At 66.0% G+C, this 44347-nt stretch carries 31 protein-coding genes and 1 tRNA gene; 18 read left to right on the forward strand and 14 right to left on the reverse strand.

What is annotated here, in order from left to right:
- Window positions 1–111 precede the first annotated feature (111 nt).
- The 6 genes from lexA (at window position 112) to N5D20_RS22190 (ending at window position 5871) form a co-directional block, all read left to right on the forward strand.
- Window positions 112–747: a transcriptional repressor LexA gene (lexA, locus tag N5D20_RS22165; protein ID WP_032128412.1), complete on the forward strand. Its 636-nt coding sequence runs from the start codon at window positions 112–114 to the stop codon at window positions 745–747.
- 204 nt (window positions 748–951) lie between these two features.
- Window positions 952–1989 carry a recombinase RecA gene (gene recA, locus N5D20_RS22170; protein ID WP_010484252.1) on the forward strand — a complete coding sequence of 346 codons (1038 nt, stop codon included), beginning with the start codon at window positions 952–954 and terminating at the stop codon, window positions 1987–1989.
- 110 nt (window positions 1990–2099) lie between these two features.
- Window positions 2100–2591, forward strand: coding sequence for a recombination regulator RecX (recX, locus tag N5D20_RS22175; RefSeq protein ID WP_010484253.1), 492 nt, complete (start codon window positions 2100–2102; stop codon window positions 2589–2591).
- Window positions 2592–2700: 109 nt separating this feature from the next.
- Window positions 2701–5349 carry an alanine--tRNA ligase gene (gene alaS, locus N5D20_RS22180; protein WP_197579364.1) on the forward strand — a complete coding sequence of 883 codons (2649 nt, stop codon included), beginning with the start codon at window positions 2701–2703 and terminating at the stop codon, window positions 5347–5349.
- Window positions 5350–5496: 147 nt separating this feature from the next.
- Window positions 5497–5700 carry a carbon storage regulator CsrA gene (gene csrA, locus N5D20_RS22185; protein ID WP_279948141.1) on the forward strand — a complete coding sequence of 68 codons (204 nt, stop codon included), beginning with the start codon at window positions 5497–5499 and terminating at the stop codon, window positions 5698–5700.
- Between the two features lie 78 nt (window positions 5701–5778).
- Window positions 5779–5871, forward strand: a tRNA-Ser gene (locus N5D20_RS22190).
- A 120-nt stretch (window positions 5872–5991) separates the two neighbouring features.
- On the opposite strand, the gene N5D20_RS22195 is transcribed toward N5D20_RS22190, so the two are convergent.
- A complete protein-coding gene (locus tag N5D20_RS22195; protein ID WP_197579365.1) occupies window positions 5992–8322 on the reverse strand; it encodes a TonB-dependent receptor in 2331 nt (776 codons plus the stop codon).
- A gap of 138 nt (window positions 8323–8460) precedes the next feature.
- Between N5D20_RS22195 and N5D20_RS22200 the strand changes: the two genes are divergently transcribed.
- Window positions 8461–9396 (forward strand): helix-turn-helix transcriptional regulator, encoded by a 936-nt coding sequence (locus N5D20_RS22200; protein WP_180836385.1) that lies wholly within the window; start codon window positions 8461–8463, stop codon window positions 9394–9396.
- A 111-nt stretch (window positions 9397–9507) separates the two neighbouring features.
- Window positions 9508–11679, forward strand: coding sequence for a TonB-dependent siderophore receptor (locus N5D20_RS22205; protein ID WP_197579366.1), 2172 nt, complete (start codon window positions 9508–9510; stop codon window positions 11677–11679).
- A gap of 17 nt (window positions 11680–11696) precedes the next feature.
- Here N5D20_RS22205 and N5D20_RS22210 read toward each other — a convergent pair whose 3' ends face one another.
- The 4 genes from N5D20_RS22210 to N5D20_RS22225 all read right to left on the reverse strand — a co-directional run bounded on the left by N5D20_RS22210 (window position 11697) and on the right by N5D20_RS22225 (window position 17780).
- The gene (locus N5D20_RS22210; protein WP_197579367.1) at window positions 11697–12803 is read right to left on the reverse strand and encodes a YdcF family protein; all 1107 of its coding nucleotides are present in this window, start codon (window positions 12801–12803) and stop codon (window positions 11697–11699) included.
- Entirely contained in the window at window positions 12803–15298 is a 2496-nt protein-coding gene (locus tag N5D20_RS22215; RefSeq protein WP_197579368.1) for a TonB-dependent receptor, read from the reverse strand. The genes N5D20_RS22210 and N5D20_RS22215 overlap by 1 nt, the downstream gene beginning before the upstream one ends.
- A gap of 86 nt (window positions 15299–15384) precedes the next feature.
- On the reverse strand, window positions 15385–16542 hold the full coding sequence (locus tag N5D20_RS22220) for an ROK family protein (protein ID WP_197579369.1): 1158 nt from the start codon (window positions 16540–16542) through the stop codon (window positions 15385–15387).
- Window positions 16539–17780 carry an MFS transporter gene (locus N5D20_RS22225; protein ID WP_197579370.1) on the reverse strand — a complete coding sequence of 414 codons (1242 nt, stop codon included), beginning with the start codon at window positions 17778–17780 and terminating at the stop codon, window positions 16539–16541. Before N5D20_RS22225 ends, N5D20_RS22220 begins: the two co-directional genes overlap by 4 nt.
- A 191-nt stretch (window positions 17781–17971) precedes the next feature.
- Here N5D20_RS22225 and N5D20_RS22230 point away from each other — a divergent pair, with 191 nt between their 5' ends.
- Complete coding sequence (locus N5D20_RS22230; RefSeq protein WP_197579371.1) at window positions 17972–18454, forward strand: LuxR family transcriptional regulator; 483 nt, start codon at window positions 17972–17974, stop codon at window positions 18452–18454.
- 51 nt (window positions 18455–18505) lie between these two features.
- Here the strand turns inward: N5D20_RS22230 and aceE are convergent, their stop codons facing one another.
- The 3 genes from aceE to N5D20_RS22245 form a co-directional block, all read right to left on the reverse strand.
- Window positions 18506–21178: a pyruvate dehydrogenase (acetyl-transferring), homodimeric type gene (gene aceE, locus N5D20_RS22235; RefSeq protein ID WP_197579372.1), complete on the reverse strand. Its 2673-nt coding sequence runs from the start codon at window positions 21176–21178 to the stop codon at window positions 18506–18508.
- A gap of 245 nt (window positions 21179–21423) precedes the next feature.
- Entirely contained in the window at window positions 21424–21603 is a 180-nt protein-coding gene (locus N5D20_RS22240) for a hypothetical protein (protein ID WP_279914367.1), read from the reverse strand.
- Between the two features lie 30 nt (window positions 21604–21633).
- A complete protein-coding gene (locus tag N5D20_RS22245; RefSeq protein WP_279914368.1) occupies window positions 21634–21822 on the reverse strand; it encodes a hypothetical protein in 189 nt (62 codons plus the stop codon).
- A gap of 38 nt (window positions 21823–21860) precedes the next feature.
- On the opposite strand from N5D20_RS22245, the gene N5D20_RS22250 reads away from it, so the two are divergent.
- The 4 genes from N5D20_RS22250 to N5D20_RS22265 all read left to right on the forward strand — a co-directional run bounded on the left by N5D20_RS22250 (window position 21861) and on the right by N5D20_RS22265 (window position 28076).
- Entirely contained in the window at window positions 21861–22376 is a 516-nt protein-coding gene (locus tag N5D20_RS22250) for a sigma-70 family RNA polymerase sigma factor (protein ID WP_049434751.1), read from the forward strand.
- On the forward strand, window positions 22373–23395 hold the full coding sequence (locus N5D20_RS22255) for a FecR domain-containing protein (RefSeq protein WP_197579373.1): 1023 nt from the start codon (window positions 22373–22375) through the stop codon (window positions 23393–23395). The genes N5D20_RS22250 and N5D20_RS22255 overlap by 4 nt, the downstream gene beginning before the upstream one ends.
- Window positions 23396–23536: 141 nt before the next feature.
- On the forward strand, window positions 23537–26470 hold the full coding sequence (locus N5D20_RS22260; RefSeq protein ID WP_197579374.1) for a TonB-dependent receptor: 2934 nt from the start codon (window positions 23537–23539) through the stop codon (window positions 26468–26470).
- Between the two features lie 10 nt (window positions 26471–26480).
- Window positions 26481–28076, forward strand: a complete 1596-nt coding sequence (locus N5D20_RS22265; RefSeq protein ID WP_197579375.1) for an alkaline phosphatase D family protein — start codon at window positions 26481–26483, stop codon at window positions 28074–28076.
- A 100-nt stretch (window positions 28077–28176) separates the two neighbouring features.
- Here the strand turns inward: N5D20_RS22265 and N5D20_RS22270 are convergent, their stop codons facing one another.
- Window positions 28177–30285 carry a phospholipase C, phosphocholine-specific gene (locus N5D20_RS22270; protein WP_197579376.1) on the reverse strand — a complete coding sequence of 703 codons (2109 nt, stop codon included), beginning with the start codon at window positions 30283–30285 and terminating at the stop codon, window positions 28177–28179.
- Between the two features lie 8 nt (window positions 30286–30293).
- Window positions 30294–32672 (reverse strand): TonB-dependent receptor, encoded by a 2379-nt coding sequence (locus N5D20_RS22275; RefSeq protein WP_197579377.1) that lies wholly within the window; start codon window positions 32670–32672, stop codon window positions 30294–30296.
- Window positions 32673–32822: 150 nt separating this feature from the next.
- Here N5D20_RS22275 and N5D20_RS22280 point away from each other — a divergent pair, with 150 nt between their 5' ends.
- A complete protein-coding gene (locus N5D20_RS22280) occupies window positions 32823–34349 on the forward strand; it encodes an OmpA family protein (protein WP_197579378.1) in 1527 nt (508 codons plus the stop codon).
- Window positions 34350–34361: 12 nt separating this feature from the next.
- Here the strand turns inward: N5D20_RS22280 and N5D20_RS22285 are convergent, their stop codons facing one another.
- Together N5D20_RS22285 and N5D20_RS22290 are read right to left on the reverse strand one after the other, a co-directional pair.
- The gene (locus N5D20_RS22285) at window positions 34362–35288 is read right to left on the reverse strand and encodes a c-type cytochrome (RefSeq protein ID WP_197579379.1); all 927 of its coding nucleotides are present in this window, start codon (window positions 35286–35288) and stop codon (window positions 34362–34364) included.
- Window positions 35285–36631, reverse strand: a complete 1347-nt coding sequence (locus N5D20_RS22290) for a cytochrome c (RefSeq protein ID WP_197579380.1) — start codon at window positions 36629–36631, stop codon at window positions 35285–35287. The genes N5D20_RS22285 and N5D20_RS22290 overlap by 4 nt, the downstream gene beginning before the upstream one ends.
- Before the next feature lie 183 nt (window positions 36632–36814).
- Here N5D20_RS22290 and N5D20_RS22295 point away from each other — a divergent pair, with 183 nt between their 5' ends.
- Window positions 36815–37933: an alpha/beta fold hydrolase gene (locus N5D20_RS22295; RefSeq protein WP_197579381.1), complete on the forward strand. Its 1119-nt coding sequence runs from the start codon at window positions 36815–36817 to the stop codon at window positions 37931–37933.
- An 82-nt stretch (window positions 37934–38015) separates the two neighbouring features.
- Here N5D20_RS22295 and N5D20_RS22300 read toward each other — a convergent pair whose 3' ends face one another.
- Complete coding sequence (locus tag N5D20_RS22300; protein WP_197579384.1) at window positions 38016–39155, reverse strand: MFS transporter; 1140 nt, start codon at window positions 39153–39155, stop codon at window positions 38016–38018.
- 184 nt (window positions 39156–39339) lie between these two features.
- On the opposite strand from N5D20_RS22300, the gene N5D20_RS22305 reads away from it, so the two are divergent.
- Both N5D20_RS22305 and N5D20_RS22310 read left to right on the forward strand, forming a co-directional pair.
- Window positions 39340–40035 carry an alpha/beta hydrolase gene (locus N5D20_RS22305; protein ID WP_197579382.1) on the forward strand — a complete coding sequence of 232 codons (696 nt, stop codon included), beginning with the start codon at window positions 39340–39342 and terminating at the stop codon, window positions 40033–40035.
- A 132-nt stretch (window positions 40036–40167) separates the two neighbouring features.
- Window positions 40168–42366, forward strand: coding sequence for a TonB-dependent siderophore receptor (locus N5D20_RS22310; RefSeq protein ID WP_197579383.1), 2199 nt, complete (start codon window positions 40168–40170; stop codon window positions 42364–42366).
- 115 nt (window positions 42367–42481) lie between these two features.
- On the opposite strand, the gene N5D20_RS22315 is transcribed toward N5D20_RS22310, so the two are convergent.
- Entirely contained in the window at window positions 42482–43183 is a 702-nt protein-coding gene (locus tag N5D20_RS22315; protein WP_049434728.1) for a pirin family protein, read from the reverse strand.
- 140 nt (window positions 43184–43323) lie between these two features.
- On the opposite strand from N5D20_RS22315, the gene N5D20_RS22320 reads away from it, so the two are divergent.
- Entirely contained in the window at window positions 43324–44244 is a 921-nt protein-coding gene (locus N5D20_RS22320; protein WP_049400457.1) for a LysR family transcriptional regulator, read from the forward strand.
- Window positions 44245–44347 lie beyond the last annotated feature (103 nt).

Below are 44347 nucleotides of genomic sequence, written 5' to 3' on the forward strand. Positions count from 1 at the left end.
CAGGTCAGCCCAGCCATTCGCCACATTGCCGAGCACGGCTCGGCACTACAGATGTCGCCGTGTCGTCTCCGGCACTTGCAGTCCTGCACGTTAGTAGTAATACTACTAACCATGGACCTGACCGACACCCAGCAGGCGATCCTGCAGTTGATCGCCGAGCGTATCGAGAGCGAAGGCGCGCCGCCGTCGCAGACTGAAATCGCACGTGCGTTCGGCTTCAAGGGCGTGCGCGCGGCCCAGTACCACCTGGAGGCCCTGGAGCAGGCCGGTGCGATCCGTCGCATCCCGGGCCAGGCCCGCGGCATCCGCCTGGTACAGGCGCCGCCGGTCGAGAAGCTGGCCGAGCCGGGCCTGCCCGACAGCGTGCTGCGCCTGCCGGTGCTCGGCCGGGTTGCGGCGGGCCTGCCGATCGGCGCCGATATCGGCTCGGACGATTTCGTGGTGCTGGACCGGGTGTTCTTCTCGCCGGCACCGGACTACCTGCTGAAGGTGCAGGGCGATTCGATGATCGACGAAGGCATCTTCGACGGTGACCTGATCGGCGTGCACCGCACCCGCGACGCCCATTCCGGCCAGATCGTGGTAGCCCGCATCGATGACGAGATCACCGTCAAGCTGCTGAAGATCGCCAAGGATCGTATCCGCCTGCTGCCGCGCAACCCCGACTACAAGCCGATCGAGGTGCTGCCGGACCAGGACTTCTCGATCGAAGGCCTCTATTGCGGCCTGTTGCGACCCAACCGTTGACCCGTTCCATAGCGCATTACCCCGCGGTCTTTTGTGGCGATTCTCTGGTTCCACTGAGGTTGGTACGGATGTCCGATAATTCTTTTCAGAGCGCCGGGCAGAATCTCAGCCTGTGCGATACATCCGACTTAAAGTGAGCCCATGGCAAAGAAGACCCCCAAAGACAGCACCTCCAACGACACGACCTCTGCAAGGACCCAACCGATGGACGAGAACAAGAAGCGCGCCCTCGCTGCAGCTCTGGGCCAGATCGAAAAGCAGTTCGGCAAGGGCTCGGTGATGCGCATGGGCGACCGCGTGGTCGAGCCCGTCGAAGCCATCCCGACCGGTTCGCTGATGCTCGACATCGCACTGGGCATCGGCGGTCTGCCGAAGGGCCGTGTCGTCGAGATCTACGGGCCGGAATCCTCGGGCAAGACCACGCTGACCCTGCAGGCCATCGCCGAATGCCAGAAGATGGGCGGCACCGCGGCCTTCATCGACGCCGAGCACGCGCTGGACCCGATCTACGCCGCCAAGCTGGGCGTGAACGTGGACGACCTGCTGCTGTCGCAGCCGGATACCGGTGAGCAGGCGCTGGAAATCGCCGACATGCTGGTCCGTTCGGGTTCGGTCGACATCCTGGTGATCGACTCGGTCGCCGCGTTGACCCCGAAGGCTGAAATCGAAGGCGAGATGGGCGATCAGCTGCCGGGCCTGCAGGCCCGCCTGATGAGCCAGGCACTGCGCAAGCTGACCGGCAACATCAAGCGCTCCAACACCCTGGTGGTCTTCATCAACCAGCTGCGCATGAAGATCGGTGTGATGATGCCGGGCCAGAGCCCGGAAACCACCACCGGCGGCAACGCGCTGAAGTTCTATGCCTCGGTGCGCCTGGACATCCGCCGTATCGGCGCGATCAAGAAGGGCGACGAGATCATCGGCAACCAGACCAAGATCAAGGTCGTCAAGAACAAGCTGGCGCCTCCGTTCAAGCAGGTCATCACCGAGATCCTATATGGCGAGGGCATCAGCCGCGAAGGCGAACTGATCGACATGGGCGTGGATGCCAAGCTGGTCGAGAAGGCCGGTGCCTGGTACAGCTACGGTGAGGAGCGCATCGGCCAGGGCAAGGACAACGCCCGCGGTTACCTGCGCGACAACCCGACAGTTGCTGCGAAGCTCGAAGCCGAGCTGCGCGAGAAGTTCCAGCCGACCGAAGCCAGCCGTGAGGAAGGCGACGACGAAGGCGACGACGAGTAAAGCTTGCTGTGGGGCAGGGCGGCGCCGTCAGTGACGTCGCCCTGTCCCGCAGGTTCGAATCGCCCAGGGATGGGCTGGGCGCCACGGATGGCGCCACCCTTGGAGTACGCATGTCCGACGCCGACGACATTCCCACCGGTCGCAAACGCCGGCCGCGTGAGCAGACCCCCGTGCAACGGGCGCTGGGCCTGCTGGTCCGCCGCGAACACTCGCGCAAGGAACTCACCCGCAAGCTGACCGCACGCGGCATCGAAGACGATGCGGCGCAGGCGGCTGTCGCCAAGCTCACCGAGGCCGGCTGGCAGGACGACACCCGTTTTGCCGAGAATCTGGTGCGGATGCGTGCCAACACCGGCTATGGGCCGATCCATGTCCGCGCCGAGCTGGGGACCCACGGCCTGGACAGTGCCGCGATTGCCGCGGCGATGGACAGCTACGAAGGCGACTGGCAGGAAAATGCCCGTGATCTGGTCCGTCGACGCTTTGGCGAGGCCGGCCCGCAGGACCTGACGCAGCGGCGCAAGGCCGCCGATCTGCTGGCCCGACGCGGCTTCGACGGCGACAGCATCCGCCGCGCGACCCGCTACGACCCGGATGACTGAGACTGGCGGCGCCGGGCCTGATACCCTTTAGGTTTTCGGCGGTCCCTCGCGACCCTGGCCAATGCGGCCGGTGGTCCGGGCCCGCCGGCCCGCAGACTGCCAGCCCCCAATGAACGCATCCGCCAAATTCACGACTTCCCAGATCCGCAGCGACTTCCTTGAATTCTTCAAGGGCAAAGGCCACACCATCGTGCCGTCGGCGCCGCTGGTGCCGGGCAATGATCCGACCCTGCTGTTCACCAACTCCGGCATGGTGCAGTTCAAGGACGTGTTCCTTGGCGCGGAAAAGCGCAGCTACGTGCGCGCGGCCGACGTCCAGCGCTGCCTGCGCGCGGGCGGCAAGCACAACGACCTCGATCAGGTCGGCTACACCGCACGCCACCACACCTTCTTCGAAATGCTGGGTAACTGGTCGTTCGGCGACTACTTCAAGAAGGACGCGATCGCCTGGGCCTGGGAACTGCTGACCCAGGTCTGGAAGCTGCCGGCCGAGCGCCTGCTGGTCACCGTCTACCAGACCGACGACGAAGCCTACGAACTGTGGCGCGACATGGTCGGCATTCCGGAAGCGCGCATCGTGCGCATCGGTGACAACAAGGGCGCGCCGTTCGCTTCGGACAACTTCTGGCAGATGGCCGACACCGGCCCGTGCGGGCCGTGCACCGAGATCTTCTACGACCACGGCGACCATATCGCCGGTGGCCCCCCGGGCTCCCCGGATGAGGACGGCGACCGCTTCATCGAAATCTGGAACCTGGTGTTCATGCAGTTCGACCGCCAGCCGGATGGCACCCTGGTGCCGCTGCCGGCGCCGTGCGTGGACACCGGCATGGGCCTGGAGCGCCTGGCGGCGATCCTGCAGCACGTGCACACCAACTACGAGATCGACCTGTTCCAGGCTCTGATCCGCAAGGCCTCCGAGCTGACCGGCACCGCCGACCTGGAAAACAAGTCGCTGCGTGTGATCGCCGATCACATCCGTGCCTGTTCGTTCCTGATCGTCGATGGCGTGCTGCCGTCCAATGAAGGCCGTGGCTACGTGCTGCGCCGTATCATCCGTCGCGCCCTGCGCCACGGCTGGATGCTGGGCGTGCGCCAGCCGTTCTTCAGCAAGCTGGTGCCGACCCTGGTCGAGCAGATGGGCGAGGCCTATCCGGAACTGCCGGCAGCGGTGGACACCGTCACCCGTGCGTTGCAGGCCGAGGAGGAGCGTTTCGCTGAAACCCTCGACGCCGGCATGAAGATCTTCGAAGACGTCGCGGGCAAGGCCAGCAATGGCGTGATCCCGGGCGTTGACGCCTTCCGCCTGTACGACACCTATGGCTTCCCGCTCGACCTGACCCAGGACATCGCCCGCGAGCGCGACCTGACCGTCGACATCGCCGGCTTCGATGCTGCGATGGAACAGCAGCGCGAAACCGCACGTGCGGCCGGCAAGTTCGGTGGCGGCGTGACGCTGCCGGCCGAGCTGGTGGCGACCCTGAGCCCGACCCGGTTCCTCGGCTACGACCGCCTGCAGGCCGACGGCCTGACCGTGCTGGCCCTGCTCAAGGACGGCCGTCCGGTGCAGTCGGCCGATGCTGGTGACGCAGTCATCGTCATCACCAACCAGACCCCGTTCTACGCCGAGTCCGGCGGCCAGGTCGGCGACACCGGCGTGCTCACCGGCAACGGCGTGCGCCTGGTGGTGGAAGACACCCAGAAGTTCGCCGGCCAGTTCCATGGCCACGTCGGCACCCTGTCCGAAGGCGGCCTGAAGGTCGGCGATGTGCTGTCCGGCCAGGTGGATGGCGAGCGCCGTGGCGCCACCATCCTCAACCACTCGGCCACCCACCTGTTGCACGCCGCCCTGCGCGAAGTGCTGGGCACCCACGTGCAGCAGAAGGGCTCGCTGGTCGCTCCGGACCGCCTGCGTTTCGACTTCTCGCACTTCCAGCCGATCAGCGCGGAAGAGCTGGCTGTGATCGAGCGCAAGGTCAACCAGCAGGTGCGCGCGAACAACGCTGCCGAAGTGCACAACATGGGCATGCAGGAAGCGCTGGACTTCGGCGCCATGGCCCTGTTCGGCGAAAAGTACGGTGAGCACGTGCGCGTGCTGAAGATGGGTGATTACTCCACCGAGCTGTGCGGCGGTACCCACGTCAACCGCACCGGCGACATCGGCCTGTTCAAGATCACCTCCGAGGGCGGTGTTTCCGCCGGCGTACGCCGCATTGAGGCCGTTACCGGTCAGGGCGCCCTGGATTATGTGGATGCCGAAGAGGCCCGCCTGGCCGAAGCCGCCGAGCTGCTCGGCGGCAGCGCCACGGACGTGGTCGAGAAGATCCGTGCCCTCGGCCAGCGCCAGAAGCAGCTGGAGCGCGAACTGGAAGCCGTGAAGGCCAAGGTCGCCGCCGGTGCCACGGCCGACCTGTCAGGCCAGGCCGTCGAGGTTGCTGGCGTGAAGGTGCTGGCCGCCCGTCTGGAGGGCTTCGACGCCAAGGCCCTGCGTGACGCCATGGACCGCCTCAAGCAGCAGCTGGGCGACGTGGTGATCGTGCTGGCCGGCGCCCAGGACGGCAAGGCCGCCCTGGTCGCGGGTGTGAACGGCAGCGCAATGGGCAAGGTCAAGGCCGGGGAACTGTTGTCCCATATCGCCGGTCAGATCGGGGGCAAGGGCGGCGGACGCCCGGACCTCGCCCAGGGTGGTGGCGAGGACGGGCCCGCCCTTGCCACTGCGCTGGCTGCAGTCGTCGAATGGGTCAGCCCCCGCCTGTGATGAACCTGGCCGTCCCCCTCCTTGTAGGAGCGGGACGGCTGACGGTACCATTGCGAATCTTTTCCCTTTGTCGTGGTAGCGCTTCTTGACGGAGCGTCAAGCCGGTGGGGGATACCCTTCCACACGGTTCCATGGAGACTTACAAAAATGTTGATCCTGACTCGCCGCGTCGGCGAAACCCTGATGATCGGTGACTCGGTGAGCGTCACCGTGCTTGGCGTCAAGGGTAACCAGGTGCGTATCGACATCACCGCGCCGAAGGACGTCGCTGTGCATCGCGAAGAGATCTATCAGCGCATCCAGCGCGGTGACGAAGCCGGTGGCACCGGTAGCGAAAATTCTGCCGAATAACGCTTTACCTTCGCACTCGATTAACGTTATGATTCACGCCCCGCTGAGGTGCAACGCACCAGACGCGGAGAAAACCCCGGAGTGATGCCCGAGTGGCCGAAGGGGCTCCCCTGCTAAGGGAGTATAGGGTCAAAAGCTCTATCGAGGGTTCGAATCCCTCTCACTCCGCCAGATGCAAAGAAGCGCCTGCAGATCCTCGATCTGCAGGCGTTTTTCTTTATGGCAACACTCATTGCCGGTGCGCCATCCACTGATCATCGATCAATGGATGGCGCTTCGGGTGCCCCCGACTCAGAGCCTTACCGTCACCCCCACCTGGAACCCACGCCCCGGCAACGGCGCGATGTATTTCAGCGGCGAGTTGTGTGGCCGTGCTTCTTCATTGAGCAGATTGCTGCCGTTGACGAACACCTCCATGCCGGCGATGTAGCTGTTGCGTACCGGCAGCTCACGGCTGACCTGCAGGTCGACCAGGTTGAAGGCATCCAGTGGCACTTCCTCGCTGACATTGCGGCCGAGGTATTTCTGCGTGTCGTAGTAAGTGCTGGACAGCTGCGCCTTCCAGCCTTCGCGCTGCCACTGCAGGTTGGCACCGTAGCGGTTGGTCGGCATGTTCGGCAGGTACTCGCCGTCATTGTGGGCACGCAGCGAATCGGGGTGGTCGGCCTTGTTCTTCACCAAGTCGGCGAAAGCGGAGATGTTCAATGTGCCGTATCGGCCCAGCTCCAGTGCCTGCGAGGCATCGATCTCGAAACCCTTCACCGTGGTGTCGGTCTGCTTCCAGTACTTCAGCGGCAGGCGGTTGGCGGTCTGCACGCCCGAGTAGCCCAGGTACAGATAGTTCTCGTACTTCATCCGGTACGCGGTGGCCGACAGTTCGAACCCTCCGATATGGAACAGGCCGGTCAGCTCCAGGTTTTTCGCGCGTTCCGGCTCGAGGTTCTGGTTGCCTTCTTCCTGGGTCATCACCGAATAGTGAGCATTGCTCGCATACAGCTCGTTGATCTCCGGTGCGCGCTGCGAGGACGAGTAGCGCACCTTGGCGGCGAACAACGGACCGAGCTCGACATACGATCCCAGGCTGTAGCTGTTGAGCCGGTAGTCGCGGTCCTGCAGTTTCGTGTTGGCGGCATTGCGCGCGGTCTTGAAGCGGCTTGGTTGCAGGTCATGGTCAACGCGCTCGTGGCGCACGCCAGCGTCGAAACTGGCCCAGCCGAAGTCCAGCGTCTCCTTCAGGAACACCGCGTTGCTGCGGGTGTCGACGTCAGGCAGGTAGCGCAGCGAGCCACTGCCGGTCACGTCACGCGACTGGTGGCTGTAGCCGAGCAGGCCGCTGAGCGGACCGACACGCTGATGGCTCAGCAGCAGTTCGGCCTGGGTGCTCTCGAAATCGTAGTCGTTGGCCCGGGTGGCACCCAGCCGTTCGCCCGAGGTGTTGTCCAGCTTGGAAACACGCAGTTCGGCGCGCTCGAACCACGGCAGCGGGTCGCGCAACAGGGCTTCCAGTGCGTAGCGTTCCTGCTTGATCACCACGCCCACCGGCAATGCGTTGGCGTAGTTGGAACCGAACGACAGGTTCTGCATCGAGAACCCGGGCACGCCGTACTCGCTGTCCTTGGCATCGATGCTGACACCCACGTAACCACGCTCGAAGAACAGGGTCGACCCGAACGCAACCTGCGAATTGCGCGCGTAGCTGTTGCCCAACCGGTGGTGATAGTCGGGGGTCACATCATTGTTGATCTGCTTCTGTACGTATGACGGCGTGCCGGCGACATAGGCCGGATTGACCGGATTGATATAGGTACGGCGCTGCCAGACCGAGGTCGGGTTGTTGGTGTAGAACGAGAAATCACCATCGGCCCAGTCCGGGTTTTCGGTCATGAACTGGTCGATGTAGGGCTGCGAGGCCTTGTTGTAGATCTGCTGGACGCGCGCCTCCTTCTGGCAGCTGTCGGCCAGCGCCGAGTTGACGCCGCCGGTGGGCGGGAACAGCCCGGTGTTGCAGACACTGGCCTTGCTGTTGCCGGGGATGTCGTAGTGCGAGATACGCTGGCGCGAGACCTGCAGGTTGGTCGAGAGGTTGCGCCGGTTGTTGAAGTTCATGCGGAAGCCCTGCGCGTCGGCGGCATTGAAGCCCTTGCGCAGGACCAGTTCCATCGACTGGTCCTTGTCTTCCATGCTGCGCGAGATCAGGCCCGAATCGATCTCCACGCTGCCGCCGATCGCATTGCCGCCGTAGCGCACGGTGTCGGAGGACTTGTTGACGGTCACACTGCGTACGAACAGCGGATCGAACGGAATGTTGATGTCGCCGCTGATCGCGTTCATGCCGAGGATGGACTGGCCGTCCTGCAGGATCTGCACGCGGTTGCCGCTGAGGCTGCGGATGACCGGAGCGCCCGCGTTCGGCCCGAAGGCGCTGCTCTGCACGCCGGAGACGTGTTCGAGCAGGCCGCCGAGGGTGCGGTTCTGCGCCTGTGGGTTGTCGACAGTGACCCGGCTGTCGATGCGCGAGGGCTGGGAGGCCTGGACCTGGAGGGTGGGGAGGGTGGGTTCGTCCGCGGCCTGGGCGGTGTGGACGACGAACAGAATGGCAGCAGCAAGCAGGTGGCGACGCATGGCACGATCCGTGAAAACAGTGTGAAATGTTATAACGTCACTATTTGTATCGACAAGGGTGGAATGGGCCTTGTGGCGGGGCTGGATATGAGAATGGTTCTCATATGAAAATGCAGGACGTTCCAGCCTGGTCCCATCATGCTCAACCTCACCCTTGCCGACCTCGATCGCCTGGGCCGCAGCAGCGGCTTCCGCTATCGCCTGCCTGCACTGGCCGCAGATCTGTCGGGTGAACAGTGCGTGGTGCAGGGCAGGGTGGAGCAGCGTCGCCTGCGCCCGGGCATGACCCTGGCGCTGTCGGACGTGATCGCCCATCAGCCGTTCGAGGCAACCTCGGAATCGCCGCCGGCCTTCTCGGCGATCGTGATGCTGGAGGGACGCGCAGGGGCCCGGTTGGCCGGGCAGGCGGTGATCGGCATGAGCCCGGGCGCCGGCGCGATGGTGCTGGCCGAGGCGGCACCGATGACCGCGATTCATCCCGCAGGGCAGCGGATGCGCAGCCTGAATGTCTCGTTGGAGGCACCCGACGGGATTGACGACCCGATGATCAGCGAACTGCTGTCCACCGCACATCGCACCGGTCACCCGCGGTTACGTGGTTGGCAGGTCCCCGGGCACCTCGAGCACGCCGCTGACCAGCTGCTGTCGGGCAGCTGGCACGGCGCGATGCATGCACTGCTGTGCGAGAGTATCGGCCTGCAGATGCTGGCCCTGGCGCTGGGCGCACCTGCGCGGGAGGCATCGCCGGACCTGCGTGTTTCAGCACGTGATCGCCGCATGCTACTGCGGGTGATGGATTGCCTGCAGGCGGCTCCAGCCGCCGACCATTGCCTGGAGGATCTGGCGCGCCTGGCCTGTATGAGCCCAAGCAGCCTGCGCCTGAAGTTCCAGCAGGTGTATCAGTGCTCGGTGTTCGGCTGGCTGCGCGAGCATCGCCTGCAACTGGCCTGCGAGCAGCTGCGGCAGGGTTGCAGCGTGCAGCAGGCCGCGCATTTCGTCGGCTACCGGCATGCCACGAATTTCGCGACCGCGTTTCGTGCGCGCTACGGCATCGCGCCCAGCCAGCTGCGCTGACGCAGGATCAGCGTCGGCAGCGCGCATACATCCGCTGCGTCCGCGCATACGTGCGCTCACGCTCAAATGACAATAATTCTCATCCAGCCTTTCCCTCCTGCTGGATCTCCCATGCCCGCCTGTATCCGCCCGCGCGCCCTGGCAACCGCCATCGGCACGACCCTGGCGCTGTTCAATACTGCCCACGGCGCCGAGCGCGCCCCCGCCGCGAACACCTCGCAGCTGCCCACCGTGCAGGTCACGGCCGACCTCGATGGCAGTACCGAATCCTCGCGTTCCTACACCACCGACTCCATGGGCACGGCGACGGGGCTGTCGCTGACTTCGCGGCAGACGCCGCAGTCGGTCAGCGTCATCACCCGCCAGCAGATCGAGGACCGCGGGTTGCTCAGCACCGCCGATGCACTGGCCACGGCTCCGGGCATCTCGGTCACGCGCAGTGATGCCAACCGCTATTCGTTCTCGGCACGCGGCTTCGACATCGACAACTACCAGTTTGATGGCGTGGTGATGCCGGTGCTGTCGCCATGGAATTTCGGCGAGAACAATCTGGACATGGTGGTGTACGACCGCATCGAGATCGTGCGCGGTGCCAATGGCCTGATGACCGGTGCCGGCAATCCGTCGGCGGCGGTGAACTACGTGCGCAAGCGCCCGCTGCGTGATTTTGCTGCCAGTGGCGGCATCGGCCTCGGCAGCTGGGACGCGCGCCGCGCCTGGGTGGATGTGTCCAGCCCGTTGAGCCGGGAAGGGCGTGTGCGTGGTCGTGTGGTCGCCGCGCAGGCAGAGGGCGACAGCTACACTGCTGGCCTGGACAGCACCGCGAAGACGCTCTACGGCGTGGTCAGCGTGGACCTGGGCGAGGACACCGGATTGATCGCCGGTATCTCCTACCAGGGCAACGACAATCGTGGCTTCGGCAGCGGCTTCGCGCTGTTCAACGCCGACGGCACGCGTACCCGCTTCGACCGCTCGGTATCGGCCACCGCGCCGTGGGCACGGATGAGCACCGATACCCGCAACGGCTTCTTCGATTTCAACCATCGCTTCGGCAACGACTGGCAGGCGCGTGTGTCCTACAGCCGCTCACATACCGACATGGAGATGAAGCATCTCTACCGGGGCGGCTATCCCGATCCGGTGACCGGGGCGATGCCTAATGGCAACAGCTTCACCCGCTACGACGGTCCGGTGCGCCGTGAGGCGGTCAGTGTCAGCCTGACCGGTCCCTTCCAGTTGTTCGGCCGCCAGCACACGGCGTCCGTCGGCTGGTCGCGCTCACGCGACGAGATCGCACTGGGGCAGTACCGCGCACTGGCCCCGTTGCCGCCGTTGGCCAGCTATTTCGACTGGCACGGGCCGGGCACACCCGAGCCGGTGTGGGCCAGCAACAAGACCCAGGCCGATGATCTGGACAATCATCAGAGCGGTGCCTATGCCGTGGCGCGGTTGTCGCTGGCCGATCCGCTGCATGTGATCGTCGGTGGCCGCCTGAGCAACTGGGAGACCGACCAGGTCTACTTCGGCAGCAAGCGGAAGTACCGCTACCGCAACGAGTTCGTGCCCTATGCCGGCGTGGTCTGGGACCTCAACGATTACAGCAGCGTCTACGCCAGCTACACCGGCATCTTCAAGCCGCAGAACAACCGCAATGAATCCGGGCAGATCCTCGATCCGGTCAGTGGCCGCAGCTATGAGCTGGGCCTCAAGGGCAGCTGGTTGCAGGAGCGCTTGAATGCATCGGCGGCGCTGTTCCGCACCCAGCAGGACAATCTGGCCGAGGCCACGGGTGGTCTGGTCGAGGGCAGTACGCAGGCGGCGTATCGTGCGGTGAAGGGCGCAACGGTGGACGGCCTGGAACTGGAACTGGCCGGTGAGCCACTGCCGGGGTGGAGCCTGGGCACCAGCTTCACCACCTTCATCGCGCAGGACGCGCAGGGCAGGGCGATCAACACCGCCAAGCCGCGCAGCCTGTTCAAGCTGTTCACCACCTGGCGGCTGCCCGGTACCTGGGACCGGCTGACCATCGGCGGTGGCATGGACTGGCAGAATAGCATGTACCAGACCGCCACCGCGCCTGGAAATCGCCGGGTGCCGGTGGAGCAGCCCAGCTACGCACTGGTGAACCTGATGGCGCGCTACCAGTTCAGTTCCAATGTGTCGGCGGCGGTCAACATCAACAACCTGTTTGATCGCCATTACTACTCGCAGATCGGCTTCTACAACCAGGGCTGGTACGGGGCACCGCGAAACGTGATGTTCACGGTGAAGGTCGGTTACTGAAGATGCCGTCGCGCGGTTCAGGGATCCAGCGGATCCATCGGATCGATGCGCAGCGATTCGGGAGCCGGCACGAACGGGATCGCGTAGGGCGAAACGCGTGAACCGACCTTGCCCGGAACGTAACCCAGTTCATGGCGGTTGCGCTCGCTGAAGGCGCTGCTGGCGACCGAATCGATATGCGATGGACTGCTGACCACCAATGCCGGTTGCCGCGGCGGTGCCTGCAGGGCCGCCAGCAACCGGGCCGCATTGCGCAGATTGGTGGTGGTGTGGCGGGCATACGGCTCGATGATGATCGCATCTGCGGGAATGCCGAAGCGTGCCATCAGCGCTTCGCGCATCTGCACCGCTTCGACGCTGCGGGTGCCGCGTGGGTGTACCGCACCACCCGAGACGATGAGGAAGGGTGCATCACCTGCCGCGTAGCGCTGCGCGGCCGCCTTCAGGCGCAGCTTGCTGCCGGCGCTGAGCGGGGTGGTCAATTCGTCCGGTCCCTGGCCCAGCACGATGATCGCGGTGTACGGATGCCCATTCCAATCGAGCTGCCGCGCACGCGCAAACGGCGCGGCGTTCATTCCCGCGCTGATCGGCTCGAAGCGGATCGCATCGAGGCGGTCATTGGCATCGAGCAGGCCCACCGCCACCGCGATGCTGCGATCGAAGGCGGTGTAGGCCGCGCTGGCGTCCACCTCGCTCATCTGCATGGCAATGGCGACGTCGCCGGCCAGTCGCGTGCTGCCCGCTGCGCCGATCGGGCCGTCGATGGCGTCGTAGCGGGGCGGCTGGCCCTTGCCATAGACGGAGAGGATGTTGTTGAGGCCCGCCAGCTCCCGCTCGATGGCCTCGGCGTGCGCGGGAGCCGCAGCGGTCAACAGGTCGGCCTGCGCGGGCGTCCAACGTGCGGACGCGAGCGTGCAGGTGGCGGTCCGGCAGCCGGCCAGCTGCTGCGTGCGTTCGGCCAGGAGGGCACGCGCATCACCGGGCAGCGTATCGGGCTTCAACTGCATGAGGGTCGGGAACAGTCGTGCGGCCAGCGCGGCGCTGTCGCGGTCGTCGGCCACCGCCGCAAGCGGCAGCGCTGCTGTGGCAAGCAGGGCAAGGGACAAGGCAAATCGTCGATGCATCACCAGCTCCTGCTGACCATCAGGCGGACGTTGCGGCCGAACAGAGGCCGTCCATAGATTGCCTCGGCCGAACCCTGTCCGGCCAGGGCGTCGGTGCGGGTATTGCCCTCGGTGAGTCCCTTTTCATTGGTCAGGTTGTCGCCCACCAGCTGTGCGCCCCAGTTGCCGCGCTTCCATGAAACGCCCAGCCCCAAGGTCTGGTAGGCAGGCAGCGCCGTCTGGTTGAACAGATCAACATAGGATTTTCCGACCACGTCATAGCGCAGCCAGGTCTCGAACTGGTCCTGGCCGTGCTGGAAGCTGAAGGTCGGGCGGAGGTTGCCGTAGAGCTTGGGCTCGCGAACGATCTGCTTGCCGTTGACGGCGGCCCGATCGGCGCCGGAATCGTTCTGCAGGCTGTCGTACTGCGGATCGCTGACCGTGATCGAGCCGGCAATACTGAACCAGTCCAGCGGCCGGAACAGCCCATCCAGTTCGATGCCCTTGGAGACGGCGGTACCGATGAACGGCACCGACTGGTCATTGCGGCCGGTCGTCGGGTTGAACGCCACGAACGAGGCGTTGAGTGGGTCGAACTGCGTGTAGAACGCAGTCAGGTACAGGTAGGACCGGCCGAATCCGGCCTTCAGGCCCAACTCGTACTGGTCCAGCTGGGTCTGCACGATGGTGGGATCGATCGAGCGTGCCACTGACGAGTTGGGAACGATCTCCATGTGCGAGACGCGGGCGTAAGCACCCACCGAAGGGGTGAAATCGAAGTTCGCACCGACGGTCCAGTTGGTCGCGGACGGGTCCAGGCGATGGTTCTGGACGACGCCGGTGAACCGGCGCGTGGTGTTGTCGGCCAGTGTGGTGCGGTCGCCGAGGTCGACCTGGGCGGTCTGCTCTGCATAGCCTTCATAGCGGTAGCGTTCATGGCGGATGCCTGCGTCGAGCTTGAAGCGGTCCGTCAGTGCCCAGGTGTCATTGGCATACACCGCGAACATGCGGGCATCCACTTTGCCGCGATTGAGGGTGGTGGTGTAACGCAGCGTGCCCTTGTCGGTGACGTATCCCAAGGGGGCGCCATCGTTGCCGTAAGCCACCAGATCCAGCAGGCGTGGCTTGCCGCGCATCTCCATCAGCATGTCCTGGTACAGGCTGAAGGCCGTGGTGCCGAAGAAGGCCGTGTATGCACCGATGTTCAGATCGTGGCTGCCCCAGGCCGTTTCAAACAGCCGCGTCGCACTGAAGTCGGCCTGGCCGGAGTAGAAGTCCGAATCTGCGGCCCGGTACTGGGCCGAGATCACCAGGCCGGAGTCGGCATAGGGATCGTAGGCGCTCGCCCCGTTGCTGCCGGCCAGGGCGTAGCCCATCCGCGCGACGCCGGCACCGAAGGCGGTACGGGCTGCGCCCAGATAGCCGTTGGCGAAAGCGCGTGCGTCGACCGGGTTGGTGGTCGAGTACAGCGCGTCGAAGGTATTGCGGCCCTTGGTGTAGCCGGTTTTCAGCGAGATCGTCCAATCGCTGGCGGTATTCTCGTACTGGAAGCCGATGTTGCCGAAGCGCATGTGCCGGCCATCGGCCAGGTCGCGGTTCATGCCCTGCAGGACGCCGCCGCCATCGAGGTACTTCAGGTTGACACTGCGCAGCGACGGCGAGTTCAGCGTACCGTCGAAGTAGTCGATGTACGGGTCCAGCGGGACGCTGGGATTGCGCGGATCGGCGACCGGGATCGGCAGGTAGAACGTATTGTGGTCATCGACGAAGGTACCGCTGACCTTGAACCAGCTGTTGTCGTCGAAGTAGTGCTTGATGTTGCCCCTGATCTGCCCGCCCTTGTCGTTCGGGAAGCCGTTGTCGCGGTAGCCATCGTGCTGGCGCAGGAATCCACCGACTGCATAGAAGGTGTCCTTGCCGAGGGCGCCGGACTGGTACATCTCGCCGCGGTACAGCCCGGTGTCACCGACGGTCAGCTGGGCCTTGCCGTGGGTCTGTTCCGAGCCCTCGGCCAGGATGTTGTTGACGATGGCGCCGCCACTGCTCGCATAGATCGGCGCCGGGCCACCACGCACGATCTCCACCCGCTGGTTCATCACGTCGAACCGGTTCATGCCGTCGCCGGAGTTGAAGAAGTGGCCATCCAGCTCCTGGTAGAGCGGCAAGCCGTCCTGCTGGAAAGCGATGAAGCCACGATCGGTGGGAATGCCGCGCAGCCGGGTGATGTTCTGCACCTCGCCTCCGGTGGCTTCGACATGGATGCCGGGCACGGACCCGAGCAGGTCGGCGTAGCTTTTCGGTGCGAGTTTCTGCACGTCTTCGCGGCTGAGTGAATTGACCGCGAAGGACGCATCGAAACGACGCTGGGTGCGTGCCGCACCGGTGACCACCACCGCGTCCAGCGTTGCGGCGTCGGCGCTGCCCTGGTTCTGGACGGAGGCGTCCTGCGCAGAAGCGTTGCCATGCAGGGATATCAAGGCCAGGGAGATTCCCAGGACCAGGGGGCTGATGTTCATCGGAGGGCGGCCATGCAGGGAAGGGGGACCGCTGCACGGTAGGTCCGGGCGATGACGGAATTGTTTACTTCGGCGGAAATAAACAATTAAACGATGGCATCGGCGCCCAGCTGGTGGATCGGCAGCAGCGCTGCGCCCACCGAAACCGCGGATCCTCCCAGCCGTGACACATGCACCTGCGGCAGGCGCAGGCTGTCCAGCGCGCTGCTCCAGCGTGCCGGCTGCTGCAGGTGTTGCCCCAACGCTTCCAGTACCTGGCGGGGTAGCGAACCGGACAGGATCACGGCGCCCGGATCGAGCCACGCGACGCCGGTATTGGCCGCTGCGCCCAGCTGGTTTCCTGCGCGTTCGGCCCAGGCACTGATGATGCCGGCATGGCTTTCCAGGCAGGCCTCCAGCTCGAACAACGAAGGAATTCCGGCGCCAGCCTCGCGCAACGTGGCCAGCAGGTCGATACCCGAGGGGCGCGGTGCGTCCATGCGGAACAGGCGGCCGATGTCGCCTGCATTGCCGAACTCACCGCGCATCACATCACGCCGGTGGATCACGCCGCCACCCACGCCGTGGCCGACATACAGCAGCAGCGCCGAAGCGCAGTCGCGGATCAGACCGCTGTCGTAATACTCCGCCAACGCCGCCAGGGTTGCATCGTTCTCCACCCACACCGGGAAGCCGAAGTAGTCTTCGAAGAACTGGTCGTTGTCGATGTCGCGCCAGCCATGCAGCCAGTCCACCGCGTGCCGGCGTGCCGGACCGGTTTCGACCACGGGCCCCGGAACGGCCACGCCGAGGCCCAGAAAGCGCGCGCGCATCAGTCCGGTGCTGCTGGTGAGGCTGCGCAGGCGCTGGTCCACGCAATGGACGAAATCGAGGGGATCTGCGCTGTCGAATGCGGTGGCATCGCGGGCGATGACCTGGCCGGCGAAATCCACCAGTGCGATCTCCAGCCAACCGGGATGCACCGTGGCACCGGCGGCATAGCCGCCCCGACCGGACAGCGCCAGTGGCACCGAGGGACGGCCGCGCTGGCCATCGGACAGTTGTCCCTGTTCCTCGATCACTTCCAGCATCAGCAGTTCACGCGCCAGGCGGGTCAACGCGCCGTTGTGCATGCCCAGCTGGTGGGCGATGGTGATGCGGGGAACCGCGCCCATCGTGCGCAACAGCCAGATGATGCGCTTATGGTCGGCCTCCAGCGCGATCAGCGGCTTGCGGCGCAGCCGCGATGTCGGGGCCAGGCTCACGGGCGCAGGCCCTCGCTGCGTGCTGGAGGGATGGGCCAGGCCAATGCGGCCAGCGAAAGCAGGCTGCCGGCGGCGACCAGCGAGACCAGTGCGGCCGAGGTGCCCGGATCGCCCGCCTGTATACCGGGCAGCACTTCCCCCAGCAGCAACGAAGAGGCCGCGATGGATAGCTTCATGGTTCCAGTGAGCAGTGCAAAACAGCTGAGGTCATCGTCGCGTCCGCTATGGATGGCATGGCGACGGGCGATCAGCGCGGTGCGTCGCCACAGCACCAGGCCGACGCTGGCCACCGCCGTCCCGTGGGTCGCGGCACATGCAATCGCTATGGGCGTGGAGGGGATGGCCAGGTACACGCCAACGGCGGCGACGGCCAGCACCGACATCAGCGCGAGCATCCCGGTCTCGCTGTGCAGCGTTGAACGCAGGCGCAGGCAGAGCCAGGGGGCAACCACCATGCCCGCCACCATCGCGAAGGTCAGCGCTGCCCCATGTTCGGCGAAGGGGAACAGACGCCCTGCCAGGCCAACCAGCGCCGTCTCCGCCGCCGCGGCCAGCAGAACCGGCAGCAGCGCCGGCAGGGGCAGGGGCAGGGGCAGGGCAACGGCAGCGGGCGTCCTGGTTGCGGAGGGCCGTGAGGGCGTTGCGACGCAGGCCAAAGGAAGCGCAGCGGCCGCGATCAGCACGCCGATGATCATGCAGATCAGCAACGCGTTGCCACTGCCCTGGGACGCAGGCGTACCGACCACGCCGAACAGCGCCGAGGCAATGCACAGCTTGGAGATCGGCACCACCACGGCGCGGGTGGAGACATAGCCCATGGCCTCGTCCTCGTCACGGGGCAGCAAGGACGTCAGCGCGTTCTGGGCCACGTCGTAGACCGCATAGCAGGTACGGAACAGCAACGATGCGACCAGCAACGGCAGGAAGGCGGGCTCGGTTGCGTTGCCCGGGCTGAACAGCAGGCAGGCGCTGGCCGCCGTGCCGAGCCCGCCGATGAGCTGCAGGCGCAGGGCCAGGCGCTGCTGGTTGCGCATGCGGGTGAACACGGCGGCCAACAGCAGATCGAGCAGGCTGCTGTAGGACAATGAAATGGCCAGCAGCTGGCCGGTGTGGGCCGCCGGCAGCCCCAGCCGGGCGTGCAGGTGGTAGCCCAGCACCAGATCCACGAACGACCAGACCAGGGTGCGGGCAAAGTGGCCGGCGGCATAGAGGTGCTGTGGCGAGGGCTGCGCGTTCAACGCCGTGTACTGGGGGAGAAGAGCCGGAGATGCTGGATCGTTCTACTACCCCTGTGTGACACGGTCCTGACATGGCGGGTGGCCGGGCATTCAGCGAGTGGCTTGCACCGCCTGCCGCAGGCGCGCAGCATTCGCCCTGCTGCCCCCATCACGCGTCACGCAGCGCTTTCTTCACTGGAACGGAGCAACGTATGAAACTGTTGTCCGCTGTGTTGTTGTCTGCGCTTTCGCTCTCCGCCGTTCCGGCGCTGGCGGTGGAAGCTTCGTCCTCACCGCTGCTGGGGCGCTGGTCGCTGGATATCGCCACGTCTGCGCTACCCGAAGCGCAGCGCCCGAAGCACGTGGTGCTCGAGTTCAAGGACGCCGGTGCGGGTCGCTGGAGTTCACACGTGGACATCGTCCTGCACGATGGCAAGACCATGAAGTCCGACGGCATGCTGGCGCTGGACGGCACGCCGGGGTCCTTGTCCGGTACTTACGGCGCGGACAAGGCCAACCTGAAACTGCCGGCGCCGAACACCCTGGTGATGCAGCTGGTGGACCACGGCACGCCGGCCTCCACCCGCATCTATACCGTGGCGGCCGACCGTACGACGATGACCGAGACCAAGGCGTTCTACGGTCACGATGGTACCCCGATCCTGCAGACCAATCTGTTCAAGCGGATACCGTAGCGGCGACGCCTGCACCACGCCCGCACAGCGGGCGTGGTGAATGCAGCAGCCTTATACCGCAGCCGGGTCGCGCTTGCCGGTGTCGATGCCGTACCTGTCGATGGCCTCCTGCATCCGCGAGCGTTCGATGCGACCTTCGTCAGCCAGTGATTTCAGGGCGGCCAGCACGATGAAGTGGCGATCCACTTCGAAGAAAGTGCGCAGCGATTCACGTGTATCGGAACGGCCGAAGCCATCGGTGCCGAGTGAGGTGAAGCGGCGGTCGTTGATGAAGGGACGGATCTGGTCGCCTACGATCTTCATGTAGTCGGTGGCCACCACCACCGGGCCTTCATGGCCCTGCAGGCACCGCTGCACGTAGGGTACGCGTGGCTCCTCGGCCGGATGCAGCAGGTTCCAGCGTTCGGCGGCCAGGCCGTCGCGGCGCAGTTCGGTCAGGCTGGTGGCGCTCCAGACATCGCTGGCGACGCCGAAGTCCTGCTGCAGCAGTTCTGCTGCGGCTTCCACTTCGCGCAGGATCGAGCCGCTGCCCATCAGCTGCACGCGTGGCTGCGAGGCTGTATCGGCGGCTGCCGGATGCAGCAGATACAGGCCCTTCAGGATGCCCGCTTCCACGCCCTCCGGCAGTGCCGGCTGCGGGTAGTTTTCGTTGAGCACGGTGATGTAGTAGTAGATGTCTTCCTGGTCGACATACATGCGGCGCAGGCCGTCATGGATGATCACCGCCAGCTCGTAGTTGTAGGTCGGGTCGTAGGACACGCAGCTCGGAATCACCGACGACAGCACGTGGCTGTGGCCGTCATCGTGCTGCAGGCCTTCGCCCATCAGCGTGGTGCGGCCCGACGTGGCACCGAGCAGGAAGCCGCGGGTACGCGCATCGGCAGCGGCCCAGGCCAGGTCACCGACACGCTGCAGGCCGAACATCGAATAGAAGATGTAGAACGGAATCGTGGCCAGGCCGTGGTTGCTGTAGGCGGTGCCGGCGGCGATCCACGAACAGATCGCACCGGATTCATTGATGCCTTCCTGCAGGATCTGGCCGTCCTTGGCTTCCTTGTAATAGCTCAGCTGGCCGGCATCCTGCGGGGTGTACAGCTGGCCCAGGTAGGAGTGGATGCCGATCTGGCGGAACAGGCCTTCCATGCCGAAGGTGCGCGATTCATCGGGCACGATCGGAACCACCAGCTTGCCCAGTTCCGGGTCTTTCAGCAGGCTGGTTAGGATGCGCACGAAGCCCATGGTGGTGGACTGGCCGCGATCGCCGCTGCCCTGCAGCTGGGTGTTGAAGATCGACAGCGGTGGCAGTGGCAGCGGATCGACCTTGGCCAGGCGCGCCGGCAGCTGCCCACCCTGGATGCGGCGGCGCTCGGCGAAGTAGGTGGCCTCGGCGCTGCCGGGTTCCGGGCGCAGATAGGGCATCTCCTCCAGCTGGTCGTCGCTGACCGGCAGGTTGAAGCGGTCGCGGAAGGCGCGCACCGCATCGGCGCTCATCTTCTTCAGCTGGTGGTTGATGTTCTGGCCTTCGCCGGCTTCGCCCATGCCGAAACCCTTGACCGTCTTGGCCAGGATCACTGTCGGCCGGCCGCGGGTGTTCACCGCCTGCTGGTAGGCGGCGTACACCTTCTGCGGATCGTGGCCACCACGTGCCAGCGCCCAGATGTCGTCGTCGCTCATGTGCGCGACCCGCTCCAGAAGCTCGGGATAGCGGCCGAAGAAGTGCTCGCGCACGTAGGCGCCGCTCTGCGACTTGAAGGTCTGGTAGTCGCCGTCCACGCATTCCATCATGCGCTGGCGCAGCAGGCCGTTGTGGTCGCGGGCCAGCAGGTCGTCCCAGCCGCTGCCCCAGATCAGCTTGATCACGTTCCAGCCGGCCGCGCGGAAGGTGCCTTCCAGTTCCTGGATGACCTTGGCGTTGCCGCGTACCGGACCGTCCAGGCGCTGCAGGTTGCAGTTGACCACGAACACAATGTTGTCCAACCGCTCGCGGCCAGCCAGGGAAATTGCCGCCAGCGATTCGGGCTGGTCCATTTCGCCGTCGCCGAGGAAGGCCCAGACCTTGCGGCCCTGGTGTTCTTTCAGGCCGCGGTATTCCAGGTAACGCATGTAGCGCGCCTGGTAGGCAGCGGTCAGCGGGCCCAGCCCCATCGATACGGTGGGGAACTGCCAGAACTCCGGCATCAGGCGCGGGTGTGGATACGAGGACAGGCCTTCGCGGCCGGCTTCGCGGCGGAAGTTGTCCATCCGTGCCGGATCGATGCGGCCCTCCACGTACGCGCGGCCGTAGATGCCCGGCGCCGAATGGCCCTGGATGTAGATCATGTCGCCGTCGAAGGTGTCGGTGCGGCCACGGAAGAAGTGATCGAAGCCGACGTCGTACAGCACCGCCGCGGACTGGTAGGTGGCGATGTGGCCGCCGACGTTGGAATGCTTGCCGGCACGCAGCACCATCACCATCGCGTTCCAGCGGATCATCGCATTCAGGCGGCGCTCGATGGCCAGGTCACCCGGGTAGGCCGGCTGGCGTTCGGGCGGGATGGTGTTGACGTAGGCAGTCCAGGCACGGGTATGCAGGTCGCCGTGCTGCTGCGCGTCCAGATCGCTCAGCTGGTCGATCAGGTAGTGCGCGCGCGGCCGGCCGCCGGCCTGCATCACCGCCTCCAGCGATTCACGCCACTCCTGGGTTTCCAGTGGGTCGGTATCGAAGGGAATGAGGGCTTGGTTCATGGCTGTCTCCAGAGGGCGCCGGTCGGACTTCTGCCTGGGCGACAACACCGGCAGGGCGCACAGCACTGGAGCGGGGTCGCAACGGCGGGGGCCGTGACGCGAAGGGCGACCGTGGCGGCCACCGAGAAGACAAGCGTAGGCCTGCCCCCCGGGCTTCGGTAGGCGGGCGGGGCTTGGGTCTCTGGCAAGCAAGGGTTGGTGCCGTGCGCCGTATCATGGTCGGACGCGTTGGGCACGGCCGCTGATCAGGCCGGGAACAGCCCAGGCAGGAACATCGGGATGATCGCCACGCCGACGCCCAGCAGGCACCAGGCGACAATGGGCAGCCAGCGCGCCAGGCGTTGGGCGGGTTCCGGTGCGCGACGGCCGCCGATCCACAGCAGCAGCGTGAGCACGCCCAGTGCGTAGGCGAGGGCGACGATCACCGGATGCACATGGATGACCCGGCTGGGCGGCTACATCTGCTGCTGGTAGGTGGTGGTGTGGGCGACCAGCAGCAGGAACAGCAGGCTGCTGAGGGTGTTGATGGCGGTGCGTGCGTTGATGGGAGCACTCCTTGTGCTTGCTGCCGGGACAGTGCAGGGGCGGCATTCTAGCGGCTGCCTGCCGGAGGTTGAAACGCCACTGTCATCGATGGCGGTCACCCTGCGGGGCTTTCCAGCCTTGGGGTGGTTGGCCGGCCGTGAACAGCGTGAGGATCTGGGAGAAGAGCTACGCGTTGCGGCGACGACTGCTGCGTGGCTTCTTCCTGCGCCGCGGTTCGGCCAGCGAGGATGCCGAAGACCTGGCGCAGGAGGTTTACCTGCGGCTGCTGCGCAGCACCGGCGAGGATGCCGATGCGGTCGAGAACCCGGAAGCCTACCTGTTCACCGTGGCGGCCAACCTGGCGCGCGAGCATGCGCGCGCGCGGTCGTCGCTGCCGCCGCTGGAAGATGTCGATCTGCTGGCCGAAGTGCTGAAAAGCGAAGAAGACATCGAAGGCGAATTCGAGCGTGCGCAGCGCTGGAACGATATCCGCACCACCATCGCACGACTGCCTGCAACCACGCGGCGGGTGATGGAGCTGCATTACCGCGATGGGCTGGATTGCCCGGCAATCAGCCAGCAGCTGCAGGTGTCGGTGCACATGGTGCGCAAGCACATCGGCAAGGGGCTGGAGGCCTGCAGGAAGGCGCTGGGCGCCAGGGAGCACACATGAACCGGAACTCTTCGCCCGTGGCCGACGACACGCTCGCCTGCGAGGCCATGGACTGGTTCCTGCGCAATCGTGACGGAACACTGGGCGAGGCCGAGCGGGTTGCGTTTCTGGACTGGATGAAGCGCTCGCCGGAGCACGTGCGCGCCTATATGCACGCCCTCGCGCTGCACCGGCAGGTCGGTGAGGCGCTGCAATCGCCGTTGCCTGAAGAGGCGCCGGTGCCGCCACGGCAGGCAGCCGCCAAGGTGGTGCCGCTGTTCGGTAGCGCGCACGCGCCGCCGCGCGTTGCGCCGCATCGCGGTCGCGTGCGCTGGTGGGTGATGGCCGCCGCAGCCTGTATCGCCCTGCTCGGTGTGGGCCTGGTTCCGCAGCTGATGCCCACCGAGCAGCTGTACAGCGCCGACCATGGTGAACTGCGTGAGCTGGTGCTGCCCGACCAGACCCAGGTGCGGCTCAACGCGGACAGCCGCCTGCGGGCACGCATGGGCTGGTTCAGCCGCCGAGTGGAGCTGCTGCAGGGCGAGGCCACGTTCGACATCGCTCCTGACCGGCGGCCCTTCGAGGTACAGGTGAACGGGTTGCAGATCCGCGATATCGGCACGGTGTTCGATGTGTCCCGACGGTTGCAGGGCACGCGTATCGGCGTGGTTTCCGGCGAGGTGGAGGTATGGAGCCAGGGTGCGGATGCCCGACGTCTTGCGCAACTGGGCGAAGGCCGGGTGGTGCAGGTCGACGCGCGCAGCCATGCGGTGGAGTCGCTGGATGTACCGTTGTCGATGCTGCTGGACTGGCAGCAACGCAAGGTGTCCTTCCTGGATGAGCGGCTGGACGAGGTAGCCGCTGCCTTCAACCGGCACAACCAGGTACAGGTGCGCGTGCTGGACGAAGGCGCGGCATCGGCACGGTTGTCGGGCAGTCTCGATGCGCATCGCATCGGTGCGCTGCAGGCCTTCCTCGAACGCGACCCGCGTTTCGTGGTGAGGCGCGAAGGCGACACCGTGCGGGTTGGCAGTCGCTGAGGCCGACGTGGCCGTGGACTGTCAGAAAAAATTCATCGAATCCGCGTTCTCCACTTCGGTGGATGCGGGCTCTTACTTGGGAGAAGCCGCTGCCGAGCTACGCAGCGGCGCCTGCTGCCTTCTCTCTTCCAAGGACCCGTGATGCGCAACACGCTCTACCTGTCGATCATCCTCGCCCTGTCTCCCTGCAGCGTGCCGCTGGCGGTCGCGGCCACTGCCGATGGCCTTGAGGCCCGCGTTTCGGCGCCGATCGCGGCGCAGCCGTTGGCACGTGCACTGGAGCAGTTGTCGCGCAGTTCCGGGGTGCAGTTCCTGTATTCGGGCAGTGGAGAAGTGCACATGGCCGGCGCGGTGCCGCGCGGTGCCAGCGTCAAGCAGGCGCTGGACGCGCTGCTGGCAGGGACCGGTCTGGGCTACACCGTGGTCGATGGCAACGTCATCGCCATCGATCCAGCGCCCGCACGCAACGAGCCGAAGTCGGCCGCGCCGAGGCCGCGCGAGGCCGAGGCGGTGGTCGCGCCGACCCTGGACACCGTCAAGGTGATTGCCGCGCACGAGGTGATCGACCAGAAGAAGACCTCGCCGGTGATCAAGGATTCGGTGGTCTACGACGAGATGGACAGCTACGGCGACGAGACTCTGGCCGAGAGCCTGATGGCCGCTCCAGGCCTGAGCGCGGTGGAGGATGCCGGTGAGCCACGTTACGTGACCGTGCGCGGCGTACAGGCCAACCTCAACTACACCACCATCGATGGCATCGCGATTGCCAGCGTGGGAGGCAGTGGCTCCGGCGAGCGCATGAACAACCTGCAGCTGATTCCCAGCGACATCGGCACCCGTACCGACATCTACAAGAGCTTCAGTGCGGAGCAGGCACCGGATGCGATCGGCGGCGTGATCGACATCATCAGCCGCAGTGCTTTCGACCGGTCCGGCAAGTACGTGTTTGCCGATGTGGCAGGCATCTATTCCACCGCCGAGACCAACGTCGAGCGCAGCGCTGGCGGCAACCACGAGACCCTGGGTCACTTCGGCAAGAGCGCCAAGATGGTGTTCTCCAACCAGTTCGGCGCCGACCAGGAATTCGGCATCGTTGCGGTGGCGCGCTATGAACAGCGCTCGCGCAACAGCGTCAAGCGCTGGGTGGAGTCGAACTACTACTACAACGATGCTGGCAAATACCTCACTGACGGTACCACGGGTCCGGACGAGGCCAAGGGCTGGAACGGGCTGCGTGCGCCTGGCAACTTCAGCACCGGCACCTATACCAACTTCATCACCAACTTCGGCGGCTCTGCCAAGCTCGAGTGGAAGCCCTCGGATGATCCGTTCTACGCATCGCTGCTGCTGTACTCGTACCGGTTCTACGAGAACTCGACGATGAACAAGACCGATCTGTACGGCAATGCCAAGTTTCCGATCCGTAACCAGACCGGGGACAGCGGCACCACCCAGATCAACAGCATCTACATCAAGAACCGGCACGACCGCTGGGACCGCAACAACCGCGGTGCCATCGCCAGCTTCAACTGGGATATCGGTGATCGCTCGCGGCTGACCCTGCGCGGTGGCCACACCGAAGAGACCTTCCACAACAACCAGGTCTACTGGGGTGTGCGCGCCTACCCAAGCAATCTGTTCGTCGACTACGAGAACGACAGCCACGGGTTCCCCAACGCGGTGGCGGTTTCCGATTCCAGCCTGCTGACCAGCTCCGCGTTCAAGCTCAATCCGGCGCAGGCCTATGTCTCCCCGCGCGATGCCAAGGAGAGCATCGACAACCTGCGCGCGGATTTCAGCTACAACATCGACGCCGATGCGCGTGGCTTCGGCCTGGCCACCGGCGCCGAGTACCGCCATCTGAAGATCTGGCAGGACATCGACTTCGACTACTTCAAGAGCAATGCCACGCTCAACGATTACCTGTATCCGGGTTCGACGCTGCTGGGCAGCGTGCCGGGCTTCCCGCTGGTCGACAACCGCAAGTGGAACGAGGAACTGCTGCCGAAACTTGGCAGCAACAATGCGGCGTATCCGAATGCCAACTTCACCAGCGACTACAAGTATGTGGAGGACATCACCAATGCCTATGTATCCGCGCACTACGCCTGGGACCGGTTGCTGCTGATCGGCGGCCTGCGCTACGACCACACCCGCTTTGATGCCTACAGTCCATTCAGCGACGATGGTGGCACCACCTATACCTCTGCCTTCCGAACGACCAGCGGTGGCTACAACAATCTGCTGCCCTCGTTGAACGCAACCTTCAAGCTCACCGAGGACCAGCGCCTGCGCTTCTCCGCCAGCCGCACGCTGGGCCGGCCGGCGCCGAGCAACATCGCCCAGGCCACCAGCACCAGTTGTGGCGATGACGAGGAGGGCAGGGGCTTCTGCACCATCAAGCAGGGCAATGCCGATCTGCAGCCGCGACGTTCCACCAACATCGACCTGGCGTGGGACCTGTACTTCAACGGCAACAACGGCCTGGTCTCGGTGGCGCTGTTCGACAAGGTGATCAAGGACGACATCTACACCCTGACCACCTTCGAGAACGTGGGTGACACGCGCTACCGGGTGACCCAGCCGATGAACACCGATGAGTCCACGCTGCGCGGCGTCGAGTTCGCGGTGGCCAACCGCAACCTGCAGTGGGGCCGCCAGCGCTTCGACATGTACTTCAACGCCACGCGGCTGGAAGGCCAGACCAACTACCGCATCAGTGATGGCACCGAGCGCCGCCTGGACCGCCTGCTGTACCAGCCGGACTGGTCGCTCAATGGCTCGGTGATCTGGCGCATGCCGTGGAAGAGCGCGCAGCTGCGTTTGTCCGGCACCTACCGCAGCAGGATGCTGGTCGACTTCGGCGACACCCAGTGGCTGGATTCCTACTACGACCCGTACATGACCTTCAACATGGGCTTCAGCCACAAGGTCAGCAAGCACGTGACGCTGAAGTACGAAGCCAAGAACCTGTTCAACACCCAGCCGACCTACAGCACCGGCCCGAACGGGCGCTTCCGTACCGAGATCGACGACTACGGCCGCTTCTTCTACTTCCACATCATCTACAACTGAGGGCGCAGCCGTGGAGACAATCAATCGCAGGCGATTCCTGGCCCTGGCCGGCCTCTCTGCCGCCGGTGCCTGGATGGGCATGGCGGACGCGCTGGCCGCGCAGACCGATGCCACCGCGCTGAACCCGCGCAATCTGCTGGCGTCGCCGCGGTTCGCCAGCACGCCGTTCACCCTGGGCGTGGCCTCGGGTGATCCCTCGGCCGATGGCATGGTGCTGTGGACGCGCCTGGCGACCGAACCGCTGGTGTTCGGCGGTGGCATGCCGACCCGGCCGATGGCGGTCGAGTGGCAACTGGCAGCAGACGATGGCATGCGCAAGGTGGTGCGCCAGGGTTCGGCAATGGCGCATCCCGAACTCGGCCACGCCGTGCACGTGGAGCTGGACGGATTGGCGCCCGGACGGCCCTACTGGTACCGCTTCACCGTAGGCGGCCACGCCAGTGCGGTCGGTTGTACCCGCACGCTGCCCGAAGCCACGGCCGCAGTGGATCGCGTGCGCTTCGCGGTGGCCGGTTGCCAGCACTACGAAGAAGGCCACTACACCGCGTGGCGGCGCATCGCCGAGGAACCGCTGGATTTCGTCTTCCACTACGGTGATTACATCTACGAAGGCGAAAGCCAGCCGGGCCTGCGGAAGATGAACGGCCAGCCGTTCACCAACCTGCGCAACCACGTCGGCCCGCAGATCTACACGCTGGATGATTACCGCCGCCGCTATGCCCAGTACAAGAGCGATCCCGACCTGCAGGCCGCGCATGCGGCGGCACCGTGGTTCGTCACTTTTGACGACCATGAAGTGGACAACAACTGGGCCGGTGCCGAAGACCAGGATGACACGCCCAGCGAAGTGTTCCTGCTGCGTCGCGCACAGGCGTTCCAGGCCTACTACGAGAACATGCCACTGCGTCGCTCGGCATTCCCGCGCGATGGCCACATGCAGATGTACCGACGCGCACGCTACGGCACGCTGATGGATCTGCACCTGCTCGACACCCGCCAGTACCGCAGCAAGCAGGTGAACATGGCGTTGCGTGAGGAGGTGGAATCGCCAGAGCGCAGCATTGTGGGGGTGAAGCAGGAGCGCTGGCTGTTCGACGGCCTGGCCGATGCCGCACCACGCTGGCACACGATCGCCCACCAGGTGGCACTGGGCAACTACATGCGCGAGAAGGACGGCGTGGTGCAGTCGTCCGACGACCAGTGGTCAGGCTATCTGGACAGCCGCCGGCGCCTGCTTGACCACATCCAGAAGGTGGGCTTCGGCAACGTGGTGACCGCCTGCGGCGACGCGCATCGCCACTATGCCAGCGATCTGGTGCAGGACCACCGTGACTCGGGCGTGATCTCCAGCGAGTTCCTCGCCACGTCGATCACTTCCGGCGCCGATGGCCAAGGTGTGGACGCGTATGCCAGGAACCAGCTTGCGCACAGCCCCTATCTGAAGGCGACCACCGACAAGCGTGGCTACGTGCTGTGCGATGTCACCCGCGATGCGTGGATCGGCGACATGAAGACGCTGGATACCGTGATGCAGCCGAATGGCGCGGTGCAGAGCTGGAAGCGCTATGCGGTGGAGCATGGCCGGCCGGGGCTGCAGGAGACCTGAATGTACCGGTCTACCCTGTAGAGCCGAGCCCATGCTCGGCTGCTCTTCGATAGCTGACCGGAAAAGCAGCCGAGCATGGGCTCGGCTCTACAGAGATCCTTCAATCGTGCTCGAAGCGCAATGGCTCGCTGCCCATCGCCGGATCACTGGTGCCGGGGCGCCCATCCTCGGCGCGGCCGGCCAGGCGCAGGGCACTGTCGCCCGCACCGACGAGCAGGTCGTACCAGCCTGCGGTGGGCGTTGCGTCCCACGCCAACGCGGTCTCTGCATGTGCGGGCAGCACCAGCGTCTGCTCGGGCATATGCCCGGCATAGGCGCCAGGCTGCACACGCACCTGCTGCGCGCTGTCACCCAGATTGTGCAGGCGGAGCCGCAGTTGGCCATCCGCACGATCGGTTGAAGCCTGCACGGCAGGACCCGTGGCCGCTCCCTGGAAGTGGCGGTGGAAGCCGTTCGGGCCCAGCAGCCACAGGTCATAGCGACCCTGGGCGTCCAGCGGCCAGCGCTCGCGCAGCGGCATGCCCGGCAGCAGCGTGTAGCGGCGTGGCACCGCATCCAGCCGCAGCCGGTCGTAAACATGCAGCACTGCTGCTGCGCCTTCGCAGGACAGCGCCAGATCCACACCCGAGGCGTCGACAGCGGCAATCGATGCCTGCGGCCGGTAGGGCAGGGCACGCGCCGGGCGCACACCGCTTTCCTGTTTCGCCGGCTTCAGTCCCTCGGGCAACGCGGGCACGGTGCGTCCCGGCAGGGCGGCGGCACGCGCGGCCACCGCGCTCACGTCCGGCAGGCCGCGTACGAACGGGCGGGTATCGCGCTGGGCGAAGTCGAAAGCGTTGCTCAGGTCACCGCAGACCGCGCGGCGCCACGGCGAGATGTCCGGTGCGGCCACACCGAAGCGACGTTCGATCAACCGTATGACCGAGGTGTGGTCGTACACCTGCGAATCGACCCAGCCACCGCGGCTCCACGGCGAGATCACATACAGCGGCACGCGCGGACCCAGCCCATATGGGCGGCCACGCAGTTCGGCGAGGTCGTACTTCTCGTCGCCCGGTGCCGGATGGTGGTGGTACTCGCCCTCGGTACTGACCGAAGACGCACCGGCCCAGCCGGTGCCCAGCGGTGAAGGCGGTGCCGGTGGCGGCATGTGGTCGAAGAAGCCGTCGTTCTCGTCGAACATCAGCAACAGCGCGGTGCGGCTCCACACCTCTGGATCGGCGGTCAGCGCGTCCAGCACGCGCGCGGTAAAGGCCGCGCCCTGGGCGGGGCTGGAGGGGCCGGGATGCTCGCTGCCGGCCGCGTCGGCGATGATGAAGCTGACCTGCGGCAGGCGCCCACCGATCACGTCCTGGCGCAGCTGCGCCAGGCCACGGGTGCTGACGCCGCGTGCGCGCAACTGCGGGTCATGCCCCGGCGCGGCGCGATGGGCCTGGCGGAATACCTCGAAACCGGCCAGCGGGTTGTCGGTGAAGTTGTCGGCCATGTCCTGGTAGATCTGCCAGGACACGCCGGCGTTCTGCAGGCGCTCGACATGGCTGGTCCAGCGGTACGACGCCGGGTGCCCGCCCTGTTCGGGGAAATTGTCGTGCGAGTTGGCGATCACCGGGCCGCCAGCACGCGCGTGTGCATCATTGTGGCCGGTCCACAGGAACACCCGGTTCGGGTTGGTGCCGGCCTGCATCGCGCAGTGGTAGGCGTCGCAGATCGTGAAGGCATCGGCCAGGGCGAACTGGAACGGCAGGTCGCTGCGCTGGAAGTAGCCCATCGAGTGGTTCTGCTTGGCCTTCGGCCATTGCCCCATGCGCCCGTGGTCCCAGGCACGCTGTGCGTCCGGCCAGGTGTGCGGTGTGCCCTCCACCCGCATGTAGCCGAAGTGCGCGGCGGTATCCAGCGGGAACGGTGCGATCGCGCGCTGGCCGCTGGCATCGGGTTGCAGCCACAGGCTGCGGGTGCGGCCGCTGGCCTGCAGCGCCGGCGCAGGGGCCACGAAGCGGTCGCCGAAACCACGTACCCCCGGCAGCGTGCCGAAGTAGTGGTCGAACGAACGGTTCTCCTGCATGAACACCACGATGTGCTGCAGGTCTTCCAGGCTGCGCGTCTGCGCGGCGGGGGCGATCGCTGCTGCCCGGGCAATGCTGGGCAGCAGCGGGGAAAGGCCGGCGGCAACGCCGGCCTGCAACAACCGGCGTCGGCCGATATCAGTCACGGGCTCACTCACAGGTCCACGCGGAAGGAGATGCCGACGGTGCGCGGGGCGCCGATGAAGGCATTGTCGCGGCCGTCCACCCCTGCAAGATACCGCTTGTCGGTGAGGTTGCTCACCACCAGGTTGGCGCCCATGCCCTTCAGGCGTGGCGACAGCCCCTGCAGGTCGAAGCCGATGTTGGCGTTGAACACGGTGGCGGAGGGCAGCTTGTTGACGTTGGCGGCATCGAGGTAGCGCGTGCCCAGGTAACGGCCGGACAGGCCGAAGTTCCAGTTCGCGCCCTGCCAGTCGGCCGACAGCACCAGGGTGTTTTCCGGCTGGCCGATCACCTTGGCGCCGTCGACGATGCCCAGCTGGGTATCGCGTGCTGCATCGCCACTGCCCAGGTACTTGGAGCGGTTGTAGGTGTAGGCGGCGTTGAGCCGCCAGCCGTTGTCCCAACCATAGCCGAACGCGGCTTCCAGGCCGTTGCTTTCCACGCCGCCGAAGTTCTCGTAGACACCATCGGTCTCGCCCAGGTAGTCGATGCCACTGACGAAACCTGCCGGCAGATAGACGATGCGGTTGTCGAACTTGATGTTGTACAGCGTGACCGAGGCGGTCAGCGGCCAGCGGCTGATGCGCATGCCCACTTCGATGTTGTCGGCGGTTTCCGGTTCGACGTTGCGGAAGCGCTGCGGGTCGGTCTCACCGAGCACACCGGACGGGATGGCGGCGAAGTTCTGCGAGAAGCCGGCGAACAACTCCATGCCTTCCACGCCTGGCGCCCAGGTGAAGCCGGTGGACAGCAGCGGATCGGACCTGGAATCGGAGGTCACGTGCTCGCTGGCACCGATCACGCGGCGGCGCGACTGGTCGACGAAGAACTGCTTCACGCCCAGGCGCGCGCTGAACGGACCGAAGCGGGCCACGTCCTCGACGTAGTACATCTGCTCGTCGACCTTGTACTTGTCCTCGAACTGCACCCAGTACGGCTGGTGGTCGAAGTCGATGCTCTGGCCGACAGCGAGCAGGCGATGCCAGTCGCGGCGCGCCGAACGGTCCAGCTTCTCCACCCACAGGCCGCCACGGATGGTGTTGTCGACCGCGCCGAAGGTCTGTCGCCACTCGACGTCGGCGGTCACGCCCATGCGGTCGTTGTCGTAGTGGGTATGGCGATACGACTGCGCGCCCAGCACATTGCCGGCGTAGCAGTTCGGATCGTACTCGGCGGTGAAGCCCCGCCGCGGCGTGCAGCTGGCCAGGCGCTGTGCGGCGCTGCCATCGGGATTGACGAAGAAGATCTGGCCACGGTTGCTGCCGCCGTACACGGTTTTTCCACCGATGTACTCCGACTCGGGGCGGCCCGCGCCATCGTCGTTGACCTGCGCCAGGTACGGCGGCAGCCAGTCGCCGCGGCCCTGCATGCGGTGGCCATAGGCGGCCACCGAGGCTTTGAAACCATTGCCGCCGTCAAAGGCCGCACGCAGGTAGCCGAAGGTGTTCTCACGCAGGGCACGTGAACCGGAGCGGTAGTTCTGGTCCAGGTAGGGAATGCCGGTGAGGGTGCCGACCAGGTTGTCGCGCTCCGGGTTGGTTGCGAAGCCCTTCGGCGAAACACTGGTGTATTCGGGCTCGTCGGCATCGTTGTAGGACAGGTAGCCGGTCAGCGTCCAGCGATCCAGTTCGGTGATGAACTTGCCGGCGATGTGGTCGTTGCTGGCGTGGCCGGTGCCATCGATCCAGTCGTGCACCTTCGACGAGGAGGCACTGACCCAGGCGCGGGTGTGGCCGCCGAGCTGGCCGGTGTCGTAGCGCACGTAGTACTTGCGTGCCTCGTTGTCACCGGCGCCGACTACGAAGCGCAGGCGGCTGTCCTGCAGCGGGTCGCTGGTGAGGAAGTTGAGCGTGCCGCCCAGCGCCTCGTTCGAGCGCGAGGAGATATCAGCGGTGCCCTGGCTGACCTCCACCGTCTCCAGGTCGAGGGTGTCGATGTAGCGGTTGGCCAGCGAACCGCCACCGTAGCCGGAGCCGCCGTTGGGCAGGCCGTCGATGGTGGTGCCGATCTGCTGCGTATCGCGATTGGTGACGAAGCCGCGCATGCTGATCTGCGTGCCCCATACCGAAGAACCCGTGGCATCGGCTTCACTGACCACCACGCCGGGTACTTCGTTGAGCGCGTCGTTGACGCTGCTCATCACGGTCTGCCGGTTCAGCGTTTCCGCGCGCACCGAGGTCTTGGCGTAGCTGGTGGCCTGGCCGATTACCTGTACCTGGTCCAGGGTACGGGCATCACTGCTGCGCGCTTGGCCCGTATCGCCCTGCGGTGCTTCGGCCAGGGCGTCCAGGGCGGGGGCGATCAGCAGGGCCAGCAGCGAGACACGGGGAAAACGCGCAATTGTTCGCATCGAAACCGGACCTTCAGAGGGAGGAAACCCCGGAGTGTCGGCAGCGCCAATGACATCGGCATGACGTGGCAGCGCAGGAACGATGGCACTGTGGGGGCGGTCACGGCCTTCGGGTATGCTCGGCGCTTCAATGGACCTGAGGTGGTGGCGATGCAGAAGCGATCGAAGATCTGGCTGGGCGGTGCAGCCCTGGTGTTGCTGGCAGGATGCAACGGGGCGCCCTCGGATGGAGAGGTGGCACCGCCTGCGCCAGCCACGGCGGATGAGACCGCAGCAGCGGCCGCCGCCCCAGTCGGTTCAACAGCCGCCGCCGATGGCGCCGCACTCACCGACCGTGAGGGCAAGGCTGTGCCGCTGGTGTCCTTCGACCCAGCCAGCGTGCCGCTGAGCGACGCCCCGCTGGGCAAACTGCCGTTCTTCAGCTTGCCGCAGGGCTATGCGTCGCAGAACGCCCACCCACGCGCCTGGGCGCGCTTCCCGTTCCGGATGGGCAACGGCGTGCATTGGGTGGAAGGCCCGAGCTGGTCGGCACGTATCGTGACCGACGGCGATGGCGCACCGGACAAAACGTTTTCCGCACTGGAAGTGCAGCGCAACTTCGACGGTGTGATCACCGCCGCCGGCGGCCGCAAGGTTTTCGAAGGCGCGCTGCTGCGCGACATCTACTACGGCCCGCAGCTGGAAGGCGAGATCGGAGGTGGTTTCATCGATGCGGTGAACGGTGAGCAGGAAGCTCCCACTACGGTGTACGTGCTGCGCCAGGCCAATCGCACCGTGTGGGTGCAGCTGGCAGTGGACAGCAATGGCGCTGGACTGGTGGTCGTGGATGAAGTGCCGTTCAAGGCCACCGCGCAGTGGTCGGACAGCTTCCCGCACCTGTCCCCGCCGGCCGGTTATCGTGACCGGAACAAGCCCGAGCAGCGTGATTTCGATGCCTTCCCGTTCTGGACCGGCGATCAGTTCGAACAGGTTGAGGGCCGCACCTTCGCTGCCGATTTCGACAAGGGCGAGCGCGAGTACTCGATGCATGAAGTACGTCGCAACCTGCAGGCGATGATGGCCCAGGTCAACGGCACCAAGGTGTTCGAGGGGCGCATCCCGCACGAAGCGGCCGAGGGCGTGCCGAAGCAGGTGCAGTCGTCCTACGGCAATGCGGCCAGCTACAGCTGGGACAACTACGACACCGTGGTCTACCGTGTCGATCTGGCTGATGGTCGCCAGGTGTGGGTGCACGCGCGCCTGGAATACCTCAGCGCAGGCTGGGTGGTGGCCGAGCGCAAGGGCTTCACCCAGACCGCGGCGCTGCTGCCGGCCGATGCGTTGAAGAAGAAGCTGGACAGCGACGGCCGCGTGGCGATCCAGGTCAACTTTGCCACCGACAAGGCGCAGATCCTGCCAACGTCCGAACCACAGCTGGCGCAGGTGCTGGACCTGCTGCGTGCCGATCCCTCGCTGAAACTGTCGATCGAAGGTCACACCGACAACAGCGGTGCCGCGGCACGCAACCGTAGCCTGTCGGAGGATCGCGCGGCCTCGGTGGTGGCCGCGCTCACCGCAAAGGGCATCGCCGCCGACCGCCTGCAGGCGGCCGGCTTCGGCGCCGACAGGCCGGTGGCCGACAATGGCAGCGAGGAAGGCAAGTCGCGCAATCGCCGGGTCGAGCTGGTCAAGCGCTGACCCACGGGGTGCTCAGTATCGCGCGTCCTTGGGTTTCGGGTCGCGCGGCCAGTCCTTGGCCTTGTTGGCGAAGTCCGGCCGGGGCTGGTTGATGAAGTAGCTGGCGATGTCCACCGCATCCTGGTCGGGCATCGCCTGCTGGCCCAGTGGTGGCTCGCGGGTCACCGCCGGCGGCATGTTGTGCTTGACGAAACCGGCGGCCTTGTAGAGGCGTGCCATGCCGGCGCCGATGTTGAAGCTGTGGTCACCCCACAGCGGCGGGAAGGCGATGTCACCGCTGGCGTCGCGCCGGCCTTCGCCGTTGTCGCCATGGCATGCGGCGCACTGCACGGCGTACAGCGCCTGACCACGGATCGGGTCCGGGGTCAGCGTGCTGTCGATGGGCCCCTCACTGGGGGCGGCCACCTTTGCACCCTCTGGCACAGGACTGCTCAACCACGCCATGTAATCGAGCATCGCGCGCATCTGCGGCGAGTCCTTCGGCAGCGGTTTGCCGTTCATTGAACGCTGCAGGCAGCCGTTGATGCGCTCGGTCAGCCCGATCATCTTGCCCGGGCGCGGCATGTAGCGCGGATAGGCGCCGCCGCCGGTATTGAAGTAGTGATTGCCGAACGGCCGCTTGCCTTCGGCCATGTGGCACGAGTTGCAGTTCAGATCGTTGCCGACATTGTCCGGCAGCAGCCGTGCGGTCTCGTTGAGGATGCGGCGGCCGAGCATCACCGATTCGGCATTGCCGAGCCCGGCGATCTCTTCGGCGCTGGGTGCGTGGTAGTGGCCGACCACCTTGCCCTGCGCATCGAGGATATCGATCGTGCTGGCCACGGCGGCATCCAGGTCCGGGTACAGGTGGCGATAGGCGAGGGTACCGGCGCCGACCAGCACCACGAGGCTGATCGCACTGCCGATCAGCAGGCGGGAACGCGTGCGCGAACGCTTCATTGTGCGGCCTCCTGCGGAACATAGTGCACCGGCTTGTCGCGCACCACCCGGCGCATGCGCGCCACGTCGACCTCGCTCACCGCGCTGGCCTGGTTGCCCCAGCTGCTGCGGATGAAGGTCAGGATCTGTGCCAGCTGCGCGTTCGGCAGCTGCTCGAAGCCCGGCATGGTGAAGGCCATGCGGTCATGCGGGGTATGCGGCGTGCGGCCGCCGATCAGGGTCACCTGCACCAGCGAGCTGGGGTCATCGGCGAACACGATCGAGTTGCCGGCCAGGGCCGGATAGACGCGGGGCATGCCGCGCCCGTCGGCACGGTGGCAGGCCTGGCAGTGCTCGGCATAGGCCAGCGAACCGGCGACACGATAGTCGCCGCTGCGCAGTGCGGCGGTGGTGGTGTCGGTACCGGGGGACCACTGCGCACTGCGGCCCTCACGCGCTGGCAGCTGCTTCAGGTAGCGGGCCATGGCCAGCAGGTCGGCGTCGGACAGGTACTGCGTGCTGTGCTCGACCACGTCGGCCATGCCACCGAAGGCCGCCGATCGATCGGTGCGACCGGTGCGCAGGAAGTCGACGATCTCGCCCTCGCTCCAGCTGGCCAGGCCGGTCGATTCATTGCGCAGGTTCTTCGCATACCAGCCTTCCAGCACCGAGCCGGACAGGAACTGGCGGCTGCCATCATCGGCCATCGCCTTTTCCTGGAACGCCAACCCACGTGGCGTGTGGCAGGCGCCGCAGTGGGCCAGGCCTTCCACCAGTTCGGCGCCGCGCTGCTGGCTGGCATCCAGCGACGGATCCGGGTTGAACGTGCGCGGGCGTGCGAACAGCAGCTGCCACCAGGCCAGTGGCCAGCGCATGTTGGCCGGCCACGGGATCGTGCTGTCGGCGTTGTCCTGCTTCACCGGTTGCACCGAGCCCATGAAGTAGGCGTACAGCGCCTTGATTTCGGCGTCGCTGGCGATCACGTACGAGGCGTACGGCATTGCCGGATACAACGGCTGCCCATCGTGACGGATGCCGCGACGTACCGCGCGCTCGAAGTCGGCGTAGTCGTAGGCGCCAATGCCCGTATCCGGATCGGGCGTGATGTTGGTCGAGTAGATCGTACCCATCGGCGTCTGCATGCCGAGGCCACCGGCGAACGGCTTGCCGCCTGGCGCGGAGTGGCAGGCCGCGCAGTCGGCCGCGCGCGACAGGTACTGTCCCTGCGTGATCAGCGTCGGATCGTGGATGTCGACCTGAGCCGTCTGTCGCGGTGCGAACCAGTAAGGCGTGGTGCGGGCGATGCCGTAGGCGGCGGCCAGCGTGGCGGCCAGGGCAATGGCGAGCTTGAACGAGGTGCGCATGGCGGCACTGTGGGCACTCCCGCGCGCGCGTTCATTGATCCGGATCAATGACTGAACGGATACAGCTTTTACACCAAGCTGAATCGTTCCTGCGTTGTCATCAAGCCGTCATCCGCGCGCGATAGATGGCCCACGCCCGCGTCGCTAACCTGCAACGCTGTCGCACCCTTTCCCCGATTGCCCATGAAGCGCCTGCTGCTGCTGTTGCTGGCGTGCGCCGGCCTGTGGCTGGCTGCATGCTCATCCTCGATCAACGCCTCGTCCACCTCGCTCGCCGACCGGCTGATCGCACCGGGTGGCGTATCGACCCTGCTTGATCGCCCGCGCATTGCCGCGGCCATCGCCGAACTGCCCAACCGCCACGGCTTCGCGCCGGGCCGCGATGGCGTGCCGATCTTCTGGCGTGTGTTCGATCCCGGTGATTACGGCGCGCGTTACCACTACCTGCCGCAGCGCCACGAGAACGGCCTGCCGCTGGATACCGGCCTGAGCCTGGCAGTACCGCAACCGTTCCGCGCGCAGGCACCGCGCGGCACCGTGGTGCTGCTGCACGGCTGGATGATGAATGGTGATTCGATGCTGCCGTGGTCGTTGCAGCTGGCCGAATCCGGCTACCGCGTGGTCACGCTCGACCTGCGCAACCATGGACAGTCCGGCGCTGGCCCGTCCGGCTATGGCACCTATGAATCGGATGACGTGGTCGATGTGATCAGCGAGCTGCGCGCACGTGGTGAAGTGACCGGCCCGCTGTACCTGTTCGGCGTGTCGTATGGCGCGGCCACGGCGGTATTCACCGCCGACAAGCTCGGCGACCAGGTGGAAGGCGTGGTGGCGATGGAATCGTTCGCCAATGCGGGTGTGGCGATCCGCACGATGATCCCGCACCTGATGGGACTGCAGCCGGAAGGCCTGAAGGCGCAGGCGGTGGCATCGTACGCGCGCTGGCGCTACGGCGGCCAGGACATCAACCAGGTGATCGCCGCCGCCAGCCGCCGCATCGACGTCGACCTGGACCGCGTGGATGTAGCGCGCGCGCTGGCCGATACCCGCGCCTGCGTGCTGCTGCTGCACGGGCAGGGCGACCAGCACATACCGGTCAGCCAGGGCCGTGAACTGGCCCAGGCCAATCCGCGCGCGCACTACATCGAGATGCGCGGCGAGGACCACATCACCCTGCCGCTGCGGCTGGATCTGCTGGCCGGAGTGGTCGGCGACTGGATGGCGCGCGACGAGCACCATCCGCAGAGCGCCTGCCCGGCACCGCAACTGCCGGCCCAGGCCGAGTGGCTGACGCGCAGCTGAGAAAAGGGGACGGAGGGGATTAAGTCGTTTCCAGCCCAGGTGTGCAGGAAACGACTTAATCCCCTCCGTCCCTTTTTTTCTGTCAGGCCACCCGTCGTGCCAGTGATCGCGCGGATGCGGCTACGCCCAGCAGCAGCGCGGCCACGCACAGGAAGGCGAAGCCGAGGCTGGTGCCGTGTGCCAGTGCACCGATCGCTGCCGGGCCGGCGAGGATGCCGGCGTAACCCAGCGTGGTCACCGCAGTGATGGCGATGCTCTCCGGCATTACCCGCTGCTGGCCGGCCATCGAGAACAGTGCCGGCACGATATTGGCGCAGCCCAGCCCGACCAGCACATAGCCCGCCAGCGCCACCGGGAACGACGGTACCAGCGTGGCCAACGTGAACCCACCTGCGGCGGTGATGCCGCCGAAGACCAGGGTGCGGGTCCGACCGAGGCGCTCGACGATGCCGTCGCCGAACAGGCGCATCGCGGTCATTGCCAGGGTGAACAGCGCGAAGCCGGCGCCGGCCTGGTCACGCGGCACCTGCCGCACTTCGGCCAGGAACACCGCGCTCCAGTCCAGCATCGAGCCCTCGGCGAGGAACACCACGAAGGCCAGCACGCCGATGAACAGCACCACGCCGTGCGGCAGCGCCAGCAGTGGGCCTTGGTGCAGGATCCGTTGCGGTCGCCAGTGCGGCGCCGACAGTACCGCAACCAGCAGCAGTGCCGCCACCGACACCAGCGCGGCCAGCCACAGCGGTGTACCCAGGATCAGCAGGCCGGTCATGCAGCCGGCGCCGACGAAGCCACCGATGCTGTAGAAGGCGTGGAAGCCGGACATCATTGCGCGCCCGGCGTCGCGCTCGACCGCGACCGCCTGCATGTTCATCGCACAATCCAGCGCACCGACGCCGGCGCCGAACACGAACAGGGCCGCGCCCAGCGCCACCGGCGAGGGCGCCAGCACCAGCAAGGGCAGGGCGCACAGCATCATCGCGCAGGTGATCACCATCACCCGTCGGCAACCCAGCCGCCCGGTCAGCGCGCCCGCCAACGGCATCGCCAGCAGCGAGCCGAGCCCGAGGCACAGCAGCACGGCGCCAAGGCTGGCGTCGGACAGCCCGGCCTTGGCCTTGGCGTAGGGCACCATCGGCGCCCACGCGGCGGTGGCGAATCCGGGAATGAAGAAGGCGGCACGGGTGGCGTGCTGCTGGGCACGTGGGGATGAAGGCGTCATGCGCGATGCGAAGCTCCAGGGGACTTTCATGAAAACGTTTTCAGGCCGGATCGGCAAGTGCCATGCGTGACATCGGGCGACGCATACGATTGCAGTGACCCGATCGCGTCACCAGCGATTAACGTCGCCCACGGACAGTGGCTGCACGGTCGGCACCCCGCCGGCCGCTGCCGGAGATCCGTACATGAGCACGACACCGACCATCCTCCTCGTCCATGGATTCTGGGGCGGGGCCGCACACTGGGCCAAGGTGATCCTGGAACTGCATCGCAACGGCCACGACCGTGTGCAGGCGGTGGAACTGCCGCTGACCTCGCTTGCCGACGACGCAGGACGCACCCAGAAAATGATCTGGCAGATCGACGGTCCGGTGTTGCTGGTCGGCCACTCCTATGGCGGCGCCGTGATCAGCCAGGCCGGAAACGAGCCCAACGTGAAGGGCCTGGTCTACATCGCCGCTTTCGCGCCTGATGCCGGCGAGAGCCCGGGTGGCATCACCCAGCAGCACCTGCCGGAGGCGGCACCGAACCTGGCACCGGACAGTGATGGCTACCTGTGGCTGCGTGCGGACAAGTTCCATGAGAGCTTCTGCCAGGATCTGAGCGAAGACGAAGGCCGGGTGATGGCCGTTACCCAGAAGGCGCCGCTGGCCAGTACTTTCGGCGATACGGTCAGCGAACCCGCGTGGAAGCACCGGCCGAGCTGGTACCAGCTGTCCCGCCACGACCGCATGATCGCGCCGGAAAACCAGAAGGCCATGGCCGCAAGGATGCAGCCCAAGCGCCTGCTGGAGCTCGATGCCAGCCATGCTTCACTGGCCTCGCAGCCGAAGGAAGTGACCGCGCTGATCCTGGAGGCCTGCGCCGCCATCGGCGGCTGATCCCGCGCCAGCACACCGCACGACAGCCGGGGCGCAGGGGAGTACACTCCTGCGCCTGCGGTCATCCGGCCGCTCCCCTCTCTTCCCTCCAGCCGCCGCCAGAGGATCCCACCCTATCGTGGAGGTCCCGCCGTGCTGTCTGTGCCTGTCCGTTTTCCGCGCTTGTTTCCGCGTCGCCTGCCGCTGCCGCATGCATTGGCTCAAGGCCTGCTGCTGCTTGCACTGAGCAGCGGCACCGCTGCTGCCCAGTCCACCCAGCACGAGGACAAGGCCAAACCGGCACCTGCCTCGCAGACCCTGCAGACCGTGCAGGTCACGGCCAACCTGCTCGGCACCATCACCGAGGGCAGCGGTGCCTACACGCCGGGCACCATCGCCACCGCTACCCGCCTGGTGCTGACGCCACGGCAGACCCCGCAGACCATCAGCGTGATCACCCGCGCACAGATGGATGACTTCGGCCTGCACGGCATCGATGACGTGATGCGGGTGACCCCCGGCATCAGCATCGTCACCTACGACAGCGAACGCACCGAGTACTACGCGCGTGGCTTCGCCGTGCAGAACTTCCAGTACGACGGTATCCCGATGTCGCGCGACTCGGCCTATTCGGCCGGCAACACGCTCAGCGACACCGCCATCTACGACCGCATCGAAGTGCTCAAGGGCGCCACCGGTCTGCTGACCGGCATGGGCGATCCGGGTGCGACCATCAACCTGGTGCGCAAGAAGCCAGGCAAGGACTTCGCCGGCAGTGCCTCACTGGGTGTCGGCCGCTGGGATGACTACCGCGCCGAGCTTGATGTGGGCGGTCCGCTGACTGCCGATGGCCGCGTGCGTGGCCGTGCCGTGGGCGCCTGGGAAGACAAGCGCTCCAACCTGGACAACTACCAGCGCACCAGCAAAGTGGGCTATGCCGTGCTGGAAGCCGATCTGGGCGAACGCACGCTGCTGTCGGTCGATGGCGACGTGATGGACAGCGACCCGAAGGGCTCGACGTGGGGCGGCATTCCGCTGCTGGACAGCGCCGGCAACTTCAACCGCATGCCGCGCTCGTTCAACAATGGTGCGCGATGGGCCGGCTGGCGCCAGTACGTGCGTACCGGTTTCGCTACGTTGGAGCACACGTTCGCCAACGATTGGATCGCCAAGCTGCAGCTCAACCACCAGGTCAACGGCTATGACGCCGCACTGGCCGGTGCCGCCGCTGGCAATCCCGATCCGTTGACCGGCGAGGGCGTCAGCCTGTGGCTCGGCAAGTACGTTGGCAAGACCGTCAGCAATGCCGCCGACTTCTATGTGAGCGGGCATTTCGGCCTGTTCGGGCGTGAGCATGAGCTGGTGGTTGGCGGCAGTGCCTCGCGCAAGCGCTGGACCAATACCGGCTACGGCCCGCAGGCGGGGTTCCCGGATACGCTGCCGGACTACCGCAGCTGGAATGGCGACATTGCCGAGCCGCAATGGCAGCGCAGCTACGACAACAATGAAGTGACCCGCGAGAACGGCCTGTACGTGGTCGGCCGCTTCGACGTGGCCGATCCGTTGAAGCTGATCGTCGGCAGCCGTCTGGCCAGCTACCGTTCGCCGGACACGCGCGAGACCGGCGTCTATGTGCCGTATGCCGGCGTGGTCTACGACCTCGGCGAGCACTACTCGGTGTATGCCAGCTACAGCACCATCTTCAAGCCGCAGGGTCAGCGTGACGAGCAGGGCAAGGCACTGGATCCACTGGAGGGCCGCAGCTACGAGGTTGGCCTGAAGGCTGAGTTCTTCGATGGGCGCCTCAATGCCAGTGCGGCGCTGTTCCAGCTTGATCAGGACAACTTCGCCCAGCCCACCGGCGGCAAGACACCGGATGGCCAGGATGCCTACCGCGCGTTGATGGGCGTGCGTACCAAGGGCTATGAGCTTGAAATGTCGGGCCAGCTGGCCGAGGGCTGGCAGGTGCAGGGTGGGTTCTCCCACAAGATCGCCCGCCAGGCGGGGACCAAGGTGACCACGCTGGAACCGGAGAACCAGTTCAGCCTGCACACCAGCTATCGCCTGCGCGGTGACTGGCAGGGGCTCACGCTGGGCGGTGGCGCACGCTGGCAGGATTCGACCTTCGGCGAGATCACCAATCCCGCCACCCAGGCCAAGGTGGTGCATCGCACGCAGCCTTACTGGTTGCTCGACGCGATGGCGCGCTACCAGTTCAACGATCGCCTGTCGGCCACGGTCAACGTCAACAACCTGCTCGACAAGCGGTACTACACGATCTTCAACTGGTACAGCACCTATACCTGGGGTGAGCCGCGCAATGTACGGCTGACCGTGAACTACAGGTTCTGACGCGGGTTTTGTAGAGCCGAGCCCACGCTCGGCTGGCTGTCAAACCCGAGCCGAGCATGGGCTCGGCTCTACAGAAAAGCGCCCGCGATGCTCTGCAGCATCGCGAGCGTTGTCGTTACAGCGGCAGGTCGAACACCAGCACTTCAGCGTCGTTGCCGTTTTCCAGGGTCAACTGCGCTTCGTCGCTGACCTGCAGCGCATCGCCGGCTTCCAGGGTGATGCCGTTGACCTGCAGCTGGCCACGCGCCACCTGCACATAGGCGCCACGACCGTTGCCAAGCGCATGGTGCAGCTTCTGGCCGCCATCGAGGATGGTGGCGAAGATGCGGGCATCCTGGTGGATGCGCAGCGAACCGTCTGCACCGTCCGGCGAGGCGATCAGGCGCAGCTGGCCGCGCTTGGTCTCCGGCGCGAAGTGGGTCTCCTCGTAGGACGGCGTGATGTTCTCGGTATCCGGGAAGATCCAGATCTGCAGGAAGTGCACGGTCTCGTCGGCCGAGTGGTTGAACTCGCTGTGGCTGACGCCGCTGCCGGCACTCATGCGCTGCACGTCGCCGTAGCGCAGCACCGAACCGGTGCCCATCGAGTCCTTGTGCTCCAGCGCGCCACCCAGCACGTAGGAAATGATTTCCATGTTGCTGTGGCTGTGGGTGCCGAAGCCCTGGCCGCCGATCACCTTGTCTTCGTTGATCACCCGCAGCGGGCCGAAGCTGACGTAGCGAGGGTCGTAGTAGTTGGCGAAGGAGAAGGTATGGCGCGAGGACAGCCAGCCATGCTCGGCCAGGCCACGGGTAGCGCTCTTGCGGATCTGCAGCATGATGGAATCTCCTTGTTCGATGGTTTCGATAGGGCGGGGTGGGCCGGTAGCCGCTGTGTTTCCCCGTTGAAGAGAAGTATCCGCTTGCGCCAGGGGTTTGAAAAACGGATAGTTTTGACAGCCATCATCGAAAAATTCGAATGCTCAAGCTCAGCCTCGATGCCCTGCAGATCCTGGATGCCATCGACCGCCGCGGCTCCTTTGCCGGCGCCGGCAAGGCCCTGCACAAGGTGCCCTCGACCATCTCCTACACCGTGGCCAAGCTGGAGGAGGACCTGGGCGTTCAGTTGTTCGACCGGGTCGGCCCGCGCGCCGAGCCGACCGAGGCCGGCCGCGCGCTGCTGGACGAGGGGCGGCACCTGCTGCGCGCCGCCCGCGAGCTGGAACTGCGGGTGCGCAGGGTGGCGTCGGGCTGGGAGACCGAACTGACCCTGGCGGTGGACTCGGTGTTCCCGACCTGGCTGCTCGGCCCGGACATCGCCGCGTTTCGTGAGGCCGAGGCACCGACCCGGCTGCGATTGATCGGCGAGGCCCTGTCCGGCACCTGGGAGGCTCTGCTGGACCGCCGTGCCGACCTGCTGGTCGGCGCGCCGGGCGAGGGCCCCAGCGGCGGTGGCTACGTGGTCGAGCCGCTGGGTACGGTGGAGTTCGTATTCGCGGTCGCGCCCGATCATCCGTTGGCTGCAGTGCCGGGTGTGCTGGGGCGCGAGCAGCTGGTCGAGCACTGCGCGATCGCGGTCTCCGATTCGGCGCGACGGCTGCTGCCGCGCACGGTGGGCCTGTTGATGGGGCAGGAGATGCTGACGGTGCCTGACATGGCCAGCAAGCTGAAACTGCAGTGCGAAGGCGTGGGCTTCGGTTTCCTGCCCGAGCCGTGCGCGCGCGCTGCGGTGGCGCGCGGCCAGCTGGTGATCCGTGAAGTAGAGGAGCACAAGCCGGAAGAGACCTTCTGGCTGGCCTGGCGCACCGGTGAAGATGGCGCGGCACTGCGCTGGTGGCGCGAGCGCCTGCGCAGGCCGGAGCTGCTGTCGCAGTGGTGGCAGTCAATGGCACGGGGTTAGGGGTACGGCAGGGCTGCGCCCTGCACCCGCCGAAGCAACAGCCACAGCCAAAGCCGAAGCAAAAGCTGGTTTCCTGAGGGATGGCGAGGTGGGTCCGGTTGCG

Origin of the sequence: Stenotrophomonas sp. GD03877, from assembly GCF_029840555.1 — a bacterium.
GTDB classification, from domain to species: domain Bacteria; phylum Pseudomonadota; class Gammaproteobacteria; order Xanthomonadales; family Xanthomonadaceae; genus Stenotrophomonas; species Stenotrophomonas geniculata.

What these genes read in the sequence shown, in the direction of transcription:
- N5D20_RS22320 (WP_049400457.1), top strand. Translation starts at nt 43,324, where the DNA reads ATGCTCAAGCTCAGCCTCGATGCCCTGCAGATCCTGGATGCCATCGAC.
- N5D20_RS22195 (WP_197579365.1), bottom strand. Translation starts at nt 8,322, where the DNA reads ATGCGTCGCCACCTGCTTGCTGCTGCCATTCTGTTCGTCGTCCACACC.
- N5D20_RS22215 (WP_197579368.1), bottom strand. Translation starts at nt 15,298, where the DNA reads ATGAACATCAGCCCCCTGGTCCTGGGAATCTCCCTGGCCTTGATATCC.
- N5D20_RS22210 (WP_197579367.1), bottom strand. Translation starts at nt 12,803, where the DNA reads ATGCATCGACGATTTGCCTTGTCCCTTGCCCTGCTTGCCACAGCAGCG.
- csrA (WP_279948141.1), top strand. Translation starts at nt 5,497, where the DNA reads ATGTTGATCCTGACTCGCCGCGTCGGCGAAACCCTGATGATCGGTGAC.
- N5D20_RS22280 (WP_197579378.1), top strand. Translation starts at nt 32,823, where the DNA reads ATGCAGAAGCGATCGAAGATCTGGCTGGGCGGTGCAGCCCTGGTGTTG.
- N5D20_RS22285 (WP_197579379.1), bottom strand. Translation starts at nt 35,288, where the DNA reads ATGAAGCGTTCGCGCACGCGTTCCCGCCTGCTGATCGGCAGTGCGATC.
- N5D20_RS22275 (WP_197579377.1), bottom strand. Translation starts at nt 32,672, where the DNA reads ATGCGAACAATTGCGCGTTTTCCCCGTGTCTCGCTGCTGGCCCTGCTG.
- N5D20_RS22305 (WP_197579382.1), top strand. Translation starts at nt 39,340, where the DNA reads ATGAGCACGACACCGACCATCCTCCTCGTCCATGGATTCTGGGGCGGG.
- N5D20_RS22295 (WP_197579381.1), top strand. Translation starts at nt 36,815, where the DNA reads ATGAAGCGCCTGCTGCTGCTGTTGCTGGCGTGCGCCGGCCTGTGGCTG.
- N5D20_RS22255 (WP_197579373.1), top strand. Translation starts at nt 22,373, where the DNA reads ATGAACCGGAACTCTTCGCCCGTGGCCGACGACACGCTCGCCTGCGAG.
- N5D20_RS22300 (WP_197579384.1), bottom strand. Translation starts at nt 39,155, where the DNA reads ATGACGCCTTCATCCCCACGTGCCCAGCAGCACGCCACCCGTGCCGCC.
- N5D20_RS22290 (WP_197579380.1), bottom strand. Translation starts at nt 36,631, where the DNA reads ATGCGCACCTCGTTCAAGCTCGCCATTGCCCTGGCCGCCACGCTGGCC.
- N5D20_RS22230 (WP_197579371.1), top strand. Translation starts at nt 17,972, where the DNA reads ATGAAACTGTTGTCCGCTGTGTTGTTGTCTGCGCTTTCGCTCTCCGCC.
- N5D20_RS22205 (WP_197579366.1), top strand. Translation starts at nt 9,508, where the DNA reads ATGCCCGCCTGTATCCGCCCGCGCGCCCTGGCAACCGCCATCGGCACG.
- N5D20_RS22260 (WP_197579374.1), top strand. Translation starts at nt 23,537, where the DNA reads ATGCGCAACACGCTCTACCTGTCGATCATCCTCGCCCTGTCTCCCTGC.
- aceE (WP_197579372.1), bottom strand. Translation starts at nt 21,178, where the DNA reads ATGAACCAAGCCCTCATTCCCTTCGATACCGACCCACTGGAAACCCAG.
- recA (WP_010484252.1), top strand. Translation starts at nt 952, where the DNA reads ATGGACGAGAACAAGAAGCGCGCCCTCGCTGCAGCTCTGGGCCAGATC.
- alaS (WP_197579364.1), top strand. Translation starts at nt 2,701, where the DNA reads ATGAACGCATCCGCCAAATTCACGACTTCCCAGATCCGCAGCGACTTC.
- N5D20_RS22315 (WP_049434728.1), bottom strand. Translation starts at nt 43,183, where the DNA reads ATGCTGCAGATCCGCAAGAGCGCTACCCGTGGCCTGGCCGAGCATGGC.
- recX (WP_010484253.1), top strand. Translation starts at nt 2,100, where the DNA reads ATGTCCGACGCCGACGACATTCCCACCGGTCGCAAACGCCGGCCGCGT.
- N5D20_RS22200 (WP_180836385.1), top strand. Translation starts at nt 8,461, where the DNA reads ATGCTCAACCTCACCCTTGCCGACCTCGATCGCCTGGGCCGCAGCAGC.
- lexA (WP_032128412.1), top strand. Translation starts at nt 112, where the DNA reads ATGGACCTGACCGACACCCAGCAGGCGATCCTGCAGTTGATCGCCGAG.